Annotated in this window: 51 protein-coding genes and 1 pseudogene; 25 read left to right on the top strand and 27 right to left on the bottom strand. The window is 72.0% G+C overall.

Annotated features, from left to right (window positions below; translation table 11 throughout):
- Positions 1–109 precede the first annotated feature (109 nt).
- From ABD332_RS00260 to ABD332_RS00220, 9 genes are all read left to right on the top strand, one after another.
- Complete coding sequence (locus ABD332_RS00260; RefSeq protein ID WP_344498178.1) at positions 110–970, top strand: DUF881 domain-containing protein; 861 nt, start codon at positions 110–112, stop codon at positions 968–970.
- 45 nt (positions 971–1,015) lie between these two features.
- The gene (gene gcvH, locus ABD332_RS00255) at positions 1,016–1,399 is read left to right on the top strand and encodes a glycine cleavage system protein GcvH (protein ID WP_344498176.1); all 384 of its coding nucleotides are present in this window, start codon (positions 1,016–1,018) and stop codon (positions 1,397–1,399) included.
- 188 nt (positions 1,400–1,587) lie between these two features.
- On the top strand, positions 1,588–2,028 hold the full coding sequence (gene odhI, locus ABD332_RS00250; protein ID WP_344498174.1) for an oxoglutarate dehydrogenase inhibitor Odhl: 441 nt from the start codon (positions 1,588–1,590) through the stop codon (positions 2,026–2,028).
- Positions 2,029–2,125: 97 nt separating this feature from the next.
- Positions 2,126–2,776, top strand: coding sequence for a transcriptional regulator FtsR (gene ftsR / locus ABD332_RS00245; protein ID WP_344498172.1), 651 nt, complete (start codon positions 2,126–2,128; stop codon positions 2,774–2,776).
- Between the two features lie 130 nt (positions 2,777–2,906).
- Complete coding sequence (locus ABD332_RS00240) at positions 2,907–3,371, top strand: bifunctional nuclease family protein (protein ID WP_033358824.1); 465 nt, start codon at positions 2,907–2,909, stop codon at positions 3,369–3,371.
- Between the two features lie 174 nt (positions 3,372–3,545).
- The gene (locus ABD332_RS00235) at positions 3,546–4,136 is read left to right on the top strand and encodes a MerR family transcriptional regulator (RefSeq protein ID WP_344498169.1); all 591 of its coding nucleotides are present in this window, start codon (positions 3,546–3,548) and stop codon (positions 4,134–4,136) included.
- Between the two features lie 160 nt (positions 4,137–4,296).
- The gene (locus ABD332_RS00230; protein WP_344498167.1) at positions 4,297–5,244 is read left to right on the top strand and encodes a GlxA family transcriptional regulator; all 948 of its coding nucleotides are present in this window, start codon (positions 4,297–4,299) and stop codon (positions 5,242–5,244) included.
- Complete coding sequence (locus tag ABD332_RS00225; protein WP_344498165.1) at positions 5,235–5,873, top strand: DJ-1/PfpI family protein; 639 nt, start codon at positions 5,235–5,237, stop codon at positions 5,871–5,873. The genes ABD332_RS00230 and ABD332_RS00225 overlap by 10 nt, the downstream gene beginning before the upstream one ends.
- 10 nt (positions 5,874–5,883) lie before the next feature.
- Positions 5,884–6,501 carry a DUF2461 domain-containing protein gene (locus ABD332_RS00220; protein WP_344498163.1) on the top strand — a complete coding sequence of 206 codons (618 nt, stop codon included), beginning with the start codon at positions 5,884–5,886 and terminating at the stop codon, positions 6,499–6,501.
- 226 nt (positions 6,502–6,727) lie between these two features.
- On the opposite strand, the gene ABD332_RS00215 is transcribed toward ABD332_RS00220, so the two are convergent.
- On the bottom strand, positions 6,728–8,140 hold the full coding sequence (locus ABD332_RS00215) for a glycosyltransferase family 4 protein (RefSeq protein WP_344498160.1): 1,413 nt from the start codon (positions 8,138–8,140) through the stop codon (positions 6,728–6,730).
- Positions 8,141–8,240: 100 nt separating this feature from the next.
- Positions 8,241–10,277 (bottom strand): amylo-alpha-1,6-glucosidase, encoded by a 2,037-nt coding sequence (locus ABD332_RS00210; RefSeq protein WP_344498158.1) that lies wholly within the window; start codon positions 10,275–10,277, stop codon positions 8,241–8,243.
- A gap of 241 nt (positions 10,278–10,518) precedes the next feature.
- On the opposite strand from ABD332_RS00210, the gene glgX reads away from it, so the two are divergent.
- From glgX to treZ, 3 genes are read left to right on the top strand one after another with little or no spacing between them, the layout of a single operon-like run.
- Entirely contained in the window at positions 10,519–12,624 is a 2,106-nt protein-coding gene (glgX, locus tag ABD332_RS00205) for a glycogen debranching protein GlgX (RefSeq protein WP_344498156.1), read from the top strand.
- A 5-nt stretch (positions 12,625–12,629) separates the two neighbouring features.
- On the top strand, positions 12,630–14,873 hold the full coding sequence (gene treY / locus ABD332_RS00200) for a malto-oligosyltrehalose synthase (protein WP_344498154.1): 2,244 nt from the start codon (positions 12,630–12,632) through the stop codon (positions 14,871–14,873).
- Positions 14,874–14,876: 3 nt separating this feature from the next.
- A complete protein-coding gene (gene treZ / locus ABD332_RS00195) occupies positions 14,877–16,589 on the top strand; it encodes a malto-oligosyltrehalose trehalohydrolase (RefSeq protein ID WP_344498152.1) in 1,713 nt (570 codons plus the stop codon).
- Positions 16,590–16,976: 387 nt separating this feature from the next.
- Here the strand turns inward: treZ and ABD332_RS00190 are convergent, their stop codons facing one another.
- The 4 genes from ABD332_RS00190 to ABD332_RS00175 form a co-directional block, all read right to left on the bottom strand.
- Positions 16,977–17,147 (bottom strand): hypothetical protein, encoded by a 171-nt coding sequence (locus ABD332_RS00190; protein ID WP_344498150.1) that lies wholly within the window; start codon positions 17,145–17,147, stop codon positions 16,977–16,979.
- A 581-nt stretch (positions 17,148–17,728) separates the two neighbouring features.
- Entirely contained in the window at positions 17,729–17,890 is a 162-nt protein-coding gene (locus ABD332_RS00185) for a hypothetical protein (RefSeq protein WP_344498148.1), read from the bottom strand.
- Positions 17,891–17,906: 16 nt separating this feature from the next.
- Positions 17,907–18,773 (bottom strand): SRPBCC domain-containing protein, encoded by an 867-nt coding sequence (locus ABD332_RS00180; protein ID WP_344498146.1) that lies wholly within the window; start codon positions 18,771–18,773, stop codon positions 17,907–17,909.
- Positions 18,766–19,107, bottom strand: a complete 342-nt coding sequence (locus ABD332_RS00175) for an ArsR/SmtB family transcription factor (RefSeq protein WP_344498144.1) — start codon at positions 19,105–19,107, stop codon at positions 18,766–18,768. The genes ABD332_RS00180 and ABD332_RS00175 overlap by 8 nt, the downstream gene beginning before the upstream one ends.
- A 160-nt stretch (positions 19,108–19,267) precedes the next feature.
- On the opposite strand from ABD332_RS00175, the gene ABD332_RS00170 reads away from it, so the two are divergent.
- Positions 19,268–20,983 (top strand): family 43 glycosylhydrolase, encoded by a 1,716-nt coding sequence (locus ABD332_RS00170; RefSeq protein WP_344498142.1) that lies wholly within the window; start codon positions 19,268–19,270, stop codon positions 20,981–20,983.
- 33 nt (positions 20,984–21,016) lie between these two features.
- On the top strand, positions 21,017–21,610 hold the full coding sequence (locus ABD332_RS00165; RefSeq protein ID WP_344498139.1) for a GNAT family N-acetyltransferase: 594 nt from the start codon (positions 21,017–21,019) through the stop codon (positions 21,608–21,610).
- Between the two features lie 5 nt (positions 21,611–21,615).
- Here ABD332_RS00165 and ABD332_RS00160 read toward each other — a convergent pair whose 3' ends face one another.
- The 6 genes from ABD332_RS00160 to ABD332_RS00135 all read right to left on the bottom strand — a co-directional run bounded on the left by ABD332_RS00160 (position 21,616) and on the right by ABD332_RS00135 (position 29,391).
- Positions 21,616–22,989 (bottom strand): SPFH domain-containing protein, encoded by a 1,374-nt coding sequence (locus ABD332_RS00160; RefSeq protein WP_344498137.1) that lies wholly within the window; start codon positions 22,987–22,989, stop codon positions 21,616–21,618.
- 51 nt (positions 22,990–23,040) lie between these two features.
- Positions 23,041–24,783 (bottom strand): 4-alpha-glucanotransferase, encoded by a 1,743-nt coding sequence (gene malQ, locus ABD332_RS00155; protein ID WP_344498135.1) that lies wholly within the window; start codon positions 24,781–24,783, stop codon positions 23,041–23,043.
- Positions 24,784–24,951: 168 nt separating this feature from the next.
- A complete protein-coding gene (locus ABD332_RS00150) occupies positions 24,952–25,776 on the bottom strand; it encodes an MEDS domain-containing protein (RefSeq protein WP_344498133.1) in 825 nt (274 codons plus the stop codon).
- A gap of 40 nt (positions 25,777–25,816) precedes the next feature.
- On the bottom strand, positions 25,817–26,704 hold the full coding sequence (ppk2, locus tag ABD332_RS00145; RefSeq protein ID WP_344498131.1) for a polyphosphate kinase 2: 888 nt from the start codon (positions 26,702–26,704) through the stop codon (positions 25,817–25,819).
- Between the two features lie 57 nt (positions 26,705–26,761).
- A complete protein-coding gene (locus ABD332_RS00140) occupies positions 26,762–28,390 on the bottom strand; it encodes a VWA domain-containing protein (protein WP_344498129.1) in 1,629 nt (542 codons plus the stop codon).
- Positions 28,387–29,391, bottom strand: a complete 1,005-nt coding sequence (locus tag ABD332_RS00135; protein ID WP_344498127.1) for a hypothetical protein — start codon at positions 29,389–29,391, stop codon at positions 28,387–28,389. The genes ABD332_RS00140 and ABD332_RS00135 overlap by 4 nt, the downstream gene beginning before the upstream one ends.
- A 129-nt stretch (positions 29,392–29,520) precedes the next feature.
- On the opposite strand from ABD332_RS00135, the gene ABD332_RS00130 reads away from it, so the two are divergent.
- Together ABD332_RS00130 and ABD332_RS00125 are read left to right on the top strand one after the other, a co-directional pair.
- Positions 29,521–30,573: a phosphatidylinositol-specific phospholipase C domain-containing protein gene (locus ABD332_RS00130; RefSeq protein WP_344498125.1), complete on the top strand. Its 1,053-nt coding sequence runs from the start codon at positions 29,521–29,523 to the stop codon at positions 30,571–30,573.
- Between the two features lie 196 nt (positions 30,574–30,769).
- Positions 30,770–32,419, top strand: coding sequence for a substrate-binding domain-containing protein (locus ABD332_RS00125; RefSeq protein WP_344498123.1), 1,650 nt, complete (start codon positions 30,770–30,772; stop codon positions 32,417–32,419).
- 3 nt (positions 32,420–32,422) lie between these two features.
- On the opposite strand, the gene ABD332_RS00120 is transcribed toward ABD332_RS00125, so the two are convergent.
- The gene (locus tag ABD332_RS00120; RefSeq protein ID WP_344498121.1) at positions 32,423–33,859 is read right to left on the bottom strand and encodes a M1 family metallopeptidase; all 1,437 of its coding nucleotides are present in this window, start codon (positions 33,857–33,859) and stop codon (positions 32,423–32,425) included.
- A gap of 17 nt (positions 33,860–33,876) precedes the next feature.
- Entirely contained in the window at positions 33,877–34,740 is an 864-nt protein-coding gene (locus ABD332_RS00115; protein WP_344498119.1) for a metal ABC transporter substrate-binding protein, read from the bottom strand.
- A 203-nt stretch (positions 34,741–34,943) separates the two neighbouring features.
- Here ABD332_RS00115 and ABD332_RS00110 point away from each other — a divergent pair, with 203 nt between their 5' ends.
- Complete coding sequence (locus tag ABD332_RS00110) at positions 34,944–35,579, top strand: dihydrofolate reductase family protein (protein ID WP_344498117.1); 636 nt, start codon at positions 34,944–34,946, stop codon at positions 35,577–35,579.
- Here ABD332_RS00110 and ABD332_RS00105 read toward each other — a convergent pair.
- Complete coding sequence (locus ABD332_RS00105; RefSeq protein WP_344498115.1) at positions 35,566–36,042, bottom strand: GNAT family N-acetyltransferase; 477 nt, start codon at positions 36,040–36,042, stop codon at positions 35,566–35,568. The genes ABD332_RS00110 and ABD332_RS00105 overlap by 14 nt on opposite strands.
- 165 nt (positions 36,043–36,207) lie before the next feature.
- Between ABD332_RS00105 and ABD332_RS00100 the strand changes: the two genes are divergently transcribed.
- Both ABD332_RS00100 and ABD332_RS00095 read left to right on the top strand, forming a co-directional pair.
- Positions 36,208–37,575: a cytochrome P450 gene (locus tag ABD332_RS00100; RefSeq protein WP_344498112.1), complete on the top strand. Its 1,368-nt coding sequence runs from the start codon at positions 36,208–36,210 to the stop codon at positions 37,573–37,575.
- 72 nt (positions 37,576–37,647) lie between these two features.
- A complete protein-coding gene (locus ABD332_RS00095; RefSeq protein ID WP_344498110.1) occupies positions 37,648–39,150 on the top strand; it encodes a DHA2 family efflux MFS transporter permease subunit in 1,503 nt (500 codons plus the stop codon).
- A gap of 488 nt (positions 39,151–39,638) precedes the next feature.
- Here the strand turns inward: ABD332_RS00095 and ABD332_RS00090 are convergent, their stop codons facing one another.
- Positions 39,639–40,319 carry a TetR/AcrR family transcriptional regulator gene (locus tag ABD332_RS00090; protein WP_344498108.1) on the bottom strand — a complete coding sequence of 227 codons (681 nt, stop codon included), beginning with the start codon at positions 40,317–40,319 and terminating at the stop codon, positions 39,639–39,641.
- Positions 40,320–40,329: 10 nt separating this feature from the next.
- Positions 40,330–40,938: a hypothetical protein gene (locus tag ABD332_RS00085; RefSeq protein ID WP_344498106.1), complete on the bottom strand. Its 609-nt coding sequence runs from the start codon at positions 40,936–40,938 to the stop codon at positions 40,330–40,332.
- A 206-nt stretch (positions 40,939–41,144) separates the two neighbouring features.
- On the opposite strand from ABD332_RS00085, the gene serS reads away from it, so the two are divergent.
- A complete protein-coding gene (gene serS, locus ABD332_RS00080) occupies positions 41,145–42,437 on the top strand; it encodes a serine--tRNA ligase (RefSeq protein ID WP_344498104.1) in 1,293 nt (430 codons plus the stop codon).
- Positions 42,438–43,070: 633 nt separating this feature from the next.
- Here serS and ABD332_RS00075 read toward each other — a convergent pair.
- Together ABD332_RS00075 and ABD332_RS00070 are read right to left on the bottom strand one after the other, a co-directional pair.
- Positions 43,071–43,661 (bottom strand): TMEM165/GDT1 family protein, encoded by a 591-nt coding sequence (locus ABD332_RS00075; protein WP_344498102.1) that lies wholly within the window; start codon positions 43,659–43,661, stop codon positions 43,071–43,073.
- A 228-nt stretch (positions 43,662–43,889) separates the two neighbouring features.
- Positions 43,890–44,294: a Fur family transcriptional regulator gene (locus ABD332_RS00070; protein WP_344498100.1), complete on the bottom strand. Its 405-nt coding sequence runs from the start codon at positions 44,292–44,294 to the stop codon at positions 43,890–43,892.
- 101 nt (positions 44,295–44,395) lie between these two features.
- Here ABD332_RS00070 and ABD332_RS00065 point away from each other — a divergent pair, with 101 nt between their 5' ends.
- Together ABD332_RS00065 and ABD332_RS00060 are read left to right on the top strand one after the other, a co-directional pair.
- Entirely contained in the window at positions 44,396–44,752 is a 357-nt protein-coding gene (locus ABD332_RS00065; protein ID WP_344498098.1) for an effector-associated constant component EACC1, read from the top strand.
- Between the two features lie 3 nt (positions 44,753–44,755).
- A complete protein-coding gene (locus tag ABD332_RS00060) occupies positions 44,756–45,880 on the top strand; it encodes a helix-turn-helix transcriptional regulator (RefSeq protein WP_344498096.1) in 1,125 nt (374 codons plus the stop codon).
- Between the two features lie 528 nt (positions 45,881–46,408).
- Here ABD332_RS00060 and ABD332_RS00055 read toward each other — a convergent pair.
- The gene (locus tag ABD332_RS00055; RefSeq protein ID WP_344498094.1) at positions 46,409–47,323 is read right to left on the bottom strand and encodes an SDR family oxidoreductase; all 915 of its coding nucleotides are present in this window, start codon (positions 47,321–47,323) and stop codon (positions 46,409–46,411) included.
- Positions 47,324–47,399: 76 nt separating this feature from the next.
- The gene (locus ABD332_RS00050; protein WP_344498092.1) at positions 47,400–47,744 is read right to left on the bottom strand and encodes a hypothetical protein; all 345 of its coding nucleotides are present in this window, start codon (positions 47,742–47,744) and stop codon (positions 47,400–47,402) included.
- 55 nt (positions 47,745–47,799) lie between these two features.
- Here ABD332_RS00050 and ABD332_RS00045 point away from each other — a divergent pair, with 55 nt between their 5' ends.
- A complete protein-coding gene (locus ABD332_RS00045; protein ID WP_344498090.1) occupies positions 47,800–49,080 on the top strand; it encodes a CoA transferase in 1,281 nt (426 codons plus the stop codon).
- A 204-nt stretch (positions 49,081–49,284) separates the two neighbouring features.
- Here ABD332_RS00045 and ABD332_RS00040 read toward each other — a convergent pair whose 3' ends face one another.
- Positions 49,285–50,628 (bottom strand): condensation domain-containing protein, encoded by a 1,344-nt coding sequence (locus tag ABD332_RS00040; protein ID WP_344498088.1) that lies wholly within the window; start codon positions 50,626–50,628, stop codon positions 49,285–49,287.
- Between the two features lie 196 nt (positions 50,629–50,824).
- Between ABD332_RS00040 and ABD332_RS00035 the strand changes: the two genes are divergently transcribed.
- The gene (locus tag ABD332_RS00035; RefSeq protein ID WP_344498086.1) at positions 50,825–51,979 is read left to right on the top strand and encodes a monooxygenase; all 1,155 of its coding nucleotides are present in this window, start codon (positions 50,825–50,827) and stop codon (positions 51,977–51,979) included.
- A 37-nt stretch (positions 51,980–52,016) separates the two neighbouring features.
- Here the strand turns inward: ABD332_RS00035 and ABD332_RS00030 are convergent, their stop codons facing one another.
- The 4 genes from ABD332_RS00030 to ABD332_RS00015 all read right to left on the bottom strand — a co-directional run bounded on the left by ABD332_RS00030 (position 52,017) and on the right by ABD332_RS00015 (position 55,101).
- Positions 52,017–53,009, bottom strand: a complete 993-nt coding sequence (locus ABD332_RS00030; RefSeq protein ID WP_344498084.1) for a universal stress protein — start codon at positions 53,007–53,009, stop codon at positions 52,017–52,019.
- 105 nt (positions 53,010–53,114) lie between these two features.
- Complete coding sequence (locus tag ABD332_RS00025; protein WP_344498082.1) at positions 53,115–53,468, bottom strand: GlsB/YeaQ/YmgE family stress response membrane protein; 354 nt, start codon at positions 53,466–53,468, stop codon at positions 53,115–53,117.
- An 80-nt stretch (positions 53,469–53,548) separates the two neighbouring features.
- Positions 53,549–54,082: a YciI family protein gene (locus tag ABD332_RS00020; protein WP_344498080.1), complete on the bottom strand. Its 534-nt coding sequence runs from the start codon at positions 54,080–54,082 to the stop codon at positions 53,549–53,551.
- A 23-nt stretch (positions 54,083–54,105) separates the two neighbouring features.
- Positions 54,106–55,101, bottom strand: coding sequence for a sensor histidine kinase (locus tag ABD332_RS00015; RefSeq protein WP_344498078.1), 996 nt, complete (start codon positions 55,099–55,101; stop codon positions 54,106–54,108).
- A gap of 113 nt (positions 55,102–55,214) precedes the next feature.
- Between ABD332_RS00015 and ABD332_RS00010 the strand changes: the two genes are divergently transcribed.
- Positions 55,215–56,438 carry an ROK family transcriptional regulator gene (locus ABD332_RS00010; RefSeq protein WP_344498076.1) on the top strand — a complete coding sequence of 408 codons (1,224 nt, stop codon included), beginning with the start codon at positions 55,215–55,217 and terminating at the stop codon, positions 56,436–56,438.
- Between the two features lie 167 nt (positions 56,439–56,605).
- Here ABD332_RS00010 and ABD332_RS00005 read toward each other — a convergent pair.
- Positions 56,606–56,710, bottom strand: a pseudogene (locus tag ABD332_RS00005) (IS982 family transposase); the annotation flags it as partial.

The following is a 56,710-nucleotide window of genomic DNA, read 5'->3' as shown; positions in this document are numbered from 1 at the left end:
GCACCTCTCCCCCGCGGGCGAGGACAGTGCCGGGCGCTCCTCTTCGACGCCTTCCCGCCGGCGCCCTCCATCACCCCGCCAGCTCCCCCGTACGGGCGACATTTCGGAAATGTCCGGAAGAGGGGGCTCGGAGCCGGAGGGCAGGAAGATGCCCCCGGCGGAACGGGCCGCAAGCGAAGAACCCGAAACGGAACACGGGACGACCCCCGCGGAAGCAGTCCCGGGTGAGTCCGAGGGCGCTCCCCCGCCGGGTGAGGCGACGGATGCCGGTGGCAGGAGGCGGTGGGGCGGGACCGGACTGGTCATCGCGCTGCTGCTGGGGCTGCTCGGGTTCGGGATCTCGGTGCAGTTCAAGGCGGGCAACTCCGACGCCGAGCTGGCCGCCGCCAGGCCCGAGGACCTGGTGCGGATCCTGTCGGATCTCGACGCGCAGCAGGATCGGCTGCGGCGGGAGATCAGCGACCTGGAGGAGACGCGGCGGCAGCTGGACTCGGGGGCGCAGGGGCGCGACGCGGCGCTCGCCGAGGCCCGGAAACGGGCCGACGAGCTGGGGATCCTTGCGGGGACGCTGCCGGCGGAGGGGCCCGGGCTGTCGATCGAGATCACCCCGGGCACGGAGAAGGTCAAGGCCGAGGTCATCCTCGACGCGATCGAGGAGCTGCGCGGCGCCGGCGCCGAGGCGATGCAGATCAGCGGGCGCGAGGGCGGCACGGTCCGCGTCGTCGCCGCGACCTACTTCGTGGACGGGGACAACGACCGGCTGGTGGTCGCCGGGTCGAGTCTCACGGCGCCGTATACGATCATGGTCATCGGAGGGCCTGACACCATGCGCACTGCGCTGAACATCCCCGGAGGGGTGGTGGACAGCGTGCGGCAGCACGGCGGTACGGTTCTGGTGCGCGAAGCGGACCCGGTGCGCGTGACAGCGTTGCACGCCGCCGGTGAGTTGCGATACGCAAAGCCAGCTTGACCCGGCACCCGACGATGGACCGGCCAGCACGAGCGAAGGACCGACGTGATTCCCGAGGATCTGCGTTACACGGCGGAGCACGAGTGGCTCGCACCGGCCGACGCCGGCGCCTTCAAGGTCGGCATCACCGACTTCGCCCAGGAAGCGTTGGGCGACATCGTGTTCGTGCAGCTGCCGGAGGTCGGCGCGAAGGTGCAGGCCGGCGAGTCGTTCGGCGAGGTCGAGTCGACCAAGAGTGTGTCGGAGATCTACGCTCCGGTGTCGGGTGAGATCGTCGCGGTCAACGCCGCCCTGGACGCCACGCCCGAGGTGCTCAACTCCGACCCGTACGGCGCCGGCTGGCTGGTCGAGCTCAAGGCAGACGACCCGGCGGCCGTCGACGCGCTGCTCGACGCCGCGGCGTACGGGGAACTGACCGAGAACAGCTGAGCAGCACCGCGAACTGAAACAGCGCACCAGCAGACAACGTCCGAAGAGACTGACAGGAAATACGGCAATAGGCTGCCGCGCGTCTGGTTGACCCGTGATTTCGGGCGTGACTAGGCTCGCTCAGTCAACCGTATGCATCGGCCTGTCGCATCGGAGGACACCCGAAGAGACGACCGTGAGGTGGTTCCATGACGCGCCCAGACGACGAGTTCCCCCCGCTCGACGTCACGTCCACGCTCAACCTTGGCGCCATTGAGGATGCCATCGCCGGGCAGGACGACGACGTGGTCCCCACCCGCGTGTCGGGCTCACTGCCACCAGGCACGGCCCTGCTGGCGGTCCGCCGCGGGCCCAACGCCGGTGCCCGCTTCCTGCTCGACCACGACGTGACGACCAGCGGTCGGCACCCCGACAGTGACATCTTCCTCGACGACGTCACGGTGTCGCGTCGCCACGCCGAGTTCCACCGCGAGGGTGGCACGTTCACGGTCCGCGACGTCGGCAGCCTCAACGGCACGTATGTGAACCGCGAGCGGGTCGAGGCCGCGACCCTCAGCAACGGCGACGAGGTCCAGATCGGCAAGTTCCGCCTCGTGTTCGTGGCAGGACCGCGCCCCGACGAGAGCTGAGGCGATGACGGCGTCGGCAGCCGCCTGGGACACACCGCAGGACCGCGACGGGCACGACCGTGGCGGTCCTCAAGGTGCTGCCCGGGGTGAGCGCCTGATGAGCATCGGTGAGGTGCTCGCGCAGCTGCGCGCCGACTTCCCGGACGTGACGATCTCGAAGCTGCGGTTCCTGGAGACCGAGGGTCTCGTGGAGCCGCGGCGGACGCCGGCCGGCTACCGCAAGTACACCTGGACCGACATCTCCCGGCTGCGCTACGTGCTGACCGCCCAGCGTGACCAATATCTCCCGCTTCGGGTGATCCGCGAGCATCTCGCGACGATGGGCGACCCGCTCACCGACGTGTCGCAGTCCGCGCTGCCGGTCGAGGCCACCCCCGAGGTGCGGCTCAACCGTGAGGAGCTGCTCGACAAGGCCGGCCTGAGCGACGACACGCTGCGCGCCCTGGAGGGGCACGGCCTGGTGAAGCCCCGGCCTGGTGGCGGGTTCGACGCCGACGCGCTCGAGGTGGCGACGGCGGCGGCGCGGCTGGCCGAGTTCGGCATCGAGCCGCGCCACCTGCGGGCCTACCGGGCCGCAGCGGACCGCGAGATCGGCCTGTTCAGCCAGCTGGTGACGCCCATGACCCGGCAGAGCGGGCCGGCCGCCCGGGCGCGGGCCGCGGACACCGTCCACGAGCTGGCCGCACTGACCCAGCGGGTGCATGCCGCCTTGGTGCGAGCGGGCCTGCGCGAGATCCTGGGTAAGTGAGACCCTCCTTCGCACCCTCGACCGGAGCGATCTTCGCCACTGAGCGCACTTGGCCGGTGGCGCGAGTGGCACGACCGCCCCTTGGTCCGTGTACCGTGCAGGGAGTGGCAAGTCGACACGGAGGCGGGCAGTGCGAGAGCTGAATGTGGTCGGTGTTCGCGTGGAGCTGCCTACCAATCAGCCCATCGTGTTGCTCAAGGAGGTCGACGGCGACCGCTACCTGCCGATCTGGATCGGTGCGGTGGAGGCGACCGCGATCGCCTATGAGCAGCAGGGGGTCAAGCCTGCGCGGCCGCTCACCCACGACCTGATGCGCGACATGCTGGCGGCGCTCAAGGCACCGCTGAAGGCGGTCGAGATCGTCGAGATGCGCGACAACATCTTCTATGCCGAGCTGGTCATCGGCGACAACGTGCGGGTCTCCGCCCGGCCGAGTGACTCGATCGCTCTGGCGCTGCGGGTGGGTGCGCCGATCCGCTGCGCGGACCAGGTGCTCACCGAGGCCGCCATCGTCATCCCGGACGAGCAGGAGGACGAGGTGGAGAAGTTCCGCGAGTTCCTGGAGCAGGTCCGCCCGGAGGACTTCGCCGGGTAGTAGGTTCGGTTCCGAAGGGTCTCCTCGTACCGCCGACATATCGGACAAATGGCTACGATGGCGACGCGCGGAAAATTTGACGCACCGGCACGCGGCGTGTCGCGGCGTTACCTCCCCGCTGACCCTCAAGGTGCGCTATAGGGTTGCGGGTGTTGACGCTGGAGGTGGGTCGCAATGCAACAGCCGCCCGATCCCGGGATATCCGGTCATGCTGCTGACACGGTTTCGGTGAGTACGATCGCCAAGTCCGACGACGTCGGCTACCGCGGTCCGACCGCCTGCCACGCCGCCGGGATCAGCTACCGGCAGCTCGACTACTGGGCCCGCACCGCGCTGGTCGTGCCGAGCGTGCGCGACGCGGCGGGCTCCGGCAGCCAGCGGCTCTACTCGTTCCGCGACATCGTGGTGCTCAAGGTCGTCAAGCGCCTCCTGGACGCGGGCGTCTCCCTGCAGAACATCCGCAAGGCGATCGAGACCCTGCGCTCCCGTGGCGTCGCCGACCTGGCCGGCATCACCCTGATCTCCGACGGCACCACCGTCTACGAGTGCCGCTCCCCCGAAGAGGTCGTCGACCTGCTGCAGGGTGGCCAGGGCGTGTTCGGCATCGCGATCTCCGGCGCGTTCAAGGAGATCGAGGGCACCCTGTCGCACCTGCCCGCCGAGGCGGCCACCCCCGCCGAGGAGGTCCCGGTCTCCGCCGACGACTTCGCCCAGGCCGGCGGTGACGAGCTGGCCATGCGCCGCGCCCGCCGCCGCGCGGGCTGAGGCCCGGCACCCTCCAGCACCACCCACGCCGGTCGACCGTCCCAGGTCGACCGGCGTTTCCGCATGCCCTCATGATCCGCGGACCTGGCACTAGGCATGGCATGAAAGGTGGGGTCGGCGTCGTTGCGGACATCCCCGCTGCGCCGCGAGGATCGGAGGCATGGCGGCTCGGCGGGTACTGGTGGTGCTGTTCGACGGGGTGCAGAGCCTCGACGTGACCGGACCGGTCGAGGTGTTCGCCGGCGCCGAGCAGGCCAGCAGCGGGTCGTACAGCGTCCGCACCGGCAGCGTCGGCGGCCTCGGCGTCCGGACGTCCAGCGGGCTCCGGATGCTGCCGGACGAGGACCTGGCCCACGCTGACCCGGCGGACGTGCTGGTCGTGCCCGGCGGCGTCGGCACCCGGACGAGCGACCCGCGGCTCGTCGACTGGCTCCGCGGCGCCGCGCCCCGGGCCGGGCGGGTGGCGTCGGTGTGCACGGGGGCGTTCCTGCTCGCCGAGGCCGGCCTGCTCGACGGGCGCCGCGCCACGACCCACTGGCGCTATGCCCCGGCGCTCGCCCGCCGCTTCCCCGGCGTCACCGTCGACACCGAGCCGATCTTCGTGCACGACCGGGGTGTCTGGACCTCCGCCGGGGTCACCGCCGGCATCGACCTGGCCCTCGCGGTCGTCGAGCAGGACCACGGCCGGGATCTCGCGCTCGAGATCGCCCGGCACCTCGTGATGTTCGTCCGCCGGCCCGGCGGGCAGCGGCAGTTCAGCGCGCAGCTGGAGGCGCAGGTCGCCGACCGCGACCCGCTGCGGGAGGTGCAGCGCCACATCGCCGAGCACCCCGGCGGCGACCTCACCGTCGAGGCCCTCGCGAGGCGGGCCAACCTGTCCCCACGCCAGTTCAGCCGGGCGTTCACGGCGGAGGTCGGCACGCCGCCCGGCCGCTACGTCGACCGGGTCCGCCTGGAGACCGCCCGCCGGCACCTCGAGGAGGGCGCGTTCGTGGAGGACACGGCGCGTGCCTGTGGCTACGGCACCGGCGAGGCCATGCGCCGCGCGTTCATCCGGACGCTCGGTGTCACACCGACCGACTACAAGGAGCGGTTCTCATGCAGCTGATTTTCGTGGTGTACGACGGAATGACCGCCCTGGACGCGATCGGCCCCTACGAGATCCTGTCGCGGCTGCCCGGCGCGCGGGTCACGTTCGCCGGGGTGCAGGCCGGGCCCGTCCGCACCGACACCGGGGCGCTCTCCCTCGTCGCCGACCGGGCCCTCGCCGACTGCCCCGACCCCGATCTCGTCCTGGTCCCCGGCGGCCCTTCCGTGCGCGACCAGGTGACCGACACCGCCCTGCACGACTGGCTGCGCGCCGTCGACCCCGCCACGACCTGGACGACGTCGGTCTGCACCGGTTCGCTCATCCTCGCGGCCGCGGGCCTGCTGCGGGGCCGGACCGCGACGTCGCACTGGCTCGCGTTGGATCTGCTGCCGATGTACGGCGTGACCCCCGTCGCCGAGCGGGTCGTCCAGGATGGCAAGTACGTGACCGGCGCGGGCGTCTCGGCCGGCATCGACCTCGCGCTCACCCTGGCGGCCACGATCGCCGGGCCGCAGGTGGCCCAGTCGATCCAGCTCGCCTGCGAGTACGACCCTCGGCCGCCGTTCACCGCCGGCTCACCGCTGACCGCTCCCCCGGCCCTCGTGTCGCGGCTGCGTGCGGACGCCCACCTCGTGCTGACGACATAGACTGCTGGTCGTGGCGTTCCGTGGCTGGCCCGCCGAGGCCCTCGACTTCTACGACGGCCTCGAGGCCGACAACTCCAAGACGTACTGGACCGCCCACAAGGCGGTGTACGAGGAGCAGGTCCGCGCCCCGATGCTCGCCCTGCTGGAGGAGCTCGCGCCGGAGTTCGGCCCGGCGAAGATCTTCCGCCCGTACCGTGACGTGCGGTTCAGCGCCGACAAGTCGCCGTACAAGACCTCGTGCGCGGCCTCGTTCGAGCAGGGCGGCTACGTCCAGCTGACGGCGGCCGGCCTGGCGGCGGGAGCCGGCGCGTACATGATGGACTCCCCGCGGCTGGCGAAGTTCCGCCAGGCGGTCGCCGACAACTCCAGCGGCGCCCCGCTCACCGAGATCGTCGCCGCCCTGGAGGCGAAGGGCACCTCGGTCACGTCGCACGAGCAGCTGAAGACCGTCCCGCGCGGCTTCCCGAAGGACCACCCCCGCGCGGACCTGCTGCGGCAGAAGGGCCTGATCGCGTGGCACCAGTTCGAGCTGCGGCCCTGGCTGGGCACCGCGAAGGCGAAGACGCACCTGGTGACGTTCTTCCGCTCGTGCGCCCCGCTCCAGGAGTGGCTCGCCACCCACACCTGACCCGCCGCGGACCGGAGCCGGCCGGGCGGGCGTACACCATGATCCGGAAGACTTCGTGCAGCTACAGGTGCACAAGGTCTACCGGATCACGAAACGCCCACCGGAGTCAGCCGTAGCGCGGCGTACACCATGATCCGGAAGACTTCGTGCAGCCAGAGGTGCACAAGGTCTACCGGATCACGAGGCGCTGGGTCTTGTCGGGGCGGACAAAAGGTGTCGGGCGCGGTCAGCGGCGTTCGACGGCGGCCATGACGACGTCGAACGGGGCTGCGGCGGCCCGGGCGGCCTCGGCGCGGTCAGCGGCCTCCCGCTCGACGGCGTCGTGCCACAGGGCGCCCTCGGTGCGCATCGCCTCGCGGGCGGCCGACGCGCCGGCCTGCCAGGCGGCCTCCTCGGCGGCGGCGCGCAGCAGTGTGGCGGGACGCTCGCCGACCGGGACCTCCGGCGGGTCGGCCAGCAGGTTGCCCGGCGGGACGAAGACGACGGGCAGGCCGGAGCCGACCACCGCCGCGTGCCGGCGGGCCTCGAAGTCCGGGGCGGAGGCCACCGCGTCGGCGTAGACGGCGGCGGTGCGGGCCGCGATCGCCTCCCACGAGTGCCGGTCCCGGACCATCTGCCGGGCCTTCGTCGCCAGGCCCTGCGCGAACATCGGGTCCTGCAGCAACGCGTCGACGGCGTCGGCGAGGCCGTCGGGCTCACCGACGGGGAAGCGGACGCCGGTGACGCCGTGCTCCACGATCGAGGCGAGCCCACCCGTCGACGCGACGACGAGCGCCGCACCCGAGGCCGCGGCTTCGAGGGCGACGGTGCCGGTCGGCTCATACCGGCTGGGCACGACGAACGCGTCGGCGGCGGCGAGGACCGCGGCGAGGGTGCGCTGGTCGAGCTGGCCGGGGAAGCTGACGGCGCGGTGCAGCTTGCGCTTGCGCGCCTCCTCGATGAGGGTCGCCCGGTAGTCACCGTCGCCGACGACGACGGCGCGCGTGCCGGGGTGCCGGTCGCGGATCGCCGGGAGGGCCTCGAGCAGGTCCTGGACGCCCTTCTCGGCGACGAGCCGGCCCGCGGAGACGAGCAGCGGCCCCTCGCCGGCGAAGCGGAGCCGGGCGGCGAGGACCTCGCGGGCGCTCGCCGTCCACCTGTCGGGGTCGATGCCGTTGGGCACGACGTCGACCCGCTCATCGGGGACGTCGAAGAGGTGCTGGACCTCCCACCGCAGGTACTCGGTGGGCACGATCACCCGGCACGCCTCGGAACCCAGCCACCACTCGACGGAGTGCACGGAGCGGCTGGTGTCGCCGGTGAGGTAGCCCTGCCGCCGGCCCGCCTCGGTCGCCTGCATCGAGGCGACGAACGGCACCCCGAGCGCCTCCTTGAGGGTGACCGCGGCGTGGGTGACGAACCAGTCGTGGGCGTGGATGATGTCATACCCCTCGGCGGGCACGGCGCGGACCGCGGCCTCGGCGAGCAGGTGGTTGACGGCCATCGTGTCGGCGAGCGCGCCGGCCCCGCCCACCCCGTCGGCCGAGGGCAGCGGCGCGGCGCGGACCACCCGCACGCCGTCGACGACGGACTCCGGAACAGGACCATGGCGGGTCACCACGGTCACCGAGTGACCGGCGGCGGCCAGTGCTGCTGACAACGCTGCGATGCGCCCGCGGGGCGCACCATCTGTCGACGGACTCTGAAAATCCCAGGCGATCATCAAGACGCGCATTGCGGATACCTCTCGTCGCCGACTGTCACCGTAGCGCGTTCCGGCGCTTGCGCGGAGCAGCATCGCGGGCCAATTTCAACTTTTCGGTCTTGCCGGAAGATGCCGTTTGCAACTTGCGATTCGCCCTGATGGCGGCCCTCGCGTGCAGCACCGCGGCGACCGAGCGGGCGGAGAACGGGGCGCCGGTCGCGCGGTGCGGGGCGTCACCCTCCGCGATCTCGCTGACGGAGCCGAGGCCGCACTCGCCGAGGTGCGCCTCGACGGCGGTGAGCACGGTGTCCACCGGCAGCCCGGCCGCGATCCGCGCCTCGACGTACGGCCCCAGCAGCCACAGCCACGCGGTCCCCTGGTGATACGCCGTGTCGCGGGCGACCACGCCGCCGCGGTGGGTGCCGTGGTAGCCGTACTCGGCCGGGGCCAGGCTGCGCAGCCCGAGCGGCGTGACGAGGGTCGCCCCGATCGCCTGCAGCACCTGCGTGCGCAGCCGTGGCTCGTCGGCGGCCGGCGCATACGGCAGGCTGAACGCGAGCAGCTGGTTGGGGCGCAGCACGGCGTCGTCGTGGATGCTGCCGCCGCCCTTCGGGTAGGCGGCCGGCCGGGCGTCGACGAGGTCGAAGAGCCACCCGTCGGGGGCCCGGAACCGCTTGACGACCTGGGCCTTCACCGCCTCCCGGCGGGAGTGCACGACGGAGGCGTCGCGCCCGCAGCGCTCCCGCAGCGCGCCCACGGCGCCGAGGGCGTTGGCCCACAGGGCGTTGAGCTCGACGGGCTTGCCGTCGCGAGGGGTGACGGGGCCGCGGGGCAGCCGTGCGTTCATCCAGGTGAGGCCGGACTCGTCGGCCTCGACGGCGAGCAGCCCGTCGGAGGTGTCGGCGCGCACGCCGTCGCGGGTGCCTTTGGTGTACGCCGCGATCACACCCTCCAGCACCGGCAGCAGCTCCGCGGCGAGGGCGTCGTCGCCGGTACGGGCGACGTGCCGCTCGGCGGCGTGCACGAACCACAGCGGCCCGTCGCAGTCGCCCAAGCGGGAGGCGCGCATCCGCTCGGGGAGGTCGGCGTGGGCCCGCAGCAGCCGGGCGCCCTCGTCGAACCGTCCGGTGGCGAGGAACAGGCCCTCGTAGGCGGTCATCGTGTCGCGCAGGTAGCTGCCGAACCACGGGTACCCGGCGACGACGTCGGGCGTCCCGTCGGGCTTCGTGACGATGCACTGGTCGGCGGCGAGCACGAGCGCCTTGTCGACGGCGTCGCGGGCACCGGCGGTGGCGGCGGTCCGCAGCAGCTTCCGCGCCCGGCGCCGCGTGTCGGCCACCACGGTGGCCGCCGCGGGAGGCACGGCGTCGAGGTCGCCGGACCAGGCGGACACCGACAGCGTCTCGTCGAGGGCCAGGGTGGCCTGGAACGTGCCGGCGGCCCACAGGTCCTCGACCGGGTTCAGGCCCCGGGCCGCCTCCTCGCGGGCGTACGCGTCGAGGTACCACTCGCCGACCGGCCGGAAGTCCGGCCCGTCGACGCGGTAGGCGCCGTCGACGGTGAACCCGCCGCCCCCGGCCAGCTCGACCGCCGGCGGCTCGGTCGTCCGGTCCCGTTCGCCGTCGGCGTCGCGCCACGTGCACAGCGCGGTCAGCGCCAGCTCGACCGTGACACCGGCGGGCGCGTCGACGAGCCGGTGCACGACGGCGACGCTGTTGCGCCCGTGCGTCATCGCGACCTCGCGCTCGATCACGACCTCGCCGATCCGCCAGCGCCAGCGCGGCACGCCGTCGGCGAGCTCGAAGTGCTCGAGGTGGTGGTGGCCGGCCGGCTCGATCGCGCCGGACGCCCACTCATGCACGGCGAGGCGCACGGTGGCTCCGCCGGGCAGGGTGACGACGGGGTCGAGGGCGGCGAGCGCGAGGTGCCGGTCCGGGGTCACGAGCAGGCCGTGATACCGCCGGGTGCGGAGCCCCGCGACCGTCCCGGTCGCGTAACCACCGGTCCCGTCGGTGACGAGCCACTCGTGTTCGAACCCGGAAGCCGAGCCGCAGACATGGGGGCCGAAGGTCATGACCGATCCCGGGGGCATGTGCCCAACTATGATCCAATCCCCCTTGTTTGAAACGTGCGCCACACGAATTTCGGGTGTGATTCATCCCGGGCACCTGTCGGAAAGCCGACGCGCCCCGGCGCACGATTCATTATTGATGGCACTGGGCATATGGCAGCCAGCTTCGCGCGTACCCGCGCGTGAACTTTCGACGCACGTAACACTGTGGCAACGCCGCACCCGTTGAGCACTGGTGCCGGCTGATGGATCAGGAGTTGAGATGCAGGTTTGGCCGGGCAACCGGTACCCGTTGGGTGCTACGTACGACGGGCAGGGCACGAACTTCGCGATCTTCTCCGAGGTGGCAACGGCCGTCGAACTGTGCCTGTTCGACGACAACGACGTCGAGGAGCGGGTCAAGCTCGTCGAGGTCGACGCCTTCGTGTGGCACGCCTACCTGCCTGGTGTCGACCCGGGACAGCGCTACGGCTTCCGCGTGCACGGTGACTACGACCCGGCGCGGGGGCTGCGCTGCAACCCGCACAAGCTGCTGCTCGACCCGTACGCCAAGGCGATCGACGGCGACATCACCTGGGACCCGGCCGTCTACGGGTACGACTTCAACGACCCCGAACAGATGTCCACCGCCGACTCCGCGCCGTTCATGCCGAAGGCCGTCGTGGTGAACCCGTGGTTCGACTGGGGCAACGACTCCGCGCCGCGCATCCCGTACCACCACACCGTGGTGTACGAGGCGCACGTGAAGGGCCTGACGATGCGCCACCCGGACGTGCCGGAGGAGCTGCGCGGCACGTACTCCGGCATCGCCCACCCGGCGATCATCGAGCACCTGCGCCGGCTCGGCGTCACCGCCCTGGAGCTGCTGCCGGTGCACCACTTCGTGCACGACCAGCGCCTGGTGGAGCTCGGCCTGTCCAACTACTGGGGCTACAACACGATCGGCTTCTTCGCCCCGTACCACGGCTACGCGCGGCGGCACCGCGGCCAGCAGGTGCAGGAGTTCCGCGGCATGGTCAAGGCCCTGCACGCGGCCGGCATCGAGGTCATCCTCGACGTCGTCTACAACCACACCGCCGAGGGCAACCACCTCGGCCCGACACTCGGCTTCAAGGGCCTGGACAACGGGCACTACTACAAGCTCGAGGACGACGACAACCGCTACTACACCGACTACACGGGCACCGGCAACAGCCTCAACGTGCGCAACCCGCACACCCTCCAGCTCATCATGGACTCGCTGCGCTACTGGGTGACGGAGATGCGCGTCGACGGGTTCCGCTTCGACCTCGCCTCGACCCTGGCCCGCGAGTTCTACGAGGTCGACCGCCTGTCGACGTTCTTCGAGGTCGTGCAGCAGGACCCGGTCGTCAACCAGGTGAAGCTGATCGCGGAGCCTTGGGACGTCGGGCCGGGCGGCTACCAGGTCGGCAACTTCCCGCCGCTGTGGACGGAGTGGAACGGCAAGTTCCGCGACACGGTCCGCGACTTCTGGCGCGGGGAGCCCGCGACGCTCAGCGAGTTCGCGTCGCGGATCTGCGGCTCGGCGGACCTCTACCAGGACGACGGTCGGCTACCGTTCGCCAGCATCAACTTCGTCACCTGCCACGACGGCTTCACGCTCAACGACCTGGTGTCGTACAACGAGAAGCACAACGAGGCCAACACCGAGGACAACCGCGACGGGGAGAGCCACAACCGGTCGTGGAACTGCGGCGTCGAGGGCCCCACCGACAACCAGGACATCAACGCGCTGCGGGCGAAGCAGCGGCGCAACTTCCTGACCACGCTGATGCTGTCGCAGGGCGTGCCGATGATCGCTGCCGGCGACGAGCTCGGCCGCACCCAGGGCGGCAACAACAACGCGTACTGCCAGGACAACGACATCAGCTGGATCGACTGGGACGACGTCGACGAGCAGCTGCTCGCCTTCACCCGGGGCCTCGCGGCGTTCCGGGAACGGCACCGGGTGTTCCGCCGCCGGCGGTTCTTCACCGGGCGGCCCGTGGCCCGGCAGGAGGGCACGCCCATCCCGGACGTGGCGTGGTTCGCCACCGACGGCCGGCAGATGACCGAGGAGGACTGGGACAACCAGTTCGGCAAGGCGCTCATGCTGTTCGTCAACGGCCAGTCGATCACCGAGCGCGGGTCGCACGGCGAGCGGCACGTCGACGACTCGTTCCTGCTGTGCTTCAACGCGCACTACGAGCCGGTCGACTTCGTCATCCCGCAGCCGGACTACGGCAAGGAGTGGGAGCTGGTGATCGCGACCGCGCCCGGGTCGGCCCGCGGCGGCGTGTCGTACACCGCCGGCGGGACCCTCGTGGTGCCGGACCGGTCCCTCGTCGTGCTCGACCGGACCGTGTGATCCGCGTGGCGGCGAACATCCCGTCCGGGACGTACCGCGTCCAGGTGCGCCCGGACTTCGACCTCGACGCGGCCGCCGGGCTCGCCGGCTACCTGCGCGACCTCGGCGTGAGCCACCTGTACTCGGCGCCGCTGCTCGCCGCGACGCCCGGCTCCCCGCACGGCTACGACGTGGTCGACCCGACCCGCGTCAACCCGGAGCTGGGCGGCCGGGAGGCGCTGCGGCGGCTGGTCGAGGCCCTGCGGCAGCAGGGGCTGGGCCTGGTCGTCGACATCGTGCCCAACCACATGGGCCTGTTCCAGCCTGCCGCGAACCCAGCCTGGTGGGACGTCCTCACGCACGGCCGCGCCTCGCGCTACGCGGACTGGTTCGACATCGACTGGGACGCCGGCCGCCTCGTCGTGCCCGTCCTGGGGGCTGAGTCGGACATTTCCGCATTGTCGGTTACTGCCGGCGAGCTCCGCTACTACGAGCACCGCTTCCCGATCGCCCCGGGCACCGGTGACGGCACCCCGCAGGAGGTGCACGACCGGCAGCACTACCGGCTCGTCGACTGGCGGCGCGGCAACGAGCTGCTCAACTACCGCCGGTTCTTCGCCGTGACGGAGTTGGCGGGGGTACGGGTGGAGGACCCGGCCGTGTTCGACGCCACCCACCAGGAGGTGCTGCGCTGGGTGGCCGACGGCGACGTCGACGGCATCCGGGTCGACCACCCCGACGGGCTGAGCGACCCCGGCGGGTACCTCGCCACGCTGCGCGAACGGGCCCCGGACGCGTGGCTGCTCGTGGAGAAGATCCTGGAGCGCGGCGAGCCGCTCCCGCCGCACTGGCCCGTCGACGGCACCACCGGCTACGACGCCCTCGGCGACGTGTGCGGCCTGTTCATCGACCCGGCCGGCGCCCCGGCGGTCGACGGCGCGGACTGGCCCGAGGAGGCGCACGAGCAGAAGCTGGACGTGACCCGGCGGCTGTTCCCGGCGGAGCTGCGCCGTCTCGCCGCCCTCGCGCCCGGCCCCCTGTCGGTCGACGTCCTGGCGGAGCTCGCCTCGAACTTCCACGTGTACCGCACGTACCTGCCGTACGGCCGGGACGACTTCGACGCCGCTGTCGCGGAGACGAAGCGCCGCCGGCCCGACCTCGCCGAGGCGCTCGACGGCCTCGTCCCCCGCCTCACCGACCCCGCCGACGAGTTGTGCGCCCGCTTCCAGCAGCTCACCGGCGCCGTCATGGCCAAGGGCGTCGAGGACACCGCCATGTACCGGTGGAACCGGTTCGTCGCCCTCAACGAGGTCGGCGGCGACCCGTCCCGCTTCGGCGTGCCGCCGCTGGAGTTCCACGCCGCCGCGGTCCGCCGCCTCGACGAGTGGCCGGCCGGGATGACGACCCTGTCGACCCACGACACGAAGCGCGGCGAGGACGTCCGGGCCCGCCTCGCGGTCCTGTCCGAGGCTGCTTCGGTGGCGCCGGACCTGCTCGCGCCGCTGCTCGGCCGGGCCGGCATCCCCGACCCGTCGTTCGAGGCGCTGTTCTGGCAGACCGTGCTCGGCGCGTGGCCGCTGACCGCCGAGCGGCTGCAGGCGTACCTGACGAAGGCGGCCCGGGAGGCGAACCGCTCGACCTCGTGGAGCAACCCCGACTCGGCCTTCGAGGCGACGTTCGCCGCCGCCGTGCGCCTGCTCGACGACGACGCCGCCCTGCGCGCCGAGGTCGACGCGATCGTGGCGCGGATCCGCCCCTTCGGCTGGTCCAACGCCCTCGGGCAGAAGCTGGTGCAGCTGACCATGCCCGGCGTCCCCGACGTCTACCAGGGCACGGAGCTGTGGGAGGACTCGCTCGTCGACCCCGACAACCGCCGCCCCGTCGACTTCGCCGAGCGGCGCGACCTCCTCGCCGCGCTGGATGCCGCCGCTGTACAGCCGCCCGTCGACTCCTCCGGGGTGGCGAAGCTCCTCGTCGTCAGCCGGGCGCTGCGGCTGCGGCGGGACCGGCCGGAGCTGTTCCGCGGCTACCAGCCGGTGCCCACCACCGGTGACAGCGCCGGCCACACGATCGCCTTCGACCGGGGCGGCGCCCTGACCGTCGCCACGCGGCTGCCGCTGCGCCTCGCCGCCGCCGGCGGCTGGGACAGCGAAACCCTGGTGCTGCCCGGCGGCGCCTGGACCGACGTCCTGACCGGCCGCGCGATCGCCTCCACGCGGGTCGGCGACATCCTCTCGACGTACCCCGTCGCGCTCTTGGTGAGGGAGTAGCCCGTGCACGAGTTCCGCGTCTGGGCCCCGTCCGCTTCCACCGTCTCGCTGTCCATCGGCAACTCGTCCTCGCCTTCCTCGCCCATGACGGCTGCCCATGACGGCTGGTGGACGCTGACCGTGCCGGACGCCGGCCACGGCACCGACTACGGATTCGTCCTCGACGGCGGCGAGGTCCTGCCCGACCCTCGCTCCAGGCGGCAGCCCTCAGGCGTGCATGGCCTGAGTCAGGTGTACGAGCACGACTCGTACACCTGGAGCGACGGCGACTGGAAGGGCCGGCAGCTACCCGGCAGCGTGATCTACGAACTGCACGTCGGCACGTTCACCCCCGGCGGCACGTTCGACGCCGCCATCGAGAAGCTCCCCTACCTGCGGGACCTCGGCATCGACATGATCGAGCTGCTGCCCGTCAACACGTTCAACGGCACCTGGAACTGGGGCTACGACGGCGTCGGCTGGCACGCCGTCCAGGAGTCCTACGGCGGCCCCGACGGCCTCAAACGCTTCATCGACGCCGCGCACACCCACGGCCTGGGCGTGATCATCGACGCGGTCTACAACCACTTCGGCCCGTCCGGCGCGTACACGCCGGCCTTCGGCCCCTACCTGTCCTCGGGCGCGAACACGTGGGGCCGCTCGCTGAACCTCGACGAGGCCCACTCCGGCGAGGTCCGCCGCTTCATCATCGACAGCGCCCTCCAGTGGCTGCGCGACTACCACGCCGACGGCCTGCGCCTCGACGCCGTCCACGCCCTCGTCGACCGCGGCGCCACCCACCTGCTGGAGGAGCTCGCCGTCGCCGTGGACGCGCTGTCCACCGCCGTCGGCCGCCCCCTGTCGCTCATCGCCGAGTCCGACCTCAACGACGCCAAGCTCGTGACGGCCCGCGAGGCCGGCGGCTACGGCCTGCACGCCCAGTGGGACGACGACGTGCACCACGCCCTGCACGCCCTGCTCACCGGCGAACGGCAGGGCTACTACGGCGACTTCGGCTCCCCCGCCTGCTTCGCCGCCGTCTGGACCTCGGCCTTCTTCCACGCCGGCACCTGGTCCTCCTTTCGCAAGCGCGTCCACGGCCGCCCCGTCGACACGCTCCGCATCCCGGGCCACCGCTTCGTGGTCTGCCTGCAGAACCACGACCAGATCGGCAACCGCGCCACCGGCGACCGCCTGACCGCGACCCTCTCCGACGGCCTGCTCAAGGTGGGCGCGACGCTGCTGCTCACGTCCCCGTTCACCCCGATGCTCTTCATGGGCGAGGAGTTTGCCGCCCGCACCCCGTGGCAGTTCTTCACCAGCCACCCGGAGCCCTCACTGGCCACGGCCGTCCGCGAGGGCCGCCGCGAGGAGTTCGCCGCCCACGGCTGGCCCCCCGGCGACGTCCCCGACCCGCAGGACCCGGCCACCTTCGAACACTCCCACCTGGACTGGTCCGCCCAGGACCCGTCGATGCTGGCGGTGTACCGGTCGCTGATCGCCCTCCGCAAACGCCACCCCGCCCTGTCAGACCCGCGTCTCCCCTTGGTCGAGGTCACTCACGACGACGGCGTCCTGCTGATCCGCCGCGGCCCCCACACCGTGGTGGCAAACCTGACATCAACCCCCCGCACCGTCCCCCTCTCCGCGCCCTGCCTCCTCTTCACCACCGACGAATCGACCGTCCTCCAGTCCGGCTCCCTCACCCTCCCCCCAGAATCCGCCGCCATTCTGTAATGCTGTAATTCCCCCCACCGCTGCCGCGGCGGGGCCCGGCGGGGATTCTCACCCGCGGCCCCAATGCGCCGCTTCGCGACGCACTGCCCGCGCCGAGACGCGAGGCAGAGCAAGCGGCGCCTGCGCGCCGCATCCTGTGGCCGGCCGTCGCACCAACCCAGACGCGAGGCACGGCAGCCCTTCGACAGACATCGTTCAATGCCCGAGTTCGCACCCTTTGCCCATCGACCCATCCATCGCCACCCGCGACCACTCCACACCAACCTCTCGCCGGCCGCTGCCAGACGTTGGTCAATGCCCAAGTTTGCACCCTTTGCCCATCGACCCAACCGCCACCATCCGCGACCACTTCGCGCCAAACCCTCGCCAGACGTTGCCAGACGTTGGTCAATACCCGGATTTGCGGCTTTGGCGCATCGACGTTGCGCGATCCACCTCACTTTCCGCGATCAACATGTAGGTGGATCGCGCAACGTCGATCCCGAAAAAGGGGCGTTCCGGGGCATTGACCAACGTCTGCACGGCGAGGGCGAGGCCCCAGATCCGCAGTCCAGCCACGACTCCAACCCGAACGCGGCACAACCCTCGGGCACCGGCACGACCTCAACCGGGACACGGGACAACCCCAACCCGGACACGGCACAACCTCAACCCGGACACGGCACAACCCTCGGACGCGGCATGACCCCGGACGCGGCACGGTGGCTCCGCTGGCATGCTGGACCTGACCGTCACTACCCCAGACCACTCACCCGCAGCCGCTCCGTGACAACCCTGCCAGACGTTGGTCAATGCCCGGGTTTGCGGCTTTCGCGGATCGGTGGGAGCGATCAGCCCGGCTTGCCTGATCGACATGGGGTGGATCGCGCTGCGCCGATCTCGAAAGGGATGTTTCAGGGCATTGACCGACGTCTGAAAGTGGGTGGGGCAGGGGCGCGGGGAGTCCAGTGTCGTCGAGCCGATGACCAGCACCACCCCGTCGAGGCCAGCCGCGGCGTGGATGCCGCCGAGCGGCTCCATGGCAACGGGCCGCAGGGTCGGGTCCGTGAGGGCAGCGGCCACCGTGGGCAGGTCCAGCGGGTCGCCGAGCCGGCCGGGCGCTCACAGCCGCGTCACCTCGTCGCCGGTATTGGCGAGGATCACGGCGCGGCTGTGGGCGGGTCGGCGGCGACGAGCTCGTCGATCTCGTCGACGACCGGGTCGGCGCAGTCCCGCACGTCCCGCATGGTGTACAGCAGGCGCTCGAGCCGACCCCAGCGGGGCCAACCCCAACGAAGCCGTCCATCAACGAAGCCGGCCACGACGGAAGACGCAGTGTCAGGGGCGTGGCGGGATCTCCTGCAGGAGCCAGGTGTTGCCGTCGGGGTCGGTGAAGGCGGCGTACAGGATGCCGCCCATGTCGTCGACGCCGGCGACCTCGACGCCGCGGGCGAGCAGCAGCTCCCGGGACTTGTGGATGTCGGCGACGACGAGGTGCAGGCCGCGCAGCGTGCCCGCGGGCAGGTCGAGGCCCGGCAGGTTCTTGTACAGCACGATCGAGCACGCCGAGCCGGGTGGGGTGAGCTGCGTGACGCGGACGTCGTCGTTGGGCTTGATGTCGTGGTCGAGGTGGAAGCCCAGCAGGTCGACGTAGAACCCGATGGCGCGGTCGACGTCGGCGACGGGCACCGGCACCAGTTCGAGGCGCATGTCGGGCACCGGCGGGAGGGTGACGCCCTGCGCGTAGGACTCCAGGCTGGTGAAGCCGGCCTCCAGGCCTTCCTTCATGCCTGACTGCAGAGCGGCGTCGCGCGCCGACTGCGACGGGTAGCGCACGAGGGTGGTGACGGTGGTGTGGCTGCCGGCGGCCTCGAACGTCACGGTGTTGAGCGTCTCGGGGAACCCGGGGCCCCACGTCTCGGTCGCCACGAGCCGCAGCGGGCGTCGCACCTCGGTGAACGTGCCGGTGAGCGTCATCTCGGCGGCGCCTTCGCCGCGCAGCACGTACCGGAAGGTGCCGCCGGGGCGCAGGTCGATCTCGCAGACCGGCATTGTCCACCCGGGCGGGCCGGTCATCCAGTTGGGCAGGTGCTCGGGGTTGGTGTAGCAGTCGAAGACCAGGGCCCGCGGCGCCGCGAGGGTCCGCCGGATCTGGATCTCCACGTCGCTGGGCAGGTCGAACGCGGTGGCGTTGGCGTCAATCATCGGTGCCGTCCTTCTGCTGCAGGGTCTGCAGGTAGCTGTCGAGTCGGGCGTAGCTCTCGTCCCAGAACCGCCGGTATTCCTCGGCGAACTCCGTCACCTCGCGCATGGGGGCCGCCTCCAGCCGGCAGGGGCGCCACTGCGCCTCGCGGCCGCGGCTGATCAGGCCGGCGTGCTCCAGGACCCGCAGGTGCTTGGAGATCGCCGGGCCGCTCATGGCGAACGGCGCGGACAGCTCCTTCACGGTCGCCTCGCCGCGGGTCAGCCGGGCCAGGATCGCCCGCCGGGTCGGGTCGGCGAGCGCCGCGAAGGTCATGCTGAGCTGATCGGTGACCATGGGTTACCTCACCACTTGGTTATCTAACCTCTCGGTTATTTAATGCCGCCGGTGTACGGAAGTCAAGCCGAACAATTTCCAACACGATCTTTCACAAGGCGTCGCGGGTACGCATAATCGGGCATCGACACACCGCCATGTGTCAGGTCAGGAGTTTGCGATGAAACGTGTCCTCGCCCTGGCGGCGCTGCTCGTGGGGCTGCTCGTGGCTCCCGTGCAGCCCGCCGTCGCCGCCACCTCAGGGAACCCGATCCTCCCCGGGGATCACCCGGACCCCTCGATCGAGCTGTTCAACGGCGCTTACTACGTGTACACGACCGCGAGCGGCGGCACGACCGACGCGCCCGGCCGCTACTTCCACGCGTGGCGCTCCACCGACCTCACCAACTGGGTCGACGCCGGCGTCGTGCTGGACCGCGCCACGGTCAGCTGGGCCTCCACCGACACCCGCACGTGGGCGCCGGACATGGTGTACCGCAACGGGAAGTACTACTTCTACACGGCGATCGCCACGTCCGTCGCCGTCGCCGTCTGCGACTCCCCCGTCGGCCCGTGCCGCGACAAGGGCTCACCACTCGTCCAGGGGAAGATCTTCAACGGCATCGAGGCGATCGACCCGATGGTGTTCGTCGACGACGACGGCCAGGCGTACCTGTACTTCGGCGGCTCCGCCGGCGGCGGCAACATGGGCGTCTTCCGGCTCAACGCCGACATGACCTCGGTCAGCGGCACGGTCACCGTCCAGCGGCCGCAGAACTTCACCGAGGCGCCGTTCGTGTTCAAGCGGGCCGGCCGTTACTACCTGCAGTACTCCAACGGCTCGTACGCCGACAACAGCTACAACGTGCAGTACTCCACCGGCCCGGGCCCGCTCGGCCCGTGGACCTACGGCGGGCAGATCCTGTCCGCGGCCGGCGCCTACAACGGTCCCGGCCACAACGGCATGCTGCAGTACCCGGGCACCGACGACTGGTACATGGTCTACCACCGCTACCAGAACGGCGACTACAGCAAGCGGTACGCGGCGCTGGACCGCATGTACTTCAACGGTGACGGCACGATCGCGCGGGTCACGATGACGGCGACGGGTGTCGAGGCCCGCCCCGCCCCGGCCGCCGGCGGGCTCCTCACCGGCCCTGGCGGCAAGTGCGTCGACGTGTCCGGCGACGACTCCGGCGGGAACGGCGCCGCGGTCCAGCTGTGGGACTGCCTGGCGTCCGCCGGCGACCAGCACTGGACGGCGTCCGGCGGCACGCTGCGCACCCTGGGCCGCTGCCTCGACGTCACGGGCGGCTCGACCGCCAACGGCGCCCTCGTCCAGCTGTGGGACTGCAACGGCGGCGGCGCGCAGCAGTGGGCGCCGCAGGCCAACGGCACCCTGCGCAACCCGCAGTCCGGCCGCTGCCTGGACTCCCCCAACGGCGCCACCGCCAACGGCACCCGCCTGCGGATCTGGGACTGCAACGGCTCCGCCGCGCAGGTGTTCCGCCTGGCGACGGGCACGATCGCCGGGCCGGGCGGCAAGTGCGTCGACGTCAACGGCGACGACATCGGCGTCAACGGCGCCCGCGTCCAGCTGTGGGACTGCCTGGCGTCCGCCGCCGACCAGCACTGGACCCCGTCCGGCGGAACCCTGCGCACCCTGGGCCGCTGCCTGGACATCGCCGGCAACGTGACCACCAACGGCGCCGCGGTCCAGCTGTGGGACTGCAACGGCGTCGGCGGCCAGCAGTGGACCCAGCAGGCGGACGGCTCACTGCGCAACCCGCAGTCCGGCCGCTGCCTCGACTCCCCCAACGGCGCCACCGCCAACGGCACCGCCCTGCGCATCTGGGACTGCAACGGCTCCGCCGCCCAGCAGTTCCGCCTGAGCTAGCGCAGCCGGCGCCGTCGGGTACCGTCGACAACCATGGTCGACACGGCGGCGCCGGTACTGCGGTGCGGGTTCGGCGGGGCGCACACCGCGACGACGGCGCGGCTGGAGGTGTCGGTGCCGCGCCGGCAGGAGCTGATCGACGTGTGGGCCGACCTGGCCGACGCCGAGGCGAGGTTCCGGCTCGGCTGGGGCGAGGACGGGCCGTGGGTCGACCAGGACGACACGGACCCGATGGTCATCGCCGACGAGGGCGCCGAGTTCATCGGCCGCGACCCGCAGACGGGTGTCGCCGTCGTCAGCGCCGGTTTCGGCCGGGCCGACGACGGCTACATGGAGGTCAGCGGCCTCGTCCACCCGGCGTTCCGCCGGTTCGGCTTCGGCCGGGAGGCCCTGCAGGTCGTGTGCGCCTTCGCCCACCGGCACTTCGGCGTCACGGAGCTGCGGGCCAGGTGCGAGACCGACAACGAGGCGAGCCGCCGCTGGCTCGCCTCGGCCGGGTTCCTGCCGGTTGAAGGGGTGTTCATGCACACGCTGCCGGACGGGCGGAGCATGGCGACGATCCGGTGGCGGCACCTCGACCCGACGGCCCGCCGCCGGTGCAAGCGCCCGTTCATGCCCGTCGAGTAGGCCGGTTACGGCTTCTTCAGGGTCGCCTGGAGCGCGCCGACGACGCCGGCGAGCTCCGCGAGGAGACCGCCGACGGTGGAGGTGTCGTTGCCGCCGATGGTGACGGTGCGCAGCTCGGCGGGCTTCGGCAGCTTCGCGACGATCTCGGGCAGGGAGTCGACGAGCTTCGCCTGGATCGCCTCCGCGGACTGCGAGTTGTCGATCTCGCCGCGCAGCCGGACCCGGTCCAGTTCGAGCAGCCCCTGCTCGTGGACGGCCTGGGCGCGGATCGCCTCGACGGCCAGCTCGCCGTTGACGGTGAGGCGGCGCAGCTCGGTGTCGCGTTCGATCCGCAGCCGGCCGATCTCCGCCTCCTCCGCGGCCCGGGACCGCTCCAGGGCCATGGCGTGCCGGGCGGTGGCGTCCTGCAGGTCGGCGAGGGCGCGGCTGTCCTCCTCCTGCCGTTGCGAGCGGCGCAGCTGCTCCTGTGCCTCCTGGTCGAACTGCACGGCGGCGTTGCGGGCGCGCAGCTCGGCCAGCTCCCGGTCGCTCTCGATCTGCTGGGTCTGCCGCAGCCGGGACGCGGCGAGCTCGCGGGCGCCGATCGCCTCGTCGGCGGCGAGCTCGGCGAGCCGGGCGATGCGGCCCTGCTCGGAGCGGTACGGCTTCTGCAGGTTCTCCCACAGCCGCGACGAGCTGACCACGGCCTCCTTGATCTGCACGGTGACGATCCGCAGGCCGAGACCGGCGGAGGGGTCGGCGGCGGAGTTCCCGGAGGTGCCTTCGGCGACGGCCCGCAGCCGGGCGGTGAGCTCCTCGATGATGGGCTGCTTGTCGCTGAGGACGTCGCTGACGCCGAGGGTGGCGACCTTGTCCTTGATCGCGGCTTCGGCCTGCTCCTTGAGCTGCAGGTTGACGAGGCGCATCGGGTCCTCGGCGTCGCCGAAGTCGAGCTTGCGGTACGCGGTGGAGAAGTCCTCGATGATCCACTGCACGTACGCCTGGACGAGGACGCCCTGCAGCTCCCGGCAGATGCAGAAGGCGTTGATCAGGATGGTCTGCATGGCGCCGGGCACGACGAGGTAGGAGTCGGTCGCGGGGTTGTACCGGAACGACACGCCGAGCCCGACGTGCAGGGGTTCGCTGCGGCCGCGGCGGGTGTGCACGACGAACGCGTTCGGCGGGACGATGACGGTCTTCCACCGGCCGAACCCGGTGACGCGGACCTCGACGGCGTTCGGCGCCGGCTGGCTCACCTGCTGCCGGCCGCCGCCGCCGCGGGTCGGGCCTCCCGGCGCGGCGGGGGGCGGTGCCGCGACGCTGCGCTTGGACCTCAGGTCACTCTCGAGGCGCTCCTGCTGCGCGACGACCTGCTGAAGGTAGCTGTTCCCGCTCGACATCCGCCCGCTCCCTGATCGTGGGATTCCGGGCACCCATCTTGGGCGACCCCGTCAAGGGCGCGCCACCGATATGTCGCCGGAGAACAGGTCCGCGATCTGCTTCATCCGCGCGTCGGTGGTCAGCTCCTCCAGCGGCAGCGGCAGCGGGATCCGCCAGTTCGGATATTGCGTGGTCGTCCCCGGCAGGTTCGGCTGGCGGACCTCGCCGAGGACGTCGTACGGGGACGCGAGCACGATCCGGCACGGGGTGCGCAGCAGCAGCTGGTGCATGGCCAGGACGATCTCCTCGTCGGTGCTGTCGGGGCCGGTGAGCCCCTCGGCGTCCAGCAGGTCCAGCAGCGCCGTGCGGTCGGCGGTGGCGGCGGCCCACTCGAGCTTCACGTCGCGGGTGAGGACGCCGGCCTCGGCTCGGGACAGGACGTGCTCGCCGGACAGGAACCCGGCGGCGGTCGGCAGGTCGTGGGTGGAGACGCTGGCGAGCGCGTTCTCGGGCCAGTCGCCGGGCGGCAGGAACCGGCCGTCGTCGTCGCGGGTGAACCACAGCACGGCCGAGCCGAGGACGTTGCGGTCCTGCAGGGTGGTGGTGACGACCTCCTCGACGGTGCCGAGGTCCTCGCCGACGACGACCGCGCCGGCGAGCTTCGCCTCCTCGACGAGGATGCCGAGCATCGCCTCGTCGTCGTAGTACACGTACGTGCCCTGCGCCGGGGTCTGGCCAGGCGGCACCCACCACAGCCGCCACAGGCCGGCGACGTGGTCGACGCGCAGCCCGCCGGCGTGCCGGAAGATGTCGCGCAGCAGGGTCCGCCAGGCGGCGTAGCCGGTGTCGGCGAGCCGGTCCGGGCTCCACGTGGCGAGCCCCCAGTCCTGGCCCTGCTGGTTGAACGCGTCCGGCGGCGCGCCGATCTTCGCCCCGGCGGCGACGACGTCCTGCATCGTCCACGCGTCGGCGCCGCCGGGGTCGATGCCGACGGCCAGGTCGTGGATGATCCCGACGGTCATCCCGGCGGCGGCGGCGTTCGCGGCCGCCAGCTGCTCCGCGCAGCGCCGCTGCAACCAGATGTGGAACGCGACCGCCGCGGGGTCGGCGACCGCGTACGCGGCCGGTCCGGGCTGCCGCAGCTCGGCGGGCCAGGTCCGCCAGTCGGGGCCGTGGTCGGCGACGAGCGCGCAGTACACGGCGAAGTCCGCCAACTCGGAACGCTCCGGGCGCCCGGGACGCTCGGGGGCGGCACCCTCGGCCGCCGGGCACAGCAGGGCCAGCGCCGCGCGTTTCGCCCGCCACACGCCGTCGTAGTCGATCAGCTCGTCGGCCGGTCCGGCGGGGCGCAGCGCGTCGACGGCGGCGCGGACGTCCGGCGCGGCGGAGCGGTACTCGGGCAGGTCGGTGATCCGCAGGTACAGCGGGTTCACGAACCGGCGCGACGACGGCGAATACGGCGAGGACGGCAGCGGATCGACGGGCGCGACGGCGTGCAGCGGGTTGACGAGGATCGCCCCGGCGCCCGTCGACGCGGCCCAGCGGGTGAAGGCGGCGAGGTCGGCGAAGTCGCCGACACCCCACGAGCCGGCCGAGCGCACCCCGTACAGCTGCAGCATCCACCCCCAGGTGCGCGGCACCGCCGGTAGCGGCCCGGACGGCACCACCGGCGCCCCGCCCGCCGCCGGGCCCGGCACCGCGGCGGGCGGCCCGAGCAGCGCCAGCACCGTCTGCACGACCTCGGGCGCGATGTCGACGCGCTCGTGGCCGGAGGTCTCGTAGTAGGTCGCTACACCGCGGGGAAAGGCAGGCACGCGCACAGTCATACCCCGCCGGCCCGGCGGCGAAGCGCGCGACCGGTCATGCCGCCACCTCCGCTGCGCTCCGGGCCGGTCATGCCGCCACCTCCGCTGCGCTCCGGCGTCGACCTGACCCCCACACTGCGCCCATGATGCCCGACCCTCCGCTGCGCTCCGGGCCGGTCATGTGCCGCCGACCCGGTCGCGGAGCACGAGGGTCGGCACCTCGTCGGCGCCGACGAGGTCGAGTGCCTGCCGGACGCCGCGGGTGCAGCGCACGACGGTGTGCCGGTTGGGCCGGGACGCGGCGAACCCGACGATCGCGTGGGCCGCCGCCGCGTCGAGGAAGAGCAGGTCGCTGGCGTCGAGCAGCACGGTGCTGTCGGCCTCGGTGACCATGCCGAGGATCGACGGCAGCGCGCCGGTGTTGGAGGCGTCGAGCTCACCGGACAGCCGCAGGTGCGCACCCCAGCCGCCGACGGTGAAGCGCAGCAGTGGCCCGGCGTGCGCGGCCGCGACCGCGCCGATGGTCGCCTTGTCGAAGCGGCGGCGGTCGTACAGGCAGAGCCCGCCGATCCGGACGTCGCCGAAGAACGCGTTGACCGCCGACTCGTAGGCGACGAGGTCGGCGGCGGCGAACCCGGCCCGCAGCGTCCACGTCATCTTCCCGGCGACGAACACCGTCTGGAACCCGTCGGCGAACGCCTCGTCGCGGACGGTGGTGAGCCCGTCGAGCATCTGCTGGACCCGGCCGTCGCCGGACGCGGTGAAGCCGCTGCCGTACAGCAGGACGAGCAGCTGCCCGGCCGCCGCGTCGGGCGCGGCGGCGACGAGCTGCCGCGCCAGGTCGGTGTCGTCCGCGTCGAGGAACACGACCACCCGCTGGCCTGGGCGGACCCCGGTCCGCACGAACCCGGTGAGCAGGTCGCGGCACTCGTCGGTGGCGGCGTAGGTGGCGCTGACGTGCTCACCCAGCCGCCACGACGGCACCGTCCGCCCCTCCGACACCGCACAAGCCTATGGACAATCCACCGCCCAGGCTAGAGCGCTACAGCCGAGGTGCGTCACCGGTCGACTCGTCGGCCAGCGCGGCCGGGCCGATGATAAGCGGGTCGGGGTTGCGGACCAGGTCGGCGTCCTTGCCGTCGTAGTCGAAGCGGCTCAGCACGTGCCGCATCGCCTCGATGCGGGCGCGTTTCTTGTCGTTGGACTTGACCACGGTCCAGGGGGCGTCGGCGGTGTCGGTGTAGAAGAACATCGCCTCCTTCGCGTCCGTGTAGTCGTCCCACTTGTCCAGGGACGCGAGGTCCATCGGCGACAGCTTCCACTGCCGGACCGGGTCGACCTGCCGGATCAGGAACCGGGTCTTCTGCTCGTTGCGCGACACGGAGAACCAGAACTTGACGAGGTTGATCCCGGACCGCACGAGCATCCGCTCCAGCTCCGGCGCCTCCCGCATGAACTCCAGGTATTCGGCGCGGTTGCAGAAGCCCATCACCCGTTCGACGCCGGCCCGGTTGTACCAGGACCGGTCGAACAGCACGAACTCGCCGGCGGCCGGCAGGTGGTGCACGTACCGCTGGAAGTACCACTGCGTCGACTCGCGTTCGCTGGGCTTCTCCAGGGCGACGACCCGGGCGCCGCGCGGGTTGAGGTGCTCCATGAACCGTTTGATGGTGCCGCCCTTGCCGGCGGCGTCGCGCCCCTCGAACAGGATGACGAGCCGGTCGCCGCGGGACTTCAGCGTGTACTGCAGCTTCAGCAGCTCGATCTGCAGGAGGCGTTTGGTGCGGTCGTACTCGTCGCGGGTCATCCGCTCGTCGTACGGGTAGTCCTCCCGCCAGGTGTCGACCGGCTGCCCGTCCTTGCGCAGCAGCACCGGGTCGTCATCGTCGTCGTCCTCGACCAGGTAGTCGTCGAGAGAGAGGTCAGCCATCCCATGGATGTACCCTCTCCCCCGCCGTTTCACCACTGCGGCAGTTTGAACAGCACGTTACTGGTACCCCCGGATCTCCTTGAACGCGCCGGCGAGGGCGCCGGTCGCCCGGGCGTCGAAGGTGCGGCCGCCGGTGAGGTTGCTGACCTCGGTCATCTCGCCGGTGTTGCTCTCGCCGAACAGGACGGTGAACACCGGCACCCGCGGCAGCTGCGGCACCTTCGCCCGGAACGCGGCGAGGTCGGCGCCGGCGGTGCGGGCACCGTCGGTGAGCAGCACGATCGACGTGACCCGGTCGTCGCCGCCCGCGCCGACCATGCCGTACGCGGCGAGCAGCGCGTCGTAGATGGCGGTGTCGCCGTCGGCCTTGAGCTGCTGCACGTGGGTGCGGATCTGCGCGAGGGTCGGCTCGAACCCGGCCTCCGGCAGGTCGAACGTCGTCGGGGTGCCGGGGCGGGTGCTGAACGGCAGCAGGATCACCTGTTCGCGGCCGTTGAACCGGCTGAACTGCCCGGACAGGCTCGTGTCGGCGCCGGTGAGCCCGGTCAGCGCGGTCTTGAGCCCGGCCAGCCGCTCACCCTTCATCGACCCGGACAGGTCCAGCACGTAGATGGTGCGGGCGGGGCGGCGCAGCGAGTCGCCGAACGCGCCGATGAGCGCGTCGGCGGCGTCGAGCTTGCCGGGGAACGGCAGCTCCGGCAGGTTGCCGCTCTTCGGCCCGAACGCGGCGTCCAGGGTGAGCGACGCGTCGGGCACGGCCGGGCGGCGCCACGTCCGCTGCATGATCTGCCGCTGGACCGACGGCCGGCGCAGGTAGTCCGTCACCGCCGCGTAGTTGGTGCGGGCCTGCTCCGACGCCCCGGACAGCAGCGTCAGCGGGTAGTCGGCGGTGACGACCCCGTCGGCCGGGTAGACGACGGTGAGCGGTTCGGTGAGCTTCCCGGACGCGTTGAGCGACAGGATCACCGACTCGTAGTTGACGAGTCCGTCGACGGGCCGGCCCTCGGCGCCGGCGCGCAGGTAGGCGTCCATGAGCCAGCCGGACGAGCCGGCGGTGAGGCTCTGCCCGGCGAAGAACGCCCGCAGCCGGGGCGTGATCGGCCCGATCTGGTCGGCGGTGAGTGCGGCGCCGGTCCCGGCGATCGCGGCGGCGACCCCGACCAGCGCCGCGAACCCGGAGTTGGACGCGGCCGGGTTCGTCATGCCGTAGGTGAACTTCCGCTCGCCGGCGGCGACGGCGATCTCGCTCCAGGTGGGGCGGGTCCCGCCATCCTGCACTGACCACCCCAGTTTCTCGGCGACGGAGCGGCGCAGGCCGAGCACGACCGGCGAGGTCGCGATCTTCGTGGCGGTGCCGGTGCGGGACGCGGCGTCCGGGTGCAGCTGCAGGTACCGGTTGCTGGCGAACCAGGTGGCGTCGTACTGCTTCGCCGCGCCGCCCTGCACCACCGACTCGACGCCGTCGAGGGTGCCGGTGGGGGTCAGCTTGACGGTGACACCGGTCGCCGCGGCCGCCTCGTCGAGGATCGGCTGCAGGTCGGCGAGCTCGCTGCCGGCCAGGACCCGCAGCACGCCGTCACCCTTGACGAACGGCTGCTCCCCCTTCGCGGCCTGCGGCGTGTCCGTGCAGGCGGCGAGGGAACCAACGACGACCAGGGCCAGGGAGGCCACCAGGAGCTTCCTCATGCGAGTCTCTCTTCCAGCGCGTCGAGCAGCGCTTGCAGGGTGGGTTCGTCCGGGGACGGGATGACGTCGGGGCCGCCGAGGGCGGCCGCGCCGGGCGCGAGGGGCGCGCCGGCGGTGCGGAACCCGTGCGCGGCGGCGAGGCGCTGCAGCTGCGGGTCCGTCTGCAGCAGCTTCGCCAGCTCGGCGCCGGCGGCGGTGAACGGCACCACCGTGTGCTCGCTGACGATCGTCGGCTGCGGGTAGAGCAGGACGTGGTTGTCGCCCTTGCCGCGGTCCAGGAACTGGGCCTCGTAGACGAGCACCAGCGGCGCGAAGTTGGTGGTGCGGCTCAGCCAGCTCTCGAAGGGCTCCTCGGTGGTGGTGTCGACCGCGCCCTGGTCGGCGAAGAGCTTGGTGACCGCGTTGAGGTTGCCGCCGGTGACCTGGTTGAGGATCGCGGCGTAGAGCGCGGCGGAGTTCGAGTCGGCGGGCCGGGTGGTGGCCACGAGGACGGCCTGCTTGACCTGGAACGTGGCGTTGCCGGGGATCTGGTCCCAGCGCAGCTGCCGCTGGTTCGCCTCGACGAGCGCCTTCACGTCCAGGGTCCAGTGCCCGCCGGCGGCGGCGCGGCGGGCGAGGCCGGCGCTCTGCAGCAGGTCGACGATCGGGCTGGTGCTGGCGACCGCGAGGGGTGAGCTGAACACCGTGACGGCGGGGGCGGCGGGCCGGCGGTGCCGGGCGATCTCCACGGCCGCCGGGGCGCTGCCGGGGAACGCGAAGTCGTAGCCGTCCAGCGGCATCCCGGCCATCCGGCGGGAGCCGGCCGGGTCGAGCCGCAGCCGGAGGCCGTGCCTGGCGAGGGCGGCCTTGACCTCGGGGTCGGCGAAGAAGCCGGCCTTCTCCGAGCCGATCACCCCGGTGAGCTCGCGGGGGTCGGCGTCGCGGCCGAGGAGGTGGCCGATCGAGGCGCCGGCGACGACGAGCAGCACCACGAGGACGATGAGCCATCCGGTCCGTCTCACGCCCGTGATTGTGCCCCGCCGCCGCAAGGCTCTTGCCGTATATCTGCTGTTCAGACCGTGTTCACTTAGTCCACAGTGGATGATCGTTCGGCAGCTGTTCACATCGCCGGTTCCGCCCGGACTCCATCGATGACTATCGTGCTCCGCATGCGCTGGAAGTCATTGACCGCTGTCACACTCACGGTCGTCGCCGCCGCCCTCGTCACCCCGTCCACGGCCCACGCCGCCGGCCCGACCGACGCCCTCAAGCTCTCCCACACCACCGCCGTCGGCGTCCACAACACCTACGACAAGGCGAAGTACGCCTACCTCGCCGACGCCCTCGACACCGGCGTGTCCCTGCTCGAGTTCGACATCTGGGTCGACACCGCGAGCCGCCGCTGGCGCGTCAACCACGAGCTCTTCGGCACCAGCAACAACTGCACCGCCGCGACCACCGCCGCCCAATTGCGCACCGGCGCCCGCGACCAGCAGTTCGGCGTCTGCCTCGACGACATCCGCATCTGGAGCGACGCCCACCCCGGCCACCAGCCCCTGCACCTCAAGATCGAGCTCAAGGCCGGGTTCGACAGCCGGTACGGCCTGGGCCCCGCCGACTTCGACACCCTCGTCGCGAGCAAGCTCGGCACCAAGGTGTTCAAGCCCGCCGACCTGAAGGGCTCCTACGCCACCCTCGACGCCGCCGCCAAGGCCGACAACTGGCCGACCCGCGCCGCCCTCGCCGGCAAGGTCATGCTCGAGATCATCCCCGGCACGTTCGAACGCGGCAACCCGTTCGACAACCTCGACACCGACGTCGAATACGGCCGCCACCTGCGCGACCTCGCCGCCGCCGGGAACCTCGCCCGGGCACAGTCCTTCCCGTCCGTCCTCGACGCCGCCGCCGGCGACCCGCGCACCCGCTACAGCGAGACCAACATCCGGCCCTGGTTCGTGATCTTCGACGGCAGCGCCAGCACGTACCTCAACGGGTCCATCGACACCACCTGGTACAACACCAACCACTACCTGCTCGTCATGACCGACGCCTCCGCGGTCCCGCCGCCGATCGACCCGACCGCGCCCACCAACGCCCAGGCCCTCGCCAGGATCAACCTCCTCGCCGGCCGCGGCGCCACCATCGTCTCCGCCGACTGGGCCCCGAGCACCGGCGTCCTCGGCACCGTCGTCCCGCGCGGCTGACCCTGCCCGGTAGCCGCTGCCCGGTAGCCGCTGCCCACCTGGTGGCAGACGGCCACGTGATCGACCGTCCGGACGGACACCCTGGCTGAACGGCTCAGGGTCACGGCCGGACGGTCGACCGGGACCGGAATCATCCTTGCTCAATGGCATACTTTCCGCGTTTCCACCCCCACTGACCTCGCGGATGGTTGCCACGATGGGCAAGCACATAGCCGGCACCCGCCTCGTCGGCACACTGCTGCGCGGGCTCGTGCTCCTCCTCGCCGTCGGACTCGTCGCCGGCGCCGGCTGGTACGTGCTGCGCAACAACAGCGCCAACGGCGCCGAAGGCAGCTGCCCCACCACCCTGCACGTCGTCACCGCGTCGTCCTTCGCGACCGTGGTCTCCGCCGCCGGCCGCACCCTGCGCGGCGGCGACGACTGCGTCCTCGTCGACACCACCAGCACCGACGGCCGCCCCGCCGCCGGGCAGCTCACCCAGAGCCGCGCCGACCTGTGGATCCCCGACGACGCCTCCTGGGACGTGATCGCACCACCGCAGTTCGTGGCGAAGAAGGACACCCTCAACGCCTACGCGACCCTCGCGTCCAGCCCCATCTACATGGTCACCGACCCCGCCACCGGCGACCGCATCAACGCCGGCGGCGGCGGCTGGCTCGCCCTGTCCGGCCTGCTCAACACCAAGAACTCCGGCGTCAAGCTGGTCGTGCGCAACCCCGCCATGTCCGGCGACGGCATGGTCGCCGCCGGCGCCGTCGGCGAGGCCGTCTGGCTGGAGAAGGGCATGGACGCGTCCTCGCTCGTGCTCACCAACGTCCTCAACGTCACCCGCACCGTCAACCACGACCTCGCCGCCATCCCCGAGGCCCCCGGCGAGGTCGGGCTCATCCCCGAATACGCGCTGCTGGCCACGCTCCGGCTGGCGAAGACCGACCGCCGGTACATCGTCGGCACCGACCACACGGCGCTGCTGCGCTACACGTGGCTGCCGGCCGCGACCGCCGCCGCCAACCCGAAGAAGGCCGCCGCGCTGCGCCGCCTCTACGCCGCGTTCACCAGCGCCGAAGGCAGCCGCGCCATCGCCGAGGCCGGCCTGCGCGGACCCGACAACCTCCGGCCCATCTTCGACGGCGCCAACATCCTGCCCGAACCCACCGCCAAACCGTTCGAGGTCCTCCAGCCGCACCACGTGCAGCACATCTTCGCCACCTGGGACCCCGAGGACCGGCGCAGCAACCTGCTCATCGTCGTCGACCTCGCCAGCAACGGCACCAGCAGCGGCGCACCCACCTCACCGCCACCCGGCAAGCAGGTCACCCAGCCGATCGAGGTCCTCCGCAACGGCTGCCTCGTCCTGTCCGGCCTCATGCCCGTCGGGTCCCGCCTCGGCCTGTGGGAGATCAACCCCGGCAACCCCGGCTACCGCAAGCTCATGCCGACCGACCGCCTCGACGACGCCACCCGCGCCTCGTTCGAGAAGCAGGTCGGCAAGCTCGCCGCCCACCGCACCGGACCAGGGCTCTTCGACACGATCGCCGCCGCCTACCAGTCGGTCCGCGACGACTACCACGACGACATGTTCAACCAGGTCCTCGTCTTCACCGACGACCAGAACAAGGACAGCGCCAACACCGCCGCCGTCGACGCCCTCGTGCAGAAGCTCACCGGCCTGCAGGACCCCAACAAGCCCGTCACGGTCAGCATCGTCGTGCTCGGCAAGAAGGACTCCGCGGACCGGCTCAAGACCGCCCTCAAACCCATCGACGCGTACGTCGACAACGCCCTCAACTCCGATGACGTGCAGGCCGCGTTCATCCACGTCGTCGCCGGCGGCCTGCACGAATAGCGGCTACGCGGGGGTCGTCGGGGAGTCCAGCCAGGCGTCGATCAGCTTCGTGAAGTCGCGGCCCGTCTGCTTGTTCACGAACGCGGTGAACGCCGCCCGGTCCTGCGCCGTCCCCGCGTGCTGCGACACCCACGCCCGGGCCAGGGCGAAGAACGCCGAGTCACCCAACGCCCGGTGCAGCTCGTGCAGCATCAGCGCCGGGCACACGTACACGTTGCTCTCCGCGAAACTGTCCGCCCGCGGGTTGCCGGGCGGCCCCAGCCGCTGCCGCGCGTCCGCGTCGCTCTTACGCGCCCGCCGCGCCCAGTCCTCGATGTCGTAACCGTCGCGCTCCGCCGTGTACAGCGCCTCCGCGTACGTCGCCCAGCCCTCGTTGAGCCACACGTCCTTCCACACCGCCGGGCCGACCGCGTCACCGAACCACTGGTGCGCGTACTCGTGCAGCATGATCCCGTCCAGCGCCGACACGTTCGTGCCCTGCGACAGCACGTCGCCGCCGATCGTCACCATCTGCTGCGTCTCCATCGCCGACCGCGACGGCACGATCACCGCACCCGCGCTCGGAAACGGGTACTGCCCGAACCGCGCCTCCAGCCACTCCAGCTGCTGCGGCGCCTTGCGCAGCACCGGCAGGAACCGGTCGTCCTTCCCCGGCCGCGTCCACAGCGAGATCGGCAGGTCACGCGGGCCCGTCAGCCTCGCCACCTGGTAGTCCTGCCCGACCGCCAGGGTCGTCAGGTAGGTCGCCACCGGCTGCGTCGACCTGTACGTGTACGTGCCGCCCGTCACCGGCCCCGGCGTGCCGCTCGCGACGGCCTCCCAGCCCTCCGGGACCGTGATCGAGATGTCGTACAGCGCCTTGTCCGACGGCTGGTCGTTCGACGGGTACCAGGTCGACGCGCCGAACGGCTCCTGCATCGTCCACAGCTCACCCGCGTCGGTCACCGTCAGCCCCAGCGGCTCGGCGTCGCCGCGGTGCGACGGCATCGGCACCGGCGCCGGCGTCCCCTGGTACTCCACCACCAGCGTCACCGTGGTGCCCGCCGTCAGCGCCCGGTCCACGGTCAGCTTCCCGCCCGCGACCCGGCCCTGCGCCGCGACCCCGTCGACGCTGGTGGAGCTCAGCGTGTACGGGCTGCTCAGGTCGAGCTTCAGGGCCGGCGCGGCGCGCAGCACCCGCAGCTTCACCGTCGCCTTCCCGGTGAGCGTCTTCGTCTGCGGCGCCCACGCCAGCGCCAGCCCGTAGTGCAGCACGTCGACCGACGGGTTGCCGTACGCCGGATAGACCGGATCGGCGACCGGGGTGGACGTGCCGTCGATGTTGCCCACCGCCAGCGGCTGCGGCGGCCGGTCCAGGTCGACGGCGCCGCTCGACGTGCAACCCGCCAGCAGGACGGCGGTGGTCAGGATGCTCAGGACGCGCAATGGAGGGCGACGCACCCGGCCAAGGATAGGACTCAGGTGCACCCGAGCGCCTCGCGCAGGGCTGCGAGGTTGCGCACCATGACCGACACGTAGTCGCTGCCCTCCTCGACGCCCTCGATCGGGTCGAGCACCGCCGCCTTCGCGCCGACCTCCTTCGCCACCGTCTCCGACAGCTTGGGGCTGACCAGCGCCTCGAAGAAGATCGTCGTCACGCCCTTCTCCTTCGCCAGCGCCGCGACCTCCGACACCCGCTGCGGGCTCGGCTCCCCCTCCGGGTCCAGGCCCGAGATCGGCACCTGCGTCAGGTGATACCGGGACGCGAGATACCCGAACGCCGCGTGGCTCGTCACGATGTCACGCCGCGCGCACGTCCGCAGCCCGGCGGTGTACTCCTCGTCGAGGCGGTGCAGCTCGTCCTGCAGCTGGCCGGCCCGCGCCCGGATCGCGCCGGCGTTGGCCGGGTCGAGCGTGGCGAGCCGCTCCGCGAGCTTCCCGGCGATCTCGGCGAACCGGACCGGGTCGAGCCAGACGTGCGGGTCGTCGCCGTGGTCGGGGGCCACGTCGAACGCCTTGTCCTTCGCCTGCAGCTTGACGGCCTCGTCGACGGACGGCTGGAACCCTGACAGGTACACCACCAGGGCCGCGTCCGTGATCTGCGCCAGCTGGCTCGGCTTGAGCTCCAGGTCGTGCGGCTCCGCGCCGGCCTGGGTGAGGTTGGTGACCTTGACGTTCTCCTCGCCGAGGCGCTCCGACACGTACTGCAGCGGGTAGAACCCCGCCACGATCCGCAGCCGGCCGTCGCTCCCGCCCTGCGGGGCCTCCTCACCGCCGCAGCCGGCGGTGCTCAGCAACAGGGACCCGGCGGTGAGACCGGCGAGGACGGCGCGACGCAGCATGATCCCATCCTGTCGCCAGTTGACAATGATTGTCAAAAACGCATGGATGCCCCGACACTCGTGGCGTGGCTCGTCCGCGTGGCCCATGTCACGGGGTGCTAGGCTTCCTAGGAACCTAGTTCTCATTGCTTTCCTCGGTGATGTCGATCCGGGCCGTCCTGCTTCGACCTGGTGACGACATCGTCTTCGGAGGGGAATCCGCCATGCTGCGTGTGCACAACTTCTGCATCTCGGTCGACGGTTACGGCGCAGGGCCGGACCAGCGGCTCGAGGACCCGATCGGCACCGGCGGGGAGCGGCTGCACGACTGGCTCTTCGAGACCCGCACCGGCCGGCAGATGTCCGGCCGCGACGGCGGCAGCGAGGGCATCGACGACGAGATGATCGCCGCCGGCCAGACCGGCCTCGGCGCGACCATCATGGGCCGCAACATGTTCGGCCCGCTCCGCGGTCCCTGGTCCCCCGGCGAGTCCTGGGCCGGTTGGTGGGGCGCCGACCCGCCCTACCACCACCCGGTCTTCGTCCTGACCCACCACGCCCGGCCCAGCATCACGATGGAGGGCGGCACCGTCTTCCACTTCGTCACTGACGGCATCGAGGCGGCCCTGGAGCGGGCCACCGAGGCCGCCGGCGGGCTCGACGTGCGGCTCGGCGGCGGCGTCTCGACGATCCAGCAGTACCTGCGCGCCGGCCTGGTCGACCAGCTGCACGTGGCGATCATCCCGATCGTGCTCGGGCGGGGCGAGCGGCTCTTCACCGACGGCCTCACCGACGGCTACGCGTGCACGCGCATGGTCGCCTCCGACGCGGCGACCCACATGATCCTCAGCCGAGCATGATGGAGAACTGACGGGCGGTCAGGCCGAACCAGCGGTCGGTCAGCCCCTCGTCGGTCATGCCGAGACGCTTCGCGACCGCCTGCGACGCGAGGTTGTCGTCGTCCGTGAGCGCCAGGACCCGGCCGCTCGTGCGGGACAGCACCTCGCGGGCGGCGCGGGTGGCGAGGCCCTTGCCGTGGTGCGCCGGGTGCAGGTGCCAGCCGACCTCGACCTCGTCGGAGTCGGCGAGGGGCACCAGGAGGACTGTGCCCACCGGTACACCACCCTCCTCGATCGCCCAGAAGCCCCTTGGGCCGTCCTCCCGCTCGCGCATTCTGGCCAGCCTGGCGAGTGCCTCGTCGCGGTCCGCGACGACCCTGCGGGGGTGCGCGCCCAGGTGCCGCATCACCTCCCAGCGCGAGTAGATGTCGTAGAACGCCTCGACGTCGCCGTCCGTCCATCGCCGCAGCAGCATGTCCGCCATGATGGCAGCATGCTCGGTTCCGCGGACGCCGTCGCCTTCCTGCCCTCCGACCCCGACGGCAACACGCTGTCGCTGACCCGGTTCGCGCCTCCGGTTCGATAGCATCGCTTCGATTTCCGCCTTGATCGCCGGCGGGTGCCGACGGACCACGGAAGGTCGACGCTCATGACTGTCACCGACGCCGCCCCGGCGCCGACGCGCCCCATCCCGGTGGCGAAGGGCCGCCCCCTCGTCGGCAACGTGCCGGAGCTGGCGAAAGACCCCGCGCGGTTCTTCGCCCAGGCGTACCGGGAGAACGGCCCCGTCTTCAAGATCAGGGTGTTCAACAAGTCCTACACGGTCATCGCCGGCGCCGAGGCGGCCGACTTCATGGGCTCGAAGGAAGGCCGCGAATGCCTGCGGTCCAAGGAGTTCTGGCAGGGCTTCCTCGACGAGTACGGCGGCACCCGCACGATCCTCGGCGAGGACGGCGACAGCCACAAGGAGCTGCGGGAGATCATGCGCCGCGGTTACTCCCGCGACGCGATCAAGGGCCGCGGCAACGAGCTCGTCGAGATCACCGACCGGGTCCTCGCACGGGACTGGAAGGCCGGCGCGTCCGTCCCGGTCGTGCACGCGCTGCAGTACATGGTGACCGACCAGCTCGGCACGATCCTGACCGGCAACGCGCCCCTGGAGTACGTGCCGGACATCCGCACCATGACGCTCTACGTGCTCAACGTCCTGGTCACGAAGCAGCGGCCGAAGATCCTGCTGCAGAATCCCCGGTACAAGAAGGCCCGCAGCCGCGTGTTCGAGCTCAGCGACACGATGGTCGCTTCGCTGCGCGCGAGCGCCGGCAGCAAGCCTCCGGAGGAGCGCAACCTGGTCGAGGACCTCATGGACGTGCACCTCAACCGCGAGGGTGTCCTGCCCGCCAACGATCTCGTGCTCGCGCTCACCGGCCCGTACGTCGCCGGGCTGGACACGGTCGCGAACACGACCGCGGCCTTCATCTACTCCGTCCTCAAGCACCCGTCAGTGCTCGAGCGGGTGCAGGCCGAGGCCGACGCGCTGTTCGCCGGCGGCCCGATCACCGACGACGACCTGCGCAAGATCCCGTCGATCCGGTACGCGCTGATGGAGACGATGCGGCTCTATCCGATCGCGGTCGCGCTGAACCGCACCGCGACGCGGGACTTCGAGTTCGCGGGGTACACCATCAAGGAAGGCGAGATGGTCTACGTCGGCACGACCGTGCCGCACTTCATGGAGGAGTACTACCCTTCGCCGGAGACCTTCGACATCGGGCGGTACGAGAAGCCGCGGTCGGAGCACCTGCGGCCGGGCGCGTACTCGCCGTACGGGCGCGGGCCGCACACGTGCCTCGGCAAGAGCTTCGCCGACGTGCAGATGGCGCTGTCGATGGCGCGGCTGTTCCACCGGCTGGACCTCGCGCTCGACCCGCCCGGCTACACCCTCGTGACGAAGACCGCACCGACGCCTGGGCCGGCGATGAACTTCAAGGTCAAGGTGCGCGGCTACCGCCACTGAGTTTTCTTGCCGTCGTTCCTTGCCATCGTTTCCTGCCGTCTTTTTGTCGGACCCTCGGGCTAGGTTCTCTGCATGGCAACGCTGTCGTATGGCACCGCGTCCGGGCGCTGGGTCCTCACCGCGACGATCCTCGGCTCCGGCATCGCCGCGATCGATGCGACCGTCGTCGGCATCGCCCTGCCGGCGATCGGTCGCTCGTTCGACACCGACCTCGAGACGTTGCAGTGGGTCGTCACCTCCTACACGCTCGCCCTGGCCGGGCTGCTGCTCATCGCGGGCGCGCTCGGCGACCGGTATGGACGTCGGAAGATCTTCCTCGTCGGCGTCGTCTGGTTCGCCGTCGCGTCCGTCCTGTGCGGCGCCGCGCCCGACGCGCCGACCCTCATCGCCGCCCGTGCCCTGCAAGGCGTCGGCGCGGCCCTGCTCACCCCAGGCAGCCTCGCCATCCTGCAGGCGTCGTTCCGCCCCGAGGACCGCAGCCGCGCCATCGGCGCCTGGTCCGGCCTCGGCGGCGTCGCCACCGCGATCGGCCCGTTCCTCGGCGGCTGGCTCGTCGGCGCCGCCTCCTGGCGGCTCATCTTCGCGATCAACGTCCCGATCGCCGCCGCCGTCGTCCTGCTCACCTGGCGCCACGTCCCCGAGTCCCGCGACACCACCGCCACCGGCCGCGTCGACGTGCCCGGCGGCACCCTGGTCACGCTCGGCCTGATCGGCATCACCTATGGCCTGATCGAGGGCCACTCCCTCGGCTGGACCAGCCCCCTGGTGCTCACCGCCCTCGTCGGGGGCGTGCTGATGCTCGGCGCGTTCGTCTGGTGGGAGCGCCGCACCGCCCACCCGATGCTGCCGCTGGACCTGTTCGCGTCCCCGCAGTTCAGCGCCACCAACGTCGTCACGTTCGTCGTCTACGGCGCCATCGGCGGTGCCCTGTTCCTGCTGCCGATCCAGCTCCAGCAGGTCGCCGGCTACAGCGCCCTGCAGGCCGGCGTCTCCCTCCTGCCGGTCACCGTCATCATGCTCCTGCTGTCCGCCCGCTCCGGCGCGCTCGCCAGCCGCATCGGCCCGCGCCTGCAGATGAGCGCCGGCCCCGTCGTGGTCGGCCTCGGCATGGCGCTGTTCGCCCGGATCGACGCTTCCGGCTCGTACGTCACCTCGGTCCTGCCCGCCGTCGTCGTCCTCGGCCTGGGCCTCGCCACCACCGTCGCCCCGCTCACGTCGACCGCGCTGTCCTCCGCCCGCTCCAGCCACGCCGGCATGGCCTCCGCCGTGAACAACGACGTCGCCCGCGCCGCCGGCCTGATCGCCGTCGCCGTCCTCCCCGCCGCCGCCGGCATCACGGGCACCGCCTACCTGGACCCACCCCGCCTCTCAGCCGGCTTCCACACCGCCGTCCTCATCTGCGCCGCCCTGTGCCTCCTGGCCGCCGCCGTCGCCGCCACCACGATCCGCAACCCATCCCGCCCCACCCCCACCCCAGCCGTGCTGGAGAAGCCGTTGCGGCACTGCGCCGTCGACGCTCCCCCACCACCGCCGGCCTCAGCCGCCACCCCGACGACGGCCACCCACCACCACTGACCCCGCCCCGCCAGCAAGCCCCCGCCTGCCCTCCCCGGATCAGGTCAGCGCCGGCTCTCCGCCACCACCACGATCCGCAAACCACTCAATCCGCTCCCACTGCCGCCCCAGGCGGGGCCACCGCGCCCACCGCGGCACAGAAGCCGTTGCAGCACTGCACCACCGCCTCCAGCCTCGACCCCCACCTCGCCAGCAAGTCCCCCGCCCAACCCGCCTGCCTTCCTGGATCAGGTCAGCGCCGGGCCGGTCGCCTGCTGTGACGGGTCGTGGAGCCGCCTGTCCCTTGCGGGCACAGCAAGCACGTCCGCCTCGACCTGCGGCTCCGCACAGACTCCACGCTGCCGGGGCCGTGGTTGTGGTGCTGTTCCCCCATCGGGGCCAGGCCAGTTCTCATGATCCGGTAGACCTTGTGCACCTCTGACTGCCCAAGGTCTACCGGATCATGAGGAAGGCTCTCGTTCGGCGGGCCCGCGGGCAGGGCTCGGCGGTCAGGGGGTGAGGAGGCCTCGGAGGACGCTGCGGACGGTGCGTTCGAAGAGGTCGGAGGCGGCCGGCGGCTGGGCGGGGCTGGTGAACGCGGCCGTCAGGTGCGGGTGCGCCTGCGGGTCCACCAGGGAGAACAGCTGCGCGGCAGAGGCGCGCTTCCGCTCCTCGGCGGCCGGGTCGCCGGGCGGCGGGTTGCCCGGCACCGGCTGGGCGAACAGCGAAACCACGCCGGTCAGGACACCCATCGTCTCCATCTTCGTGCTGGCGGCGGCGGGCAGCGGCGCCATGATGGCCATGCAGCGCTCGAAGTAGTTGACGGCGCGCGGTCCGAAGGTGCCGCGGCGGGCGGCTTCGGTGAGCCAGGGGTGGCGGCGGTACAGGGCGAGTTGCTCGCGGGCGACCTCCACCAGGTCGTCGAGCCAGTCGCCGGTGAGCGGCCGGTCCAGCGGGAGCTCGGTGAGGACGGCGTCGGACATGAGGTCGAGCAGGTCGTCGCGGGACGACAGGTAGCGGTACAGCGAGCCGGCGCCCGTGGACAGGGCCGAGGCGACGGCGCGCATCGAAACCGCGGACAGGCCGCCGGCGTCTGCCAGTACAACGGCCGCCGCGACGATCTCGGCCCGGCTGTGCTGCGGGACAGGTCCCCGGGACCCGCGGTCGGGGCGGGTCCAGATCGTGTCCATGGCGACCAGCTTAAATCGCGAACGATGTTCCCGGTTCGCGCAGCGCCCAGCGGCGAGCGAGCAGGACGGCGCCGATGTGGGCGGCGACGACGAGGGCGCACTCGGTGAGCACGACCCACGGGCTGGTGCTGTAGCCGGTCAGCCGCGCGAACCCCACCGTCAGCGGGGCCGCGACGAGCGCGGCGGCCGGGATGAGGACGGCCATCGCGTTGGCGGTGTTTCCGGTGTACGGAAGATGCCGCAGTCGAATCCGGACGGCCGCGACCGATCCGGCGACCGCGAACGCCACCGCGGCGCCGTAGAAGACTCCGGCGGCCAGCAGGATCGGCACCTTCACGGACCTCGGCAGGTCGAACAGGGCCACCAGCAGCGGGTGCACCACCGTGGTGATCAGCGCGAAGCCGGCGGCTCCGCCGAGCAGCGCGCCGGCGATCGAGGTCCGCAGGTAGCGCAGGTACTCCCGCGGGGCGCGCCGGACACCCGCCTCGTCGGCGAGCCGGCGGGCGAAGCCGGGCACGTCGGGGCCGAGGAGCTCGGCAGGCCCGATCCCGTCCTCCGCGGCGGCGGCGAGATCCGCCCTGAGGTCGGCGGCGAGGCTCGTACGGTCGGCGCCGCTCACCCCCTGCGCTGCCGGCGCCACGCGTCAAGGCGCGCGGTGCCGGCGTCGGTCAGGGCGTACACCTTGCGGGGCGGCCCACTAGGTGACGCCAGGTAGCGTTCACTTGGAGTTGCGGGAGTGCCGCGGCGGCGGGTCGGAAATTGTGTCGGACCCAACCGGTAACATCCTGAGCGTCCAGAAAATCTAGGCAAAGGTGCGCGGCAGACATGCTCGACATCGAGTTGATTCGCAAGGACCGGGCCTCCGTCGAGGCCGCACTGTCCAAGAGGCTCGATCCGTCTGAGGTGTCCCGCTCGCTGAGTGCCATCGCCGAGCTGGACAAGCAGCGCCGCGAGCTCATCGGCGACATCGACGCCGAGCGGGCCCGCCGCAAGGAGGAGGCCCGCGCCTTCGGCGCCGCGAAGGCGGCCGGCCAGGCGGTCGAGCCGACCACCCGCGACGCGAAGGCCGCGCTGCAGGAGCTCGAGGAGCGCCTCGCCGCGGTGCAGGAGCAGCTCGCCACCGCGATGAGCGAGCTGCCCAACCTGCCGGCCGAGGACGTCGTGGCCGGCGGCAAGGAGGCGAATGTCGTCGTCAAGGTCTTCGGCGAGGCGCCGAAGATCGACAACGTCCGCGACCACGTCACCCTCGCCAACGAGCTGGGCCTCGTCGACTTCGAGCGCGGCGTGAAGCTCGGCGGCTCCGGCTTCTGGATCTACACGGGCTGGGGCGCCCGCCTCGAGTGGGCCCTGGTCAACTGGTTCATCGACCGCCACTTCACCGCGGGCTACCAGTTCATGCTTCCGCCGCACCTGCTGCTGGACTCGGCGGGCTATGCAGCGGGCCAGTTCCCGAAGTTCTACGACGACGTGTTCCACATCGCCACCGACGACGACGAGCGCGGCCGCTTCCTGCTGCCGACGTCGGAGACCGCGATCCTCGGCGCGTACCAGAACGAGATCTTCGATACCGCCGACCTGCCGCACAAGGCGTATGCGTACACGCCCTGCTACCGCAGCGAGAAGGCCGGCTCACACTCCGACGAGCGCGGCACGGTCCGCGGCCACCAGTTCAACAAGGTCGAGATCTTCCAGTTCACCACTCCCGAGGACGGCGAGAAGACCCTCGAGGAGATGGTCGACTACGCGGAGGACCTGGTCAGCTCGCTCGGCCTGCACTTCCGGCGCTCGCTGCTCGCCGCCGGCGACTCCAGCGCCTCGATGCGCAAGACCATCGACATCGAGGTCTGGATGCCGAGCACCGGCAAGTACAAGGAGGTCTCCTCGGTCTCCTGGGCGGGCGACTACCAGGCCCGCCGCGCCGGCATCCGCTACCGGGTCCCGGGCTCGAAGAACAACCGCTTCGTCCACACCCTGAACGGTTCCGCCCTGGCCACCAGCCGCATCTTCCCGGCGATCCTCGAGCAGTTCCAGCAGCCCGACGGCTCGGTCCTCGTCCCCGAGGTCCTCCGCGACAAGGTCGGCACCGACCGCATCGTCAAGCCGACCAAGCGACGCTGACGCTCCGGAAGCCTTCCACTTCCCGGGCAGGTCCGGCCGGCACCAACCCCGCCGGACCTGCCCGACTACGTCCCGCCGCCCGGTGCCATGCCCATCAGCGGCCTCGCGCCGTGGTTCCTGGCCGGGCCGGCTCTCCTGACCCGGCCGAGGTTCCTGGGCCGGCAGGTGTTCCTGGGCTGGCCCGGGGTTCCTGACCTGGCGGGGTTCCTGACCTGGCCGGCGCTCCTGGCCGTCTGTCGGCGTGCGTCGCAGTGCTGTAGCCCGGGCACAGGCTCGTCCAAGTTGGCCTGGATGCTGAACGGGCCAGGTTGGGCAGCTCGCTCATCGCGGTGGTGAGCTGCTCCTGCACCGCGGCGAGGCGCTCCTCGAGCTCCTGCAGCGCGGCCTTCGCGTCGCGGGTGGTCGGCTCGACCGCCTGGCCGGCCGCCTTCGCGGCGCCGAAGGCGCGGGCCTCGCGCCGCTCTTCTCTAGCCCGCCGCGCCACGCGTCACGTTTCCCCACGCCGCCGGGTCGCACTCCCGGGGCGTCGGGCCCTCCTCCTGCGGCGCCGGCGCACTGCGCGGCGGAGCGCCTTCCGCCCCAGTACACGAGCGCGTCCTCGGCGAGGTACTGGGGCGGAGGCGGCGTCCGTGGTTACAGGAGCTCGCCGAGGGCCTCGATGAGCAGCCAGACGCCGAAGAGGACGAACAGGGCGGCGGCGCCGTACTTGATGGTGCGTTCCGGAAGGTGCTTGCCGAGGAGGCGGCCGGCGAGGATGGCGAGGGCGTCGGCGGCGACCATGCCGATGGTGGAGCCCAGCCAGGTGCCGAACCAGCCGTGCTGGGTGGCGAGGGTGATGGTGGCGAGCATGGTCTTGTCGCCGAGCTCGGCCAGGAAGAACGCGACGCCGACGGTGAAGATGGCGGACCGGGTGGTGGGCTGGTTGACCTTGTCGCGCTCCTCGTCGGTGAGGGAGTCGCCGCGCAGCGTCCAGGCGCCGAACGCGAAGAAGGCGAGCGCCGCCACCAGGGAGATCCAGGCGGTCGGGAGGGCGGCGCCCAGGCCGTACCCCACGGCGACGGAAACCAGGTGGACCAGGGCCGTGGCGACGGTGATACCGATCAGGACCGGAACGGTCTTGAACCTGGTGGCGAACGTCAGCGCCATCAGCTGCGACTTGTCGCCCAGCTCGGCTACGAAGATGACGCCGAAACTGATGGCCAGGGCAGCGAGGAAACCGCTCATGTGGTTGCAGATACCTTCCCGGAGATGGCCGGGAGGAGGGCACGGACGACCTCGACCCGGCTTGTTCAGCCTGAGTCGAAGGTCTCGTCCGCCCTGTGCGGCACCGGACGGGTCCGGACGCCATGAGCACTGGGCCGCGTGGCCGGGGACGCGAGCGCCCCAGTATGTCGACCACGCAGTTGGAGGACTACTCCCCTTCGCGCTCCACCAGGGTAACCGACGGAGACGTCAGCGCGCGCAGCGTCCGCACGTGCCGAAGATCTCAAGCGTGTGGCTCACGTCGGTGAAGCCGTGCTCCTCGCCGATGCGGTCCGCCCAGCGCTCGACGGCGGGTCCGAGGACCTCGACGGTACGCCCGCAGCTGCGGCACACGAGGTGATGGTGGTGGCGGTCGCTGCAGCGCCGGTACCGGGTGTCGCTGCCCGGGACCTGCATGACGTCGATCTCGTTGGTCTCGGCGAGCAGCTGCAGGGTCCGGTAGACGGTGGTGAGGCCGACGTTGGCGCCGCGTTCACGGAGCATGACGTGCAGCTCCTGGGCGCTGTGGAACCCGTCGACGTTGCTGAGCAGCGTCATCACGGCGTCACGCTGGCGGGTGTTGCGCCGGGCAGGGTGCTGCTCCACGTCGTTCACCCGAAAAAGCTTAGCGTGACCTCACCAAAGCGCTGCAGCGGAGCCGAGAGCCAGCTGGAGCGGCGGCGAAAATTGTCGTACCTGCGCGGTACCGTGCCGTCGTGGAGATTCGCCTTGAGGTCGACGACGAGGAGTCGTTGCGTCAGCTGTACCAGTGGCTGCGCGACGACGAGATCATTCGCACGGTCCGGGTGAGCCTGACGCCGACGGCGCCCCGGCCCGGGGAGATGGGCGGCGCGTTCGAGGTCGTCAACGCCCTGGTGAGCAACGGCATCGCGCTCGGCGGGCTGCTGATGGCGGTGGTGACGTGGCGCGGGACCCGGCCCCGGCCGCCGCGGGTGCGGATCCGGCGCGGCGACGTGGTCGTCGAGTTGGACGACTCCTCCTCCCCCGAGGACATCCGGCGGATCGTCGAAACGCTCGACCCACCGGCCGCACCCGATCAGGACCCGGCGTAGGCGATGCGCGCGTCGCGGCTCATCTCGCTCGTGCTGCTGCTCCAGGCCGGCGGCACGGTGACGGCGGCTGAGCTGGCCGAGGCCCTGGAGGTCTCCGAGCGCACCATCTACCGCGACATCCTCGCCCTGTCCGCGGCCGGCGTTCCCGTGTATTCGGAACAGGGCCGCGCCGGTGGATACCGGCTCCTCGACGGGTATCGCACGAAGCTCACCGGTCTCAGCCGCGCCGAGGCGGAGGCGCTGTTCCTGTCGGGGCTGCCCGGCCCGGCCCGTGACATGGGCCTCGGCGACGTGCTCGCCGTGGCTGAGCTGAAGGTGGCCGCGGCGCTGCCCGCCCCGATCCGCGACGCGTCGAGCCGCGCACGGCAGCGGTTCCACCTGGACGTGCCCGGGTGGTTCGAGGACCCGGCCCAGCCGCCGCCCTGGCTGGCCGACCTGGCCCGCGCCGTCTGGGACGACCGGGTCATCCAGCTGCGGTATGAGCGCCGCGCCGGGCGGACCGACTCGGCCGGGCGGACCGACTCGGTCGGGCGGACCGACTCGGTCGGGCGGACCGACGACCGCACGGTGGCCGGGCGGCGGGAGGTCGTCGCGCGGACCGTGGAGCCCTACGGGCTCGTGCTCAAGAACGGAGGGTGGTATCTCGTCGGGCGCGTCGCCGGCGACCTGCGGGTGTACCGGGTGGACAAGATCGCCGAGCTGACCGTCGACGAGACGGGGTTCACGCGGGACGTGGAGTTCGACCTGGGCGCGTTCTGGGCGGAGCGCGCCGACGAGTTCGTGCGGCGGGTCCTCGCCGAGCGGGTCACGATCAGGCTCACGCCGGCCGGGCTGCGGACGCTGCGGCACGCGGTGGAGGCCCTCGCGGTGCGGGAGGCCCACTTCCACCCGCCCGACGAGCAGGGCCGGGTGGTGGTGGACCTGCCCGTGGAGTCGGTCGCCGTGGCGTACACACAGTTACTGCGGCTCGGGCCCGACGTCGAGGTGCTCGAGCCCGAGCCGTTACGTGACCTCATGCGCAGCGCCGCCGACAGGATGGCTGCCCTCTACCGGTCGCCGGAGCAGCCGAACACCGTCGCGCCTGGCGAGCCCGGTGGCGACGACGCAGACGTAGGCGACGCGGCGTAGGGCACCCACGTCTCCGGCGTGCGGTGGAGGTCGGACCCGTCACGCAAGACCGCGCGCCCGAAGCAGGCGGGACAGCCCCACCAGCAGCGAGCGTGAGGGCAGGTCGGACCTGTGACCCACGGCCGCGTGAGGGACAGGCACGGCCGCGATCGCAACGGACGAGATGGCGGCCCTCCACCGGCAGCAGCCGGTCCCGGCAGATCCCGGGCAGCGCCCCGCGGGCAGGCGACCCACGGCAATTCGGCGCGGACCGGATCGGGCGGTGCCGGCCACCCGACGGGGACCCGGGGCAGCGCTCCACCGGCAGCCAGCCAGCCACCGCAAACCGCGGACAGTTCGCCACCAGCGGTCGTCACGCACCGAGCGCTGGCAAGCGGACAGTTCGCCACCAGCGGTCGTCACGCACCGAGCGCTGGCAAGTAGCCGGTCAGCGCAAACCCCGGAAGCGGCCACCGTCGCCGGTCAGCGCAAACCCTGGAAGGCAGGCCACCGCCGCCCCGCTACCGCGACCTCCAGGACAGCGTGCGGCTACCGGTAGCCGGTGGCGTCGGCGGGCTTGCCCGGTTCGTGGACCTCGCGGAAGTAGCGCCACCAGTCGGGACGGCTGCCGTCGAGGTCGGTGAAGCCGTACACCTGCGACAGCTGGCCGCTGGACAGGGACTGGCCGGTCCAGCGGGCGACGTCAGGGTCGGCGGCGAGGGCGGCGACGGCGCGGCCGACGTACGCCGGGGACTCCGAGATGACGAAGTGCGGTTCCTTGGCCGTCGCGTCGAGCCAGTTGGACTCGGTGACGCCGAAGTGGTCGAGCATCTGCTCCGAGCGCAGCCAGCCGGGGGTGAGGGAGACCGCGGTCGCGCCGTGTGGGCGTAGTTCGTGGGCCTGGGCGAACGCGAGTCGCAGGACGGACATCTTCGCCAGGTCGTAGAAGAACGAGACGCGGTAGTTGTCCAGGTTGTACGCGAGGGTGCCGTCCGTCATCTCGACGACCAGGCCGCCGGGGTTGCGGATGAGGAGGGGCAGGGCGTGGTAGCTGGTGATGATGTGCGTGTCGATCGCCAGGCGCAGGATGTGCAGGCCGGTGTCGAGCGAGTCCTCCCACAGCGGCTTGTCCCAGGTGAACAGCTTCTCGGCGCCCCAGATGTCGTTGACGAGGACGTCGAGCCGGCCCTGCTCGGCGTCGATGCGGGCGACGAGCGAGCGCACCTGGTCGGGCACCAGGTGGTCGACCTGCACGGCGATCCCGGTGCCACCGGCGGCGGTCACCAGCTCGGCGGTCTCCTCGATGGTCTCGGGCCGGTCGATCTCGGAGGGTTGCTCACGGGTGGTGCGTCCCGTCGCGTACACCGTGGCGCCCGCCGCGCCGAGCTGCACCGCGATCTGCCTGCCCGCGCCCCTCGTCGCGCCGGCGACCAGGGCGACCTTGCCTTTCAGTGGTTGTTCCATACAGACGACCGTGCCAGAAAAACCTGACAACCCGTGTCCGACTTCAGAGAAGGCCGACTTCAGAGAAAGGCCGACTTCAGAGAAGGCTCTTGCCGGCGGTGCGTGGGCGGGGGACGCCGTCGACCGAGACGCAGATGCCGTACACCTTGGCGTGGCCGGTCCAGCCGTTGACCCGGCCGCGGTTGTTGCTGATCTGCACCCGGCGGCCCGTGGCGTCGACGGCGGACACCAGGTGCAGGTACACCGTGCCGGCCACCTTCGCCAGGACGATGTCGCCGACCTCGACCAGCGCCGGGTCGACCGGATTGACCGTCACCAGCTGGCGGCTGCGCACCAGCGGCACCATCGACGACCCGCTGGGCCGGAACTGCACCGTCGCGCCGCCGGCGACCCGGGCGGCGACCATGTCGATTGCACCCATCGTGCCCGTCAGCATGCACCCGCCCGCGCGGCGGCGTCGAGCGAGAATGGCGACCGTGAGCGTTGAGATCTCCGGTCCCGCTGTTCCTGCTGTACTTGCGGCGCCCCTCGCCGTCGCCGGGTGCGCGACCGCGGCCGTGACCATGTGCCTGGAGGCGGCCGCGGACCTCGCCGAGGCGCGCACCGGCCACCGCCCCGCCGTTTCCCTCGACACCGGGCACGTCGCCGCGGCCGTCCGCGCCGAGGCGCTGCTGCGGGACCCGGAGGGGCGCGGCATCGACGGGTTCGCGCCGCTGTCGCGCCTGTGGCCCGCCGCCGACGGCTGGGTCCGCACCCACGCCAACTACCCGTGGCACCGCGCCGCACTCCTCACCGCCCTCGAAGCGGAAAGCGCGGATGTGGAGAGCGTGGCCGAGACGATCGCCGGAATGCCCGCCTTGATGGTGGAGCGTCTGGTGTACGAGGCGGGCGGCCTCGCCGTCGCCGCCCGGAAACCCGGCGAGCTGCCAGCACCGAACGGCCCACTGGTACGCGCCACGCCCCTCGGCACCGCGACCGGGCGGCCGGAGGGCACCGGTGCGCGAGGGTCGCTGCCGGCCGCCGGGATCCGGGTCCTCGACCTGACCCGGGTCATCGCCGGTCCCGTCGGCACACGGATGCTCGCCGCGCTCGGCGCCGACGTCCTGCGGATCGACCACCCCGCACGGCCCGAGCTGCCCGGGCTCGCCGTCGACGGGGTCCTCGGGAAGGCCAGCGCGCTGCTGGACGCCGGCGAGGACCCGGCGACGCTGCACAGGCTGCTGGACGGCGCCGACGTGCTCGTCACCGGGTACCGGCCGGGCGCCCTCCGCCGGCTCGGCCTGGACGCCGACCAGATCGCCGAGCGGCACCCCGGCACGGTCGTGGTGACGCTGTCCGCGTGGGGCACCGGCGGGCCGTGGGGCGCGCGGCGCGGCTTCGACAGCCTGGTCCAGGTCGCGACCGGGATCGGCTGGCTGACCAGGGACGCGTCCGGCCGGCCCGGGGCGCTGCCGTGCCAGCTGCTCGACCACGCGACCGGATACCTCGTCGCCGCCGGAGCCCTGGCCGCCCTCGCCGAGCGGGCGCGCAACGGGGTCGCCGCGCACGTCGAGGTGTCCCTGGCCCGGACCGCCGCCTGGCTGATCGGTGCGCCGCTCGACGGGACGCCACCGGTGGAGACGCCGGTCGCGCCGCACCTGGTGCCGCTCGGCAACGGCTGGACCGGCGTCGCCCCGCCCGGCGCGCTGGACGGCGTGCCGCTCAGCTGGCCCCGCCTGCCCCCGTCCTACGGGACCGCACCCGCCGCCTGGAGCTGACCGCCCCGCCACCCCGGCCGCCACGGAAAGCCCCGCAACGACCGCCGCGGAAGCCCACCCCGGTCGCCACGGAAGCCCCACCCCGGTCGCCGCGGAAGCCCCGCGACGGCCGCCACGGAATTCGCCGCAGCGGCCGGGTGGAAGCGCCCGCCGCCACCGCGTCGAGTCGCCACGAAGGACTCCACGAGCACCCGGCGGGCGTTCCTACAGCGCCGCGGGCTGGAGGGCGGCGGCCTTCGACGCGAGCTCGTCCATCGCCTGCAGGACCGCGGCCGCGGACGCCGGGGTGACGTGGGCCGTGTCCAGGTACGCGGTGAGCCGCAACGCCTCGGCGCCGTCGCTGGTCGCGTCGTCGACGTGCACGAACAGCGGCTCGAACGTCGGCGCCTCCTGCGCGGCCACCCACCGGAACGCCGCCGGCGCGTCAGGGGCGGGACCGGCGCCGCGGCGGTCGTTGAAGTAGCAGCCGAGCTCGATCGGCGCGCCGCGCTCGCGGCCGACGCGGTCGACGAGGTCGGCCATCTCCGCCTGGTGGAAGTACGCGTACTTGTACGCCGACAGAGCCGCCCGGCCCGCCCGGGGCAGCAGGTCCTCGAACGAGCCGCCGCCGACGTCGATGCGGAACAGGCCGGCCTGCGCGAGGGTGCAGACGACGTCGGCGAGGCCGGGCCTGAACCGGTTGCTGGTGATCGGCCGGATCACGACCGGGTCGACGCCGAGGACGCCGTGCAGGGCGGCCGCGTACAGGGTGAGCAGCACCGTCGCGGACTCGACGCCGCTGCGGTCGCTGATCGCCCGCACCGCCGCCGGCAGCGACGGGGAGGTGAGCTCGCCCTGCCGGTACCGTGGCGAAACCACCTCGGCGGGCGGCGGGAACCTGACCGGGTCGACGTCCCGGACGATCCGCTCCCAGTGGCGCTGGGCGTGCTCGTTGTGCCGGCGGCCGGCCGGTGACGTCTGCCATCCGGCCTGCGCGAGGGGCTGCAGCCCGGCGACCGGCGTGGCGGTGCGGGCGGCGACCTCGGTCATCATCGTGACGGCCCCGGCGGCGTCGGTGACGAAGTGGCTCACCAGCAGCACCACGTGGGTGAGCCGGCCGCCCTGCCGGACGACGGCGTACCGCACCGGCCACTCGGCGGCGAAGTCCATCGGCGTGTCCCTGAGCCGCTCGTGCACGGCCGCGGCGACCAGATCCGCGCTGTCCGGTCCTGCGCCGGTCCCACCTGCGTCATTGTCGGCGTCGGTACCGACGTCGTGGACCTCGACCGTGAGCTCGCCCGACGCGTGCACGACCTGCTCGGGCCGGCCGCCGGCGCCGGTGTGCACCCGGGTCCGCATCGGCTGGTAGCGGCCCATCAGGTACCGGACCTCGTCGACGACCTCGTCGAGCGTCGTCCCCTCGGGCAGCGGCCGGACCCCGCCGAGCGGCAGCCAGGTGCCCTGCTTGACGATCGCCGACCAGTTCTCCAGCTGCCCCCATGACAGCGGCCCGGTGCCGGCGCCGTCACCTTCGAACCGCACGACCACCCGTTCCGGCGCAACAACCATCGCCGGTCCTCCTCAGTTTTCGACTTTCGGCGGCAAAGTTTCCACATAGTGCCGCAAGAAGTCCTCATCCACCATTACCCATCGAGTCGATTGACCCCGAGGGGCACTATCAGGGAGAACCCCGGATGTGTCGCCCGAATCCGGAGAGAATCATCAACATCGATTCATAACCGGCGCCGTCCACGGGGAGGCAACGATGAAGAGACTGGTCGCGCTCGCGGCGGTGGTCCTGCTCACGGCGTGTGGCGGGTCGAAGGACCCGGAATCGGCACCGTCGGCCGCGGCGCCGGCGAGCGGGGCGCACAGCGGGCACCTCTCCGCGCCGCCCGCCGAGCCGCTCCGGGCCGGCGAACGCTTCCAGAGCCTGTCGATGCCGGCGTCGTACACGCCGAAGGCACCCAACGGCGGCACCGACGAGTACCGGTGCTTCCTGGTCGACCCGAAGCTGACGAGCGAGGCGTACCTGACGGGCAGCCAGTTCCTGCCGCAGAACGCCGACATCGTGCACCACGCGATCTTCTTCCGCATCGCGCCCGGCTCCGCCGACGAGGCCCGCAGACTCGACGCCGGCACGCCCGGCGACGGCTGGACGTGCTTCGGCGACTCGGGCGTCGAGGGCGACACGTGGGTCGCGTCCTGGGCACCGGGCGCCAACGAGACGCTCCTCGCGCCCGACCTCGGCTACCAGATGCCGCCCGGCAGCCTCATCGTCATGCAGATCCACTACAACCTGCTCGCCACCGGCGGCCCGGCGGGCGGCGCGGACCGGTCGAGCATCCGCCTGCGGCTCAACGACACCACCTCGGCGATGACACCGCTGCAGACGTCGCTGCTGCCGGCGCCGATCGAGCTGCCGTGCACGCCGGCCGAGTCGGGCCCGCTGTGCGACCGCGCCGCGGCCGTCGCCGACGTCGGCAAGCGCTTCGGCGAGGAGATCGGCGGCCAGGCCGACCGGCTGCTGCGGCTGTGCGCGAAGGGCGCCCCGCCGGCCGCGGGCCCGACCCAGCACTGCGACCGCCCCGTGCCCGGCAGGTCCACGGTGTACGCGGTGGCCGGCCACATGCACCTGCTGGGCCGGTCCATCAAGATCGAGCTCAACCCCGGCCGGCCCGGCGCGCAGACGCTGCTCGACGTCCCCCGGTACAACTTCGACGACCAGGCGATCCACCCGCTCGCCAAGCCCGTCGTCCTGCAGCCGGGCGACACGCTGCGGGTCACCTGCACCCACGACGCGGCCCTGCGCGGCCAGCTGCCCCAGCTGAAGGGCACCGCGCCGCGTTACGTGGTCTGGGGCGACGGCACCAGCGACGAGATGTGCCTCGGCCTCGTCATCATGACTCCCAGCGCCTGACGTCCGACCGTCCCGGCGGTCCGCGGCGGGGGGATGGTCACACGCTGCGGGTGACGAGGACCGGACTCGCGGCGTGGTGGACGATGAGCTGGGTGCGGGGGTTGGGGCGGGGGTTCTCGAACCAGCTGTCCCGGTGCGCACCCAGGACGAGCAGCAGGGCGGAGTCGGCGGCGCCGGTGAGGGCCTCCACGACCGGCTCGTCGGAGCCGGCGAAGCTGGCGTCGACGTCGCCGTGCCCGCGCAGCCACGGGGTCAGCTCGGCGTGGACGGCGGCGTGCGACCGGGCCCGCCCGGCGTGCAGGGCGACCATCGGGACGTGCCGGGACAGGGCCTCGTCGTAGGCGAACTCGAGCGCGCGCCAGGCCGACGGTGAGCCGTCGACGCCGACCACGACCGGGGCGGCGCCCGGCAGGGCCGTCATCGGGTCGGCGCCGGGGCCGGCCAGGTCCGGGCCGGGCCGGCCACCGACATGCCGCACGCCGCGGCGCGGGACCGCGCTGACCGGCCCTAGCCCGTACCTCGTCTGGCCGTTCCCGGCCGCGGCGTGACCGGCACCGCTGCCGAAGTGCGGTGACAGCTCCGGCATGCTCAGGAACTGGCTGGGTTCGGGCAGCTCGGGGGTCGGGGGTCCGGCGGCGGACTCGGGGATCCAGCGTTCGCCGCGGTTGACGACGAGGATGGGGCAGTGGGCGTACGCGGCGAGCTGGGCGCCGACCGACGAGTTCAGCTGGCCGCCGTCGTGCGTCCTGCCGCCGATCGCCACCAGGCTCGCGGACCGGGACTGCTCCTGCAGGACCCGGCCCGGCCGGCCGCCCACCGTGACCGTCTCCACCGAGATGCCCGGCTGCCAGGCCCGGGCGTCGTCGGCCGCGTCGAGGACGATCCCCTGCCCGTCGGCGTGGCCTTCCCAGCTCATCGCGTGCACGATCCGCAGCGTCCGCCCGTGGCGGGCGGCCTCGTCGGCGGCCCACCGGACCGCGCCGAGACTCGCCATGGACCCGTCGACGCCGGCGACCACTGGTCTGTCCATGCATCCAACGTCCCTCGCCGGACCGGCATCGACCACCCCTCGGGATGAGGAAACCGGCCCGGACGACGGGTGGGCGCCGGCCCCGCAGCGCCTGCCCAGGCCCGCCTAGTCCTCGGCCTTCTTGCGGCGGCGGGGGCGGCTGGCGCGCTTGCGGGGCTTCGGGTTGCCGGAGGCGAGCCTGGTGTAGGTCAGCATGTTGGCCAGCCCGATGCCGATCGTCGCGAACAGCACCTGGATGCCCAGCTCCCACCAGCTCCACTCGATCTTCCAGAGCTTCACGAGGGCCTTGTCGTCGACGTTGACGAGCTCGGCGACCAGCGTGCCGAGCAGGGCCGCGCCCACGCCGATGAGGAACGTGATGAACAGGCCGATCGACTGGCGGCCCGGCAGGACCAGCCGGCCGAGGACACCGATGAGCAGACCGATCGGGATCGCGCTCAAAAAGTCGTTGATGTGCATGGCACCCGCGCTCCCCTCGCGTTGAAGCAATCGACCGGCACCGTACACGTCCGCGGCAAGATCCGCAGGATTGGGAGCCGCTACCGGCGGCCGCCCATCTGCCACGGGTGGATCTCGACCTCCTCGTAGCCGTCCGGCAGGAACGACCCGTCGGCCCGCGACGCCTCGACCAGCACGGCGGTGCCGAGCCAGCCGCCGTCGTCGTGCGAGAACAGCTCGCCGCGGGCCAGGGTGCCCGGCCTCGGCGGCACGGCGGCGGAAGGGGACGCGCCGGGGGCGGCGTGGCCGATGAGCAGGAAACCGGAGCCCTCGCCGGAGGCGTGCTGCCACATGGTGCCGCCGAGGGTGTCCTCGTACCGCAGCAGCAGGACGGGATCGTAGACGCCGGCCCGGTAGTTGGGCTCGTCGAACGCGAACGCCCGGGCGGCGGCCAGGTCCGGCAGGTCGACGATGTGGATGCTGCCGGTCGCCTCGCTGCGGTCCTCGCTCAGCGTCGGGCCGCGGGCGGTGAGCTCCTTGACGTAGCCGTCCATGTACGCCCAGTGCTTCTCGACGAGCTCCTCGCGCAGCGGCCCGGTGCCGGGAACGTCGATGCCCCATACGAAGTGCAGCATGGTGCCGCAGTCTTCCATGCCTGTTAACCGGGCAGATGCGCGGCCAGCACCGTGGCGCCTTCCGGGTCTGTATCGGTGGTCAGCCGGCCGCCGTGCCGGGCGATGATGGCGCGGCACAGCATCAGCGCGGTCGAGTCGTGCCGGACGCCGTCACCGGTCAGCGGGGACGACGTGAAGAGCCGGTCGCCGCCGCGGCCGCCGATGGGCACGGTGACCCGCCAGCCGCTGCCGGTGGCCGTGACGCCGACGGTGAGCAGCGCGCCCGGCTCGGCCGCGGCGAGCCCGATCCCGATCATGGCGTCGACCAGCCGGCGCAGCAGCACCCGCTCGCCCTGCACCGTGGCGTCGGGGTCGGCGTGGGCGGTCAGGTGCACGGCGGCGGCCTTCGCGGCACCGGTCCAGCCGGCCAGCGCCTCGGCGACGATCCTCTCCAGTTGCACTATCTCGCCGGTACCGGCGGGGGCGGCGTTCTCGATGCGGGCCAGCTCCGTCACGTTGTCGATGAGGCCCAGCAGCCGCTGCGCGTTTCGGGCGACGGCCGCGACCGGCACGGCGAGCGGGTCCGGCTCGGTCACCTCCTCGCCGAGCAGCTCCGACATCGCGGCGATCGACGTGACGGGGGTGCGCAGCTCGTGCGACACGGCTGCGGTGAACTCGGCCTTCATCGCGACCAGCTCGGCGAGGGCCCGGTTCTGCCGGCGGAGCCTGGCCCGGTCGGCGATGCGGTGCGACACGTCCCGCAGCACCAGGCAGCGCCCCTCGTGCGGGGTGCCGGGCAGCAGCGGGCCGCTCCAGCTCCACTCGACGACCAGCCCGGGCCGCGGCGACCAGCGCCCGCTGTCCTCGGCCGCCATCGCCGCCGCGACGGTGTCGCCGACCTTCTTCCCGGTCGCCTGCTCGCCGAGGAGGTCGCGGGTCGCCTGGTTGGCCGCCACGACGGTGCCGTCGGCGCTGGTGACGAGCAGCCCGGTGCCGAGCTGGTCCAGCGCCGCTGCCAGCAGCTCCGGATCGACCGTCATCCTCTTGACCCGCTTTTCGTCGCTTTGCCCCGTTAGTGAGTTTAAGTGACGGCCACCCGACCGCGCGTGGCGATTGACACCCGCCGACGGACGCCCATACGGTTCGAGCCACCATGACGCACCTCGGCGGATCGTCCAAGCTGCTCAGGGCCATGAACGACGCGGCGGCCCTGAGTCATGTCCTCGAACGCGGCCCACTCACGCGCGGAGACCTGCGTGAGCTCACCGGCCTGTCCAAGCCCACGATCTCCGAGGCGCTGCGCAGGCTCACCGAGGCGAAGCTCGTCACGGTCGTCGGCTACGTCAGCGCCGGCCCCGGCCCCAACGCCGAGGTGTATGCGGTGAACCCCGACGCGGCGTACTCCGTCGCGCTGTCCGTGCGCGACCGCACCTTCGGCGAGTCGTCCGACTCGTCGCTGCCGGCCGTCACGGCCGCGGTCACCGACCTCGCGGGCGCCGTCCGTGGCCGGCTCGACCTGGCTGTGGACTTCACCCGTACCGACCCCGTCTCCGCCGTCGTGGACGCCGTCCAGGACGTGTGCAAGGAGGCCAGGATCGCGCCGGACCCCGTCGCGCAGGTGCAGATCGCGGTCGCCGGGTCGTTCGACCCGCGCACCGACGTCCTGCACCACGTGGAGGTCCCCGGCTGGAGCCGCCCCGGGCTCATCGACGACCTGCGCCGCCGCCTCGGCGTCCCCGTCGGCGTCGACAACGACGTCAACCTGGCCGCCGTCGCCGAACGCGCCCACGGCGCCGGCCGCGACGCGGAGAGCTTCGCCCTGCTGTGGCTCGGCGAGGCGGGCCTCGGCCTCGCCATCGACCTCGGCGGCACCCTGCTGCGCGGCGCCCGCGGCGGCGCCGGCGAGATCGGCTACATGCCGATGATGCTGCCCGGCGTCACCGGCGGCCGCGGCTTCACCGGCCGCGTCGACTTCCAGGATCTCGTCGGCGGCGGCGCCGTGCTCGACCTCGCCGCCGAGTACGGCATCCGGGAGCGCACCGCCGCCGGCACCATGGCCACCGCCGTCGCCCGCGCCGCCGACCGCGACGAGGCCGCCCGCAGCTTCGTCACCACCCTCGCCGGCCGGATCGCGATCGGCCTGTCGGCCGTCGTCGCCGTCCTCGACCCGCCGCTCGTCGTCATCGGCGGCGAGGTCGGCCAGGCGGGCGGCCCCGTCCTGAGCACCGCGGTCGCGACCGCCCTGGCCGAGGCGGCGCCGCTGGAGACGTCGATCGCCACCAGCACCCTCACCGACGACGCCGCCCTCCTCGGCGCCCAGGAAGCCGGCCGCTCCGCCGTCCGCGACTCGATCCTCGCCACCCTCCGCCGCCCCTAATAAACGAGAAACCACCGCAACCCAGCACAACCCGCTTCCACTGCCGGACATTTCGGATTTGCTCAGCGCCCGATTCCATGATCCGGAAGACTTTTTGCTGCCAGAGCGACATTAACTCTTCCGGATCATGAGAACCCACCGCGCCCTAGACGGTCTATTCCAAGGGTTCAGTGGTCGTAAGCGATCAGGGATCGCATGACGGGTTGGCCGGTGTGCCAGTTGTGCCAGATCGCGGCGGTCATGGCCAGGAGGCGTTGCAGGATGCGGACGGC

Source organism: Dactylosporangium maewongense, assembly GCF_039531485.1.
GTDB classification, from domain to species: Bacteria; Actinomycetota; Actinomycetes; order Mycobacteriales; family Micromonosporaceae; genus Dactylosporangium; species Dactylosporangium maewongense.
The sequence above is the reverse complement of the archived record's forward strand: the minus strand, read 5'-3'. Positions and strand labels throughout refer to the sequence as shown.

Coding starts and splice junctions, on each gene's coding strand:
- odhI (WP_344498174.1), top strand. CDS start 1,588: ATGACGCGCCCAGACGACGAGTTCCCCCCGCTCGACGTCACGTCCACG.
- ppk2 (WP_344498131.1), bottom strand. CDS start 26,704: ATGGCTGACCTCTCTCTCGACGACTACCTGGTCGAGGACGACGACGAT.
- ABD332_RS00165 (WP_344498139.1), top strand. CDS start 21,017: ATGGTCGACACGGCGGCGCCGGTACTGCGGTGCGGGTTCGGCGGGGCG.
- ABD332_RS00210 (WP_344498158.1), bottom strand. CDS start 10,277: ATGCCCCCGGGATCGGTCATGACCTTCGGCCCCCATGTCTGCGGCTCG.
- ABD332_RS00100 (WP_344498112.1), top strand. CDS start 36,208: ATGACTGTCACCGACGCCGCCCCGGCGCCGACGCGCCCCATCCCGGTG.
- ABD332_RS00235 (WP_344498169.1), top strand. CDS start 3,546: ATGCAACAGCCGCCCGATCCCGGGATATCCGGTCATGCTGCTGACACG.
- ABD332_RS00030 (WP_344498084.1), bottom strand. CDS start 53,009: ATGGACAGACCAGTGGTCGCCGGCGTCGACGGGTCCATGGCGAGTCTC.
- ABD332_RS00015 (WP_344498078.1), bottom strand. CDS start 55,101: ATGACGGTCGATCCGGAGCTGCTGGCAGCGGCGCTGGACCAGCTCGGC.
- glgX (WP_344498156.1), top strand. CDS start 10,519: ATGCAGGTTTGGCCGGGCAACCGGTACCCGTTGGGTGCTACGTACGAC.
- ABD332_RS00020 (WP_344498080.1), bottom strand. CDS start 54,082: ATGCTGCACTTCGTATGGGGCATCGACGTTCCCGGCACCGGGCCGCTG.
- ABD332_RS00130 (WP_344498125.1), top strand. CDS start 29,521: ATGACTATCGTGCTCCGCATGCGCTGGAAGTCATTGACCGCTGTCACA.
- ABD332_RS00180 (WP_344498146.1), bottom strand. CDS start 18,773: ATGATTGACGCCAACGCCACCGCGTTCGACCTGCCCAGCGACGTGGAG.
- ABD332_RS00175 (WP_344498144.1), bottom strand. CDS start 19,107: ATGGTCACCGATCAGCTCAGCATGACCTTCGCGGCGCTCGCCGACCCG.
- serS (WP_344498104.1), top strand. CDS start 41,145: ATGCTCGACATCGAGTTGATTCGCAAGGACCGGGCCTCCGTCGAGGCC.
- ABD332_RS00115 (WP_344498119.1), bottom strand. CDS start 34,740: ATGCTGCGTCGCGCCGTCCTCGCCGGTCTCACCGCCGGGTCCCTGTTG.
- ABD332_RS00050 (WP_344498092.1), bottom strand. CDS start 47,744: ATGGGTGCAATCGACATGGTCGCCGCCCGGGTCGCCGGCGGCGCGACG.
- ABD332_RS00090 (WP_344498108.1), bottom strand. CDS start 40,319: ATGGACACGATCTGGACCCGCCCCGACCGCGGGTCCCGGGGACCTGTC.
- ABD332_RS00105 (WP_344498115.1), bottom strand. CDS start 36,042: ATGGCGGACATGCTGCTGCGGCGATGGACGGACGGCGACGTCGAGGCG.
- ABD332_RS00010 (WP_344498076.1), top strand. CDS start 55,215: ATGACGCACCTCGGCGGATCGTCCAAGCTGCTCAGGGCCATGAACGAC.
- ABD332_RS00140 (WP_344498129.1), bottom strand. CDS start 28,390: ATGAGGAAGCTCCTGGTGGCCTCCCTGGCCCTGGTCGTCGTTGGTTCC.
- ABD332_RS00170 (WP_344498142.1), top strand. CDS start 19,268: ATGAAACGTGTCCTCGCCCTGGCGGCGCTGCTCGTGGGGCTGCTCGTG.
- ABD332_RS00160 (WP_344498137.1), bottom strand. CDS start 22,989: ATGTCGAGCGGGAACAGCTACCTTCAGCAGGTCGTCGCGCAGCAGGAG.
- ABD332_RS00110 (WP_344498117.1), top strand. CDS start 34,944: ATGCTGCGTGTGCACAACTTCTGCATCTCGGTCGACGGTTACGGCGCA.
- ABD332_RS00225 (WP_344498165.1), top strand. CDS start 5,235: ATGCAGCTGATTTTCGTGGTGTACGACGGAATGACCGCCCTGGACGCG.
- ABD332_RS00035 (WP_344498086.1), top strand. CDS start 50,825: ATGAAGAGACTGGTCGCGCTCGCGGCGGTGGTCCTGCTCACGGCGTGT.
- ABD332_RS00075 (WP_344498102.1), bottom strand. CDS start 43,661: ATGAGCGGTTTCCTCGCTGCCCTGGCCATCAGTTTCGGCGTCATCTTC.
- ABD332_RS00095 (WP_344498110.1), top strand. CDS start 37,648: ATGGCAACGCTGTCGTATGGCACCGCGTCCGGGCGCTGGGTCCTCACC.
- ABD332_RS00230 (WP_344498167.1), top strand. CDS start 4,297: ATGGCGGCTCGGCGGGTACTGGTGGTGCTGTTCGACGGGGTGCAGAGC.
- ABD332_RS00025 (WP_344498082.1), bottom strand. CDS start 53,468: ATGCACATCAACGACTTTTTGAGCGCGATCCCGATCGGTCTGCTCATC.
- ABD332_RS00055 (WP_344498094.1), bottom strand. CDS start 47,323: ATGGAACAACCACTGAAAGGCAAGGTCGCCCTGGTCGCCGGCGCGACG.
- ABD332_RS00260 (WP_344498178.1), top strand. CDS start 110: ATGTCCGGAAGAGGGGGCTCGGAGCCGGAGGGCAGGAAGATGCCCCCG.
- ftsR (WP_344498172.1), top strand. CDS start 2,126: ATGAGCATCGGTGAGGTGCTCGCGCAGCTGCGCGCCGACTTCCCGGAC.
- ABD332_RS00040 (WP_344498088.1), bottom strand. CDS start 50,628: ATGGTTGTTGCGCCGGAACGGGTGGTCGTGCGGTTCGAAGGTGACGGC.
- ABD332_RS00060 (WP_344498096.1), top strand. CDS start 44,756: ATGCGCGCGTCGCGGCTCATCTCGCTCGTGCTGCTGCTCCAGGCCGGC.
- ABD332_RS00125 (WP_344498123.1), top strand. CDS start 30,770: ATGGGCAAGCACATAGCCGGCACCCGCCTCGTCGGCACACTGCTGCGC.